This window comes from Promicromonospora sp. NPDC023805, assembly GCF_040639635.1.
In the GTDB taxonomy this organism is placed as follows: Bacteria; Actinomycetota; Actinomycetes; order Actinomycetales; family Cellulomonadaceae; genus Promicromonospora.
Map to the genome: position 1 here is coordinate 53,470 of NZ_JBFAAH010000019.1, position 56,606 is coordinate 110,075.

The 56,606-nt window shown below is 72.4% G+C and carries 50 protein-coding genes and 1 riboswitch (2 of these 51 only partly in view); of the genes, 21 read left to right on the forward strand and 29 right to left on the reverse strand.

Translation table 11 applies throughout. The features are described 5' to 3' along the window. Window positions 1-1,772, reverse strand: partial view of a sigma-70 family RNA polymerase sigma factor gene (locus AB0F70_RS18605; protein WP_357451331.1) — the 5' portion only. 1,645 nt of this gene lie to the left of the window's left edge; 1,772 of the gene's 3,417 nt are visible here — the first part of the coding sequence; the start codon lies at window positions 1,770-1,772; the stop codon falls past the left edge of the window. Window positions 1,773-2,019: 247 nt separating this feature from the next. Here AB0F70_RS18605 and AB0F70_RS18610 point away from each other — a divergent pair, with 247 nt between their 5' ends. Further along, window positions 2,020-2,787, forward strand: coding sequence for a hypothetical protein (locus AB0F70_RS18610; RefSeq protein ID WP_357451334.1), 768 nt, complete (start codon window positions 2,020-2,022; stop codon window positions 2,785-2,787). 113 nt (window positions 2,788-2,900) lie between these two features. Here the strand turns inward: AB0F70_RS18610 and AB0F70_RS18615 are convergent, their stop codons facing one another. The 5 genes from AB0F70_RS18615 to dnaK form a co-directional block, all read right to left on the reverse strand. After that, window positions 2,901-3,221, reverse strand: coding sequence for a DUF1540 domain-containing protein (locus tag AB0F70_RS18615; protein WP_357451337.1), 321 nt, complete (start codon window positions 3,219-3,221; stop codon window positions 2,901-2,903). 159 nt (window positions 3,222-3,380) lie between these two features. Further along, a complete protein-coding gene (locus AB0F70_RS18620; RefSeq protein ID WP_357451340.1) occupies window positions 3,381-3,833 on the reverse strand; it encodes a MerR family transcriptional regulator in 453 nt (150 codons plus the stop codon). Between the two features lie 91 nt (window positions 3,834-3,924). Then, the gene (locus AB0F70_RS18625; RefSeq protein ID WP_357451343.1) at window positions 3,925-4,941 is read right to left on the reverse strand and encodes a DnaJ C-terminal domain-containing protein; all 1,017 of its coding nucleotides are present in this window, start codon (window positions 4,939-4,941) and stop codon (window positions 3,925-3,927) included. A gap of 84 nt (window positions 4,942-5,025) precedes the next feature. Beyond that, complete coding sequence (gene grpE, locus AB0F70_RS18630) at window positions 5,026-5,709, reverse strand: nucleotide exchange factor GrpE (RefSeq protein ID WP_357451346.1); 684 nt, start codon at window positions 5,707-5,709, stop codon at window positions 5,026-5,028. After that, window positions 5,706-7,568, reverse strand: coding sequence for a molecular chaperone DnaK (gene dnaK, locus AB0F70_RS18635; protein WP_357451349.1), 1,863 nt, complete (start codon window positions 7,566-7,568; stop codon window positions 5,706-5,708). Before dnaK ends, grpE begins: the two co-directional genes overlap by 4 nt. 206 nt (window positions 7,569-7,774) lie before the next feature. Between dnaK and AB0F70_RS18640 the strand changes: the two genes are divergently transcribed. Further along, window positions 7,775-8,320, forward strand: a complete 546-nt coding sequence (locus AB0F70_RS18640; protein WP_357451353.1) for a GNAT family N-acetyltransferase — start codon at window positions 7,775-7,777, stop codon at window positions 8,318-8,320. A gap of 190 nt (window positions 8,321-8,510) precedes the next feature. Then, window positions 8,511-8,783, forward strand: a complete 273-nt coding sequence (locus AB0F70_RS18645) for a hypothetical protein (protein WP_026366117.1) — start codon at window positions 8,511-8,513, stop codon at window positions 8,781-8,783. Between the two features lies 1 nt (window position 8,784). Here AB0F70_RS18645 and AB0F70_RS18650 read toward each other — a convergent pair whose 3' ends face one another. The 7 genes from AB0F70_RS18650 to AB0F70_RS18680 form a co-directional block, all read right to left on the reverse strand. Further along, window positions 8,785-9,924 (reverse strand): dipeptidase, encoded by a 1,140-nt coding sequence (locus AB0F70_RS18650; protein WP_357451356.1) that lies wholly within the window; start codon window positions 9,922-9,924, stop codon window positions 8,785-8,787. 156 nt (window positions 9,925-10,080) lie between these two features. Next, the gene (locus AB0F70_RS18655; RefSeq protein WP_357451359.1) at window positions 10,081-13,167 is read right to left on the reverse strand and encodes a S8 family serine peptidase; all 3,087 of its coding nucleotides are present in this window, start codon (window positions 13,165-13,167) and stop codon (window positions 10,081-10,083) included. A 131-nt stretch (window positions 13,168-13,298) separates the two neighbouring features. Next, window positions 13,299-13,658 carry an RNA-binding S4 domain-containing protein gene (locus tag AB0F70_RS18660; RefSeq protein ID WP_357451362.1) on the reverse strand — a complete coding sequence of 120 codons (360 nt, stop codon included), beginning with the start codon at window positions 13,656-13,658 and terminating at the stop codon, window positions 13,299-13,301. A 94-nt stretch (window positions 13,659-13,752) separates the two neighbouring features. After that, window positions 13,753-16,206: a glycoside hydrolase family 3 N-terminal domain-containing protein gene (locus AB0F70_RS18665; RefSeq protein ID WP_357451365.1), complete on the reverse strand. Its 2,454-nt coding sequence runs from the start codon at window positions 16,204-16,206 to the stop codon at window positions 13,753-13,755. An 88-nt stretch (window positions 16,207-16,294) separates the two neighbouring features. Continuing rightward, entirely contained in the window at window positions 16,295-17,170 is an 876-nt protein-coding gene (locus AB0F70_RS18670; RefSeq protein WP_357451504.1) for a carbohydrate ABC transporter permease, read from the reverse strand. Window positions 17,171-17,193: 23 nt separating this feature from the next. Further along, window positions 17,194-18,156 (reverse strand): sugar ABC transporter permease, encoded by a 963-nt coding sequence (locus AB0F70_RS18675; RefSeq protein WP_357451368.1) that lies wholly within the window; start codon window positions 18,154-18,156, stop codon window positions 17,194-17,196. 4 nt (window positions 18,157-18,160) lie between these two features. After that, window positions 18,161-19,480 (reverse strand): extracellular solute-binding protein, encoded by a 1,320-nt coding sequence (locus AB0F70_RS18680; protein WP_357451371.1) that lies wholly within the window; start codon window positions 19,478-19,480, stop codon window positions 18,161-18,163. Window positions 19,481-19,724: 244 nt separating this feature from the next. Between AB0F70_RS18680 and AB0F70_RS18685 the strand changes: the two genes are divergently transcribed. Continuing rightward, on the forward strand, window positions 19,725-20,774 hold the full coding sequence (locus AB0F70_RS18685; RefSeq protein WP_357451374.1) for a LacI family DNA-binding transcriptional regulator: 1,050 nt from the start codon (window positions 19,725-19,727) through the stop codon (window positions 20,772-20,774). 37 nt (window positions 20,775-20,811) lie between these two features. Next, on the forward strand, window positions 20,812-21,948 hold the full coding sequence (locus tag AB0F70_RS18690) for a GNAT family N-acetyltransferase (RefSeq protein WP_357451377.1): 1,137 nt from the start codon (window positions 20,812-20,814) through the stop codon (window positions 21,946-21,948). 62 nt (window positions 21,949-22,010) lie between these two features. On the opposite strand, the gene AB0F70_RS18695 is transcribed toward AB0F70_RS18690, so the two are convergent. Further along, on the reverse strand, window positions 22,011-24,440 hold the full coding sequence (locus AB0F70_RS18695) for a glycoside hydrolase family 3 C-terminal domain-containing protein (RefSeq protein ID WP_357451380.1): 2,430 nt from the start codon (window positions 24,438-24,440) through the stop codon (window positions 22,011-22,013). 63 nt (window positions 24,441-24,503) lie between these two features. Here AB0F70_RS18695 and AB0F70_RS18700 point away from each other — a divergent pair, with 63 nt between their 5' ends. Continuing rightward, window positions 24,504-25,628 carry a GNAT family N-acetyltransferase gene (locus AB0F70_RS18700; RefSeq protein ID WP_357451383.1) on the forward strand — a complete coding sequence of 375 codons (1,125 nt, stop codon included), beginning with the start codon at window positions 24,504-24,506 and terminating at the stop codon, window positions 25,626-25,628. Window positions 25,629-25,638: 10 nt separating this feature from the next. On the opposite strand, the gene AB0F70_RS18705 is transcribed toward AB0F70_RS18700, so the two are convergent. The 7 genes from AB0F70_RS18705 to AB0F70_RS18735 all read right to left on the reverse strand — a co-directional run bounded on the left by AB0F70_RS18705 (window position 25,639) and on the right by AB0F70_RS18735 (window position 32,359). Next, complete coding sequence (locus AB0F70_RS18705) at window positions 25,639-25,767, reverse strand: hypothetical protein (protein WP_357451386.1); 129 nt, start codon at window positions 25,765-25,767, stop codon at window positions 25,639-25,641. Window positions 25,768-25,842: 75 nt separating this feature from the next. Continuing rightward, entirely contained in the window at window positions 25,843-26,310 is a 468-nt protein-coding gene (locus AB0F70_RS18710; protein ID WP_357451389.1) for a hypothetical protein, read from the reverse strand. A 131-nt stretch (window positions 26,311-26,441) separates the two neighbouring features. Then, the gene (locus AB0F70_RS18715) at window positions 26,442-27,107 is read right to left on the reverse strand and encodes a response regulator transcription factor (RefSeq protein WP_357451392.1); all 666 of its coding nucleotides are present in this window, start codon (window positions 27,105-27,107) and stop codon (window positions 26,442-26,444) included. Continuing rightward, window positions 27,104-28,588, reverse strand: a complete 1,485-nt coding sequence (locus AB0F70_RS18720; protein ID WP_357451395.1) for a HAMP domain-containing sensor histidine kinase — start codon at window positions 28,586-28,588, stop codon at window positions 27,104-27,106. Before AB0F70_RS18720 ends, AB0F70_RS18715 begins: the two co-directional genes overlap by 4 nt. Next, on the reverse strand, window positions 28,585-29,838 hold the full coding sequence (locus tag AB0F70_RS18725) for a phosphotransferase (protein ID WP_357451398.1): 1,254 nt from the start codon (window positions 29,836-29,838) through the stop codon (window positions 28,585-28,587). Before AB0F70_RS18725 ends, AB0F70_RS18720 begins: the two co-directional genes overlap by 4 nt. Before the next feature lie 71 nt (window positions 29,839-29,909). Further along, the gene (gene pgi / locus AB0F70_RS18730; RefSeq protein ID WP_357451401.1) at window positions 29,910-31,598 is read right to left on the reverse strand and encodes a glucose-6-phosphate isomerase; all 1,689 of its coding nucleotides are present in this window, start codon (window positions 31,596-31,598) and stop codon (window positions 29,910-29,912) included. After that, window positions 31,595-32,359, reverse strand: a complete 765-nt coding sequence (locus AB0F70_RS18735) for a copper homeostasis protein CutC (RefSeq protein WP_357451404.1) — start codon at window positions 32,357-32,359, stop codon at window positions 31,595-31,597. Before AB0F70_RS18735 ends, pgi begins: the two co-directional genes overlap by 4 nt. A 74-nt stretch (window positions 32,360-32,433) precedes the next feature. On the opposite strand from AB0F70_RS18735, the gene AB0F70_RS18740 reads away from it, so the two are divergent. After that, window positions 32,434-33,618, forward strand: a complete 1,185-nt coding sequence (locus AB0F70_RS18740) for a PrsW family intramembrane metalloprotease (RefSeq protein ID WP_357451408.1) — start codon at window positions 32,434-32,436, stop codon at window positions 33,616-33,618. 69 nt (window positions 33,619-33,687) lie between these two features. Here AB0F70_RS18740 and AB0F70_RS18745 read toward each other — a convergent pair whose 3' ends face one another. After that, window positions 33,688-34,779: a M20 family metallopeptidase gene (locus AB0F70_RS18745; RefSeq protein WP_357451411.1), complete on the reverse strand. Its 1,092-nt coding sequence runs from the start codon at window positions 34,777-34,779 to the stop codon at window positions 33,688-33,690. A 25-nt stretch (window positions 34,780-34,804) separates the two neighbouring features. Beyond that, the gene (locus AB0F70_RS18750) at window positions 34,805-35,158 is read right to left on the reverse strand and encodes a DoxX family protein (RefSeq protein ID WP_357451414.1); all 354 of its coding nucleotides are present in this window, start codon (window positions 35,156-35,158) and stop codon (window positions 34,805-34,807) included. A 124-nt stretch (window positions 35,159-35,282) separates the two neighbouring features. On the opposite strand from AB0F70_RS18750, the gene AB0F70_RS18755 reads away from it, so the two are divergent. Next, window positions 35,283-35,687: a helix-turn-helix domain-containing protein gene (locus AB0F70_RS18755; protein WP_357451417.1), complete on the forward strand. Its 405-nt coding sequence runs from the start codon at window positions 35,283-35,285 to the stop codon at window positions 35,685-35,687. Between the two features lie 96 nt (window positions 35,688-35,783). Here AB0F70_RS18755 and AB0F70_RS18760 read toward each other — a convergent pair whose 3' ends face one another. The 4 genes from AB0F70_RS18760 to AB0F70_RS18775 form a co-directional block, all read right to left on the reverse strand. Then, window positions 35,784-37,658, reverse strand: coding sequence for a CocE/NonD family hydrolase (locus AB0F70_RS18760; RefSeq protein ID WP_357451420.1), 1,875 nt, complete (start codon window positions 37,656-37,658; stop codon window positions 35,784-35,786). 106 nt (window positions 37,659-37,764) lie between these two features. Continuing rightward, window positions 37,765-38,481 (reverse strand): ABC transporter ATP-binding protein, encoded by a 717-nt coding sequence (locus tag AB0F70_RS18765; protein ID WP_357451423.1) that lies wholly within the window; start codon window positions 38,479-38,481, stop codon window positions 37,765-37,767. Then, on the reverse strand, window positions 38,481-40,172 hold the full coding sequence (locus tag AB0F70_RS18770) for an iron ABC transporter permease (RefSeq protein ID WP_357451507.1): 1,692 nt from the start codon (window positions 40,170-40,172) through the stop codon (window positions 38,481-38,483). Before AB0F70_RS18770 ends, AB0F70_RS18765 begins: the two co-directional genes overlap by 1 nt. A 5-nt stretch (window positions 40,173-40,177) precedes the next feature. After that, window positions 40,178-41,278 (reverse strand): thiamine ABC transporter substrate-binding protein, encoded by a 1,101-nt coding sequence (locus AB0F70_RS18775; RefSeq protein WP_357451426.1) that lies wholly within the window; start codon window positions 41,276-41,278, stop codon window positions 40,178-40,180. After that, window positions 41,273-41,377: riboswitch (TPP riboswitch) on the reverse strand. (Overlaps the previous gene by 6 nt.) A gap of 37 nt (window positions 41,378-41,414) precedes the next feature. Between AB0F70_RS18775 and AB0F70_RS18780 the strand changes: the two genes are divergently transcribed. Beyond that, window positions 41,415-41,696: a DUF4235 domain-containing protein gene (locus AB0F70_RS18780; protein ID WP_357451429.1), complete on the forward strand. Its 282-nt coding sequence runs from the start codon at window positions 41,415-41,417 to the stop codon at window positions 41,694-41,696. 51 nt (window positions 41,697-41,747) lie between these two features. Here AB0F70_RS18780 and AB0F70_RS18785 read toward each other — a convergent pair whose 3' ends face one another. Next, complete coding sequence (locus AB0F70_RS18785; protein WP_357451432.1) at window positions 41,748-42,554, reverse strand: PAS and ANTAR domain-containing protein; 807 nt, start codon at window positions 42,552-42,554, stop codon at window positions 41,748-41,750. A gap of 183 nt (window positions 42,555-42,737) precedes the next feature. Here AB0F70_RS18785 and AB0F70_RS18790 point away from each other — a divergent pair, with 183 nt between their 5' ends. The 10 genes from AB0F70_RS18790 to AB0F70_RS18835 all read left to right on the forward strand — a co-directional run bounded on the left by AB0F70_RS18790 (window position 42,738) and on the right by AB0F70_RS18835 (window position 55,060). Further along, window positions 42,738-44,162: an FAD-dependent oxidoreductase gene (locus tag AB0F70_RS18790; protein WP_357451435.1), complete on the forward strand. Its 1,425-nt coding sequence runs from the start codon at window positions 42,738-42,740 to the stop codon at window positions 44,160-44,162. A gap of 149 nt (window positions 44,163-44,311) precedes the next feature. Then, on the forward strand, window positions 44,312-46,000 hold the full coding sequence (locus AB0F70_RS18795; protein ID WP_357451438.1) for a carbamoyltransferase C-terminal domain-containing protein: 1,689 nt from the start codon (window positions 44,312-44,314) through the stop codon (window positions 45,998-46,000). Beyond that, window positions 45,997-47,553, forward strand: coding sequence for an HAD-IIIA family hydrolase (locus tag AB0F70_RS18800; RefSeq protein ID WP_357451441.1), 1,557 nt, complete (start codon window positions 45,997-45,999; stop codon window positions 47,551-47,553). Before AB0F70_RS18795 ends, AB0F70_RS18800 begins: the two co-directional genes overlap by 4 nt. After that, window positions 47,550-48,656: a glycosyltransferase family 9 protein gene (locus tag AB0F70_RS18805; protein ID WP_357451444.1), complete on the forward strand. Its 1,107-nt coding sequence runs from the start codon at window positions 47,550-47,552 to the stop codon at window positions 48,654-48,656. The genes AB0F70_RS18800 and AB0F70_RS18805 overlap by 4 nt, the downstream gene beginning before the upstream one ends. Next, window positions 48,653-49,660 (forward strand): glycosyltransferase family 4 protein, encoded by a 1,008-nt coding sequence (locus tag AB0F70_RS18810; RefSeq protein ID WP_357451447.1) that lies wholly within the window; start codon window positions 48,653-48,655, stop codon window positions 49,658-49,660. Before AB0F70_RS18805 ends, AB0F70_RS18810 begins: the two co-directional genes overlap by 4 nt. Continuing rightward, complete coding sequence (locus tag AB0F70_RS18815; protein WP_357451450.1) at window positions 49,657-50,952, forward strand: glycosyltransferase; 1,296 nt, start codon at window positions 49,657-49,659, stop codon at window positions 50,950-50,952. The genes AB0F70_RS18810 and AB0F70_RS18815 overlap by 4 nt, the downstream gene beginning before the upstream one ends. Next, window positions 50,949-51,626, forward strand: coding sequence for an SIS domain-containing protein (locus AB0F70_RS18820; protein WP_357451453.1), 678 nt, complete (start codon window positions 50,949-50,951; stop codon window positions 51,624-51,626). Before AB0F70_RS18815 ends, AB0F70_RS18820 begins: the two co-directional genes overlap by 4 nt. Then, a complete protein-coding gene (locus AB0F70_RS18825) occupies window positions 51,623-53,221 on the forward strand; it encodes a PfkB family carbohydrate kinase (protein ID WP_357451456.1) in 1,599 nt (532 codons plus the stop codon). The genes AB0F70_RS18820 and AB0F70_RS18825 overlap by 4 nt, the downstream gene beginning before the upstream one ends. After that, entirely contained in the window at window positions 53,218-53,973 is a 756-nt protein-coding gene (locus AB0F70_RS18830; protein WP_357451459.1) for an SDR family NAD(P)-dependent oxidoreductase, read from the forward strand. Before AB0F70_RS18825 ends, AB0F70_RS18830 begins: the two co-directional genes overlap by 4 nt. A gap of 34 nt (window positions 53,974-54,007) precedes the next feature. Continuing rightward, on the forward strand, window positions 54,008-55,060 hold the full coding sequence (locus AB0F70_RS18835; protein WP_357451461.1) for a glycosyltransferase family 9 protein: 1,053 nt from the start codon (window positions 54,008-54,010) through the stop codon (window positions 55,058-55,060). On the opposite strand, the gene AB0F70_RS18840 is transcribed toward AB0F70_RS18835, so the two are convergent. Then, window positions 54,954-55,916 (reverse strand): NAD-dependent epimerase/dehydratase family protein, encoded by a 963-nt coding sequence (locus AB0F70_RS18840; RefSeq protein WP_357451465.1) that lies wholly within the window; start codon window positions 55,914-55,916, stop codon window positions 54,954-54,956. The genes AB0F70_RS18835 and AB0F70_RS18840 overlap by 107 nt on opposite strands. A 177-nt stretch (window positions 55,917-56,093) precedes the next feature. Here AB0F70_RS18840 and moaC point away from each other — a divergent pair, with 177 nt between their 5' ends. Together moaC and AB0F70_RS18850 are read left to right on the forward strand one after the other, a co-directional pair. Continuing rightward, the gene (gene moaC, locus AB0F70_RS18845; RefSeq protein WP_357451468.1) at window positions 56,094-56,564 is read left to right on the forward strand and encodes a cyclic pyranopterin monophosphate synthase MoaC; all 471 of its coding nucleotides are present in this window, start codon (window positions 56,094-56,096) and stop codon (window positions 56,562-56,564) included. Then, window positions 56,561-56,606: the start of a MoaD/ThiS family protein gene (locus tag AB0F70_RS18850; protein WP_357451471.1), read on the forward strand. Its footprint extends 194 nt past the window's final position; 46 of the gene's 240 nt are visible here — the first part of the coding sequence; its start codon is at window positions 56,561-56,563; its stop codon lies off the right edge, out of view. The genes moaC and AB0F70_RS18850 overlap by 4 nt, the downstream gene beginning before the upstream one ends.

Here is a 56,606-nt window from a genome sequence, read left to right on the forward strand (position 1 = left end):
CAGTCCGCGGGGACCGGGCGGTCGCCGGTGCTGTTGACGCGGATCGGCAGCGCGGCGGTCCCCGGGCTGCCCAGCGAGACGTTGTCGGACGACGCGGACAGCTCCGGACCGAACGGCGCGACCGTGCGGTCCGCGAGATCGATCGTCACGTGGTCGAGACCGTCGGCCCACACCTCGGCGCCGATGGGGTAGTCACCACCGGCGTTGGCCCGGACGGGCACGTCGACACGGTGCGCCTGTCCCGGTGCGACCTCGCCGAGCGTGCAGAGCAGCACGTTCGCCTGCTCGGTCGGGTTACAGGCGATAGGGCCCTCGTTCGGGAGCGGCCCCACCGTCGCAGGCGCGCTGGGCGACGCACTCGGCTCGGCCTGCGTCTCGCCGTCGGACGCGCTCTCGGGATCCGGATCCGTGCCGTCGGCGCTGTTCTCGCCCGAGCCGGCGTCGGGCGTCGAGGCCCCGGCGTCGTTGGTGCCTTCGGTCGGCTCCGCGGTATCCCGAACCAGCCGTCCTCCCACACCCGTGCCGAACGGTCCTTCGTCCGGCGTCATGGTCAGACCGTGGGGAAGCGTGAGCTCCAGCTGCGTACCCGTCGCGGCGACCTCGCCCGCGTTCGTGATGGTGAACCCCAGGATCTGGTGCTCGCGGGGAGCCAACGGGTCCGAGGCGTCGGTGTAGCCGACGCGAAGAACTGCTTGTGTGCTCGGGTCCGGCTCGAGGTTGTTGTCGGACGGCGCCACCGGCTTGCCGTTCATCTCCTCGGCGCCGGGCAGTCCACGGCCGTCCTCGGTGCTGATCACCCTGTCGGCGGCCACCGGCTCGGGGTCGCTGGGTCCCGCGATCTGCAGTGCCGCGACCATGCTGACGGCGGCGACGGCGATCGCGCCGGCCGCCACGCTGCCGCCCGTCGCCGCGGCGAACGCGCTGGCGGTGGCGGAGACCGCGGACGACACCGCACCCGAGAACGTGCCGGTAGAGGCCGCCCCGACGGTCGCCGTCGCCGCCGGCGCGCTTCCGACGGCCGCGCCCGCGCCGGCCTTGGCCGCGACGACGATGCCACCGATCGGCGCACCCGCGCCGACGAGAGCCAGACCGCCCGCACCGAGCACCAGCGGGGCGATGACCGTCTTCATGCCGTGTGCGACGTCGTGCAGCTCGAGCACCAGGGCGCTGCAGGTGCCGCAGGTCTCCAGGTGGTCGGCGATCTTCGTGGTCTCACGCTTGGACAGGCTGTCCCGCACGTACCCGCCGAGCAGCGGGTTCACGGAGCGGCACGTGTCCGACGGGGCGTGCGTCAGGTGCTGCTGCAGGTAGCCGGCGCGCAGCGCTTCCTTGGCCCGGTAGAGCAGGGCGGAGACACCGTTGGGGCTGAGCCCCAGCACCGGCGCCACCTGCGCGGGCTTCAGGTCGTCGACCAGGACGTACCAGAGCACCTCGCGCCAGCGCTCGGGGAGGTCGAAGTAGGCCTTGGAGACGACGCTGCGCTCGAAGCCGGCGAGCGCGGGGTCCTCGTCGGACGCGACCCGGCCGACCACCGACTCGATCTCGTCGTCGGTGCTGGGGCGCGTACGCGCGGCACCGCGGGACACGTCGAACGACCGGTGACGGACCACCGTGTACAGGTAGGGACGGAACCCTGCGTCGGGGCCCGCGCCGCGACGAAGCATCTCGAAAAGCTTGCTGAAGGCGTCCGCGACGACATCGTCGGCGTCAGCGGGCGAGACGTACTGGCGCGCGAGCGCTCGCGCGGCCCCCGCGTGGCGCTCGTAGAGCACGCCAAATGCTTCACGGTCACCTGACCTGACCTGCAGGATCAGTTCCGCGTCACTCGGGGTGCCCCCCGTGCTGCTCTCGGCTTGCTTCACGTCTACCCAGACTCTCGGCTGTGTCCTGTCCCTGACTATAGAGCCCCGTCAGCGATTTAGGGGTGGAAAATACATTTCTGGCATCAGGTTCGGGTGAAGTGCGGTACACCACTGCCGAAGGTGCGTCATGATGTATCACCGTGAGGGTCCCTTCATCATGAGTGAGTCACAGCAGGAGGCGCGGGTGCGTGTGCATGACCTGCGTGAGCGGTGGCGCGCTACGAGTCTGGCGTCGGTCTGGATCCGGCCGAACGACTGGGAGCATCCCGCCGCCGAAGCGCTGGCAGAGGCATTGGCCGAGGGCCGCGGAGTGATAGCGCCCGCGGAGCGTCTTGGTGCCGCGCGGGCCGCCGTCGGCGCCGGCATCACCGAGGCGCTGGACGACGTCGCCTGTCTGTACGCCGCGTTCGGCCGCCCCACCGACGTCGGTGCGCTGCGTGCCGCGGCGATCGGCTGGGTAGGAGAGCGCGAGCGGGTCCCCTACCAGGTGGCCACGCACGACCCGTCGACAGGCCTGCCGACCGGCGAGTACCTGGGCGAGCGCCTCCGCGAGACCTACGGCACCGCGCAACGCGGCGGCTCCACCGCCGGAACCACCCACTGCCTGCTGGTGCTCGACGTCGGCCTCGACAGCCTCGACACCTGGCAGCGGCTCGCACGATCGGCGGCGATCGGCCGCACCCTGCACCAGGTCTTCGGTGAGGGCCATCCGATGGCCGCCGTCGGTGACGGCACCTTCGTGGTGCTGTGCGAGCGCGGCCCCGCCACCGCGGAGCTGGGTCAGTCGCTGCGCCGCGTGGTGGAGCGCAACGCCGAGGTGCTCGGCCTCACCACCGAGGTGCGCCGGCCGACCCGGGTCTGGGTGGAGCGCCTGCCGGGGACGCACGACGACGCGCTGCTCCTGCTGGACCACCTGGCTCGCTGAGCCGCCGAACCGCGGACATCAACGAAAGCAAGAGCGCCCGCTCACCGTCGAGCGGGCGCTCTGTCTCGTTATGCCTTGTTCTGTCTCTGCCTTCGTTCTAGTCCTGTCGCTTTCTACAGAGCCGGTCGGCGCTCCTGGAAGGTGAGGCAGTCGGCGTGCCCCGGCTGCTCGGGGCCGGCGCCCACGCGGATCGACGAGGCGCCGCACTCCAGGTGGTCGTTGTGCACGCACTCGCCGCGCTGGCAGGCTCCGACGTGCGCGATGACCTTGTCGAGGCCGCCCTTGGTGCTCAGCGGGATGAACGTCGCACAGGAGGCGTCACCTTCGTGACCTGCGATGGTGACGGCGCCGGCGTGGCAGCCGTGGTCGTGGTTGTAGCCGCAGCCGTCGATCGAGCACTCGGCGACCTCGGGCATTTCCATCAGCGTGCTCATGACTCACTCCTCGTTGGTGCGCTGGAACCTCCGGAATACCTCGATCATATTCCGGAAATGCAGAACGCGTAGAGGAAGGAATGCCTTACCTATCTTTTCGGGCGCATTCTTGATTAACGAAAGAATTGCCTTACCGAAATTGCCCAGCAGTCGGAGCGCTCAGCCCTCGCGCCGAGGTGCCGGCCGCCAGAGCACCACTGCTCCACCGCCGACGCCGCGATGCTCGAGGTCGACGCGCATCGCCGCACTCCGGACCCGCTGGCCGCGCTGCACGACCACGACGTCCCCGGCGTCCGGACCCGCGGCGAACACGCGCCCCTCCTCCTGGACCCGCATCAGCAGGTCACCGAGGCGTTCCTCCAGGGCCGAGACGTGCGCCTCGAGGGCGAGGATGCGCTTGATACCGGCCAGGTTGATGCCCTCGACCTGCGCGAGACGTTGTACCTGCAGAAGACGCGCCACATCCCGGCGCGAGTAGCGGCGGCCGCGGCCACGGGTGCGCCGGGGTACCACCAGGCCGAGCCGGTCGTACTGGCGCAGCGTCTGCGGGTGCATACCCGCCAGCTCCGCTGCCTTGGAGACGGTGAGCACGGGTGCGTCGTCGTCGACCATGCGCCCCTCCCTGTCTCGTTCGCTCGGAACTGCGTGCGGGCAGGTTAACCGACCGCGGCGCGGTGGGGACCGTGCCCCACCGCGCCGGACGTCATTCCACCGCCCGCTCGGCCAGCCCGGCGCGCACGTCCTCGCCGTCGCTCTCCGCGGCGAACGTCTCGATCGCCTGCTTGGCCTTCTTGCTCAGCTTCTGCGGCACGACCACCTGGACGCTGACGAGCAGGTCGCCGTTCGCTGTCGCCGTTCGCACGCCGCGCCCCTTGACGCGCAGCGACCGCCCCGACGGGGTCCCCGCAGGCACCTTCAGCCGCACGGGCGGGCCGTCGAGGGTCGGCACCTCGAGCGTGGTCCCGAGCGCCGCCTCGGCGAACGTGACGGGCACGGTCATGCGCAGGTCGAGCCCGTCCAGCGTCCAGACCGGGTGGGCCGCCACATGCACCGTGACCACCAGGTCACCCGCGGGGCCACCGGCGACGCCAGGCTTGCCCTTGCCGCGCAGCCGGATCTTCTTGCCGTCGTTGATCCCCGCCGGGATCCGGGCGGTGATGGTGCGGCCGTTGACGTCCAGCTCGGCGGTCGTGCCCTCCACGGCCGCACGGAACGGCAGCGTGACCTGCGCGACGGCGTCGGTCCCCTTGGTCGGCGCGCCGAACCCCGTGGGGCCGGCCGAACCGTAGGCGGACCTGCCCCCGGCGCCGAACATCGAACCGAGGATGTCCTCGAAGCCCGGGGCGGCGCCACCGCCCTGCGAATAGCGGACCCGCGGCCCGCCTCGGCCGGCGGGACCCTGCCCACCGCCGAACATGGCACCCATGATGTCCTCGAAGCCGCCCGCCCCGGCACCGCCGGGCCCTGCGGAGAACCGAGCGCCGCCGGCCATCGCGCGCACCGCGTTGTACTGCCGACGCTGCTCCGGGTCGGACAGGACCGCGTAGGCCTCGCCGATCTCCTTGAACTTGGTCTCCGCGGCCGCGTTGCCCTGGTTCTGGTCGGGGTGGTGCTGGCGTGCCAGCTTGCGGTAGGCCTTCTTGATGGCCGCGTCGTCGGCGTCCTTGGGTACGCCCAGCACGGCGTAGAAGTCCTTCTCCATCCAGTCCTGACCGGTCATGGCACCTCCTTCCGCGTCTTCCGGGTCGAACCGGTGGTCGTGCTCGTCAGGACCTGCGTCCCGACGAGCACGACCACCGGTAGATCACTCAGGTCCGACGACGCCCACGCGTGCCGCCCGGACCACCTTGTCGCCGATCTTGTACCCGGGCTCCACCACGAGGTTCACCGTGGAGGCCGTCGCGTCCGCATCGGTCGAGTGCATGAGCGCTTCGTGCAGGTTGGGGTCGAACTCCTCCCCCACCTTGCCGAACCGCTCGACACCGAACTTCTGCAGGCTCTGGTCGAGCTTCTCCGCGATCGCCGCCATGGTGCCGCTCAGCTCGCCGTGCTGCTTCGCGCGCTCGACGTCGTCGAGCACGGGCAGCAGCGCGGCCAGCACGTCCTGCACACCCCGGTTCCGCGCGGCCTCCTGGTCGCGCAGCGCCCGGTTGCGGTAGTTCGTGAAGCTGGCCCGCTCGCGCTGCAGCGCGTCCAGGTGCTCCGCGGCCTCGGCCTTCGCCTTGAGGACCTCGGAGGCCTCTGCCGCCTCACCGGACGGCTCGAAGTCGAGCCCTTCCAGCGGGTCGCCGTCGGTCTCGGCAGGCTCGGCCACCGGGGCGGTCTCGTCATCCGAGGCAGGCCCGTCCACCGAGGCAGCCTCGTCCGACGGTTCCGCCGGACGGCTCTGCTCGCCGGAGTTGTTCACCTTGCGCTTGTCCGTGAAGTGGAAGGGGTGCTCCTCCGAGCCGTCGGGCTCAGGGGTCCCCTGCGGGTTCTCTTCGGTCACTTGCGCTCTTCCTCGTCGTCCACGATCTCGGCGTCGACGACGTCCTCGTCAGCGGCGGACTGGGCGTTCGCCTGCGGTGCGCCGTCGGCGCTCTGCGGCGCCGCCTGCTCGGACGCGTACAGCGCCTCGCCGATCTTCTGCGAGGAGGCGCCGAGCTTCTCGTACGACGTCTTGACCGCCTCGGCGTCCTCGCCCTCGAGCGCGGACTTGACCGCTGCGATGTCCGCCTCGACCTCGGTGACGACCTCCGCGGGGAGCTTGTCGCGGTTGTCCGCGATCTGCTTCTCCATGGAGTACGCGAAGGCCTCGGCCTGGTTGCGGGTGTCCGCATCCTCGCGACGCTTCTTGTCCTCCTCGGCGTGCAGCTCCGCGTCCTTGACCATGCGGTCGATGTCGTCCTTGGGCAGGGCCGAACCGCCGGTGATCTTCATCGACTGCTCCATGCCCGTGCCGCGGTCCTTGGCGGACACGTGCACGATGCCGTTGGCGTCGATGTCGAACGTGACCTCGATCTGCGGCACGCCACGCGGGGCGGGCGCGATACCGGTGAGCTCGAAGACACCCAGCGGCTTGTTGTCGCGCGTGAACTCACGCTCGCCCTGGAACACCTGGATCGCCACGGACGGCTGGTTGTCGTCAGCGGTGGAGAAGACCTCGCTGCGCTTGGTCGGGATGGCCGTGTTGCGCTCGATGAGCTTGGTCATCACGCCACCCTTGGTCTCGATGCCGAGGGACAGCGGGGTGACGTCGATCAGCAGGACGTCCTTGCGGTCACCGGTGATGACGCCGGCCTGCAGGGCGGCGCCGACGGCGACGACCTCGTCCGGGTTGACACCCTTGTTCGCCTCGCGGCCACCGGTGAGCTCCCTGATGACCTCGCTCACGGCGGGCATGCGGGTGGAGCCACCCACGAGCACGACGTGGTCGATGTCCGAGACGGAGATGCCCGCATCGCGGATCACGGCGTGGAACGGCGCCTTGGTCCGGTCGATGAGGTCCTGCGTCATCTGCTGGAACTGAGCGCGCGTGAGCTTCTCGTCCAGGTGGATGGGGCCGTTCTCGCTCATCGACAGGTACTGCATCGAGATGTTGGTGCTCGTCGAGGACGAGAGCTCCTTCTTGGCCTGCTCGGACGCCTCACGGAGCCGCTGCAGCGCGATCTTGTCCTTCGACAGGTCGACGCCCGACGAGTTCTTCACCTGCTTGATGAGGTACTCCACGACGCGCTGGTCCCAGTCGTCGCCACCGAGGCGGTTGTCACCGGAGGTGGCGCGCACCTGGATGGTCGAGAAGTCGTCCTCGTCCTTGCCCACCTCGAGCAGGGAGACGTCGAACGTTCCACCGCCGAGGTCGAAGACGAGGATGAGCTCGTCCTCCTTGCCCTTGTCCAGGCCGTAGGCGAGAGCGGCCGCGGTGGGCTCGTTGACGATGCGCTTGACGTCGAGGCCCGCGATCTGGCCGGCGTCCTTCGTGGCCTGGCGCTCGGCGTCGTTGAAGTACGCCGGGACCGTGATCACGGCCTCCGTGACGGGCTCACCGAGGTACTCCTCGGCGTCGCGCTTGAGCTTGCCCAGGATGCGGGCCGAGATCTCCTGCGGCGTGTAAGCCTTGTCGTCGATGCTCACCGTCCAGTCGGTGCCCATGTGGCGCTTGACCGACGAGATGGTGCGGTCGACGTTGGTGACCGCCTGACGCTTGGCGACCTCACCGACCAGCACCTCGCCGGTCTTGGAGAACGCGACCACCGACGGGGTGGTCCGCGAGCCCTCCGCGTTGGCGATGACGGTGGGCTCTCCACCCTCGAGGACGGTCACCACCGAGTTCGTGGTGCCGAGGTCGATACCTACTGAGCGTGCCATGTGACTGCCTTCCTCCGACAGATTGAGTCTTCTGCACTCAACTTAAGCCGGAGCTCGCATGGAAGCAAGCCCGCACCCGCAAAGTTGAGTCCACATCGCTCAACCTCGTTCGGGACCGGAAAGTTCCCGGCGGTGCCCTTCCGCGTGCAGGACCAGGCTGACCTGCGCGGACGCCGCCCCAGCGGACGCAGGATTATCGTGGCGTCATGCCCTTCGAGATCGCCCTCACCGACGACGTCACACTCCGTGAGCTGACCAAGGACGACGCAGAGGCGCTCGCCCGGGCCTACTGGCGCAACCGTGAGCACCTCGCCCCCTGGGACCCCGTCCGCCCCGAGGCGTTCTACACGGAGGAGTGGCACAAGGAGCACCTCTGGGCGCTGGTGCTGGAGAACTCCACCGGCCGTGCCCTGTACACGGCGTTCGAGGTGGACGGCGAGATCGTCGGCAGGCTGAACCTCACCGACATCGTGCACGGCGCCTTCGAGAACGGGCACGTCGGCTACTGGCTGGACGCCCGGTTCACCGGCCAGGGCCTGATGACCCGCGCCGTCGAGGCGCTGGTGGAGCACGCCCGGGACGAGCTGGGTCTGCACCGCCTCCAGGCCGCGACGCTCCCCCACAACGAGGTGTCCCAGGCCGTGCTGACCCGTGTCGGCTTCGAGCGGATCGGTTTCGCGCCGGGGTACCTGAAGATCGCCGGGCAGTGGCAGGACCACGTCCTGTTCCAGCTGCTCCTGCACGCCAACTGACGACCACGCGGCGCGACACGCCGTCGCCGACCCTGTTTCGCCCCTGTCAACAGGCGCGACGCCCTGACGTGCGGTACACAAGGGTGCACGACCGAGGCCACAGGGGTGGGGGCATCGGACGCGTACCCCGCGGGCTTGCCCGCGGATGTTTGATGCCCGGGACCCCGGGCCTCTACGGGGGGAGACCACCATGGCAAGCATCCACGGAAGCTCGTTGTCGATAGCGCTCCTGACAGCCTTGCTCGATCCCGAGGAGGACGGTCTCAGGTCACCTCACGTCCAGGACCTCCTGCAGGAGGCGCTCGAGACCCGCGAGGACGCGCGGGACGTGATCGTCGCGCTGCTCGCCTCGTCCGGCTCGATGCTGCGGCAGATCAGCTACCACAACGAGCAGGAGCCGCTCGAGTCCCTGCAGAAGGTGGCTCTGGGCTTCCAGCGCAAGGTAGTGCAGCTGCCCAGCTGAGTCAGCGTGCGGCCCGCGCCGCCACCGCCTCGGCGTCCCGCAGCAGGCGGAGTGCGTTACCGCTGGTCAGCTTGCCAAGGTCGTCATCGGACCAGCCGTTGTCCGCGAGCGCCGCGAGCAGCCGGGGGTAGCCCGACACGTCCTCCAGCCCTTCGGGGAGGGTGGGGGTCCCGTCGTAGTCGCCGCCGAGTCCCACGTGGTCGACGCCTGCGACCTCGCGGACGTGCTCGACGTGCGCGACGACGTCGGCCAGCGTGGTGCGGGGCTGCGGGTGCCGGGACCGCCACTCGGCGATGAACGGCTCGAAGGCCCCGAGGTCGGTGTTCTTGATGCCCTGGGCCGCTGCCGCCTCCGCGCCGGTCGCCCGCCACTCGGCGACGGCGGGTGACACGAACTGCGGCACGAACGTCACCATGCAGACGCCGCCGTTGGTCGCGAGAGTGGTCAGGACGTCGTCGGGCACGTTGCGGGGGACGTCGCAGACTGCGCGGGCGCTGGAGTGGCTGAAGACGACGGGGGCCGAGGTGATGCGCAGCGCGTGGCGCATGGTGCCGGCAGAGGTGTGCGAGAGGTCCACGAGCATGCCGAGGCGGTTCATCTCCCGCACTACGTCCTCGCCGAACGGCGAGAGGCCGCCCAGCACCTCGTCGTCGGTGGCCGAGTCGGCCCACGGCACGTTGTCGTTGTGCGTGAGGGTCATGTAGCGCACTCCGAGCGTGTGGAGCATGCGCAGGACGGCGAGGGACTCGTCGATGGAGTGCCCGCCCTCCGCGCCCATGAGCGAGGCGATCCGCCCGTCGGCCCATGCCTGCTCGACGTCGGCGGCGGTCAGGGCGAGCCGGAGCGTGTCCGGGTACTTCCGCACCATGCGGTGCACGCAGTCGATCTGCTCGAGGGTCGCGGTGACCGCCGCCCCGCCGGCGAGCTGTGCTGGCACGTAGACGGACCAGAACTGGGCGCCGACGCCGCCGTCGCGCAGGCGCGGCAGATCGGTGTGCGTCGCGCTGAGCCGCTGTGCGATGTCGACGGCGTCGAGGTCGTAGAACGACTGCTCCCGCAGCGCCCAGGGGAGGTCGTTGTGACCGTCCCAGACAGGGTGCTTCGCGAGGAGCGCGGTGAGGCGGTCGGCAGTCGTCGTCATGCGGACGACGCTATCGCGCTGCCGCGTCGCCCGGCCTGGCCGGGTACGGGTCAGGCGTGCAGGTCACCCGGGTGACCTGCACGCCTGACGCCTATCGCGGGTGAGGGATCAGCTCACTGATCAGCTCACCGATCAGCTCACCGATCAGCTCACCGATCAGCTCACGCGGTACCAGTTGCAACCGGCGGACTCGAAGCCGACCGCCGTGGAGGGCATGGTGATCGTCTTCGGCCCGGTCAGCTCGCCGTGGCCCACCAGGTTGGACCGGTCCTCCTTGCCGGTGAACTCCTTGATGAAGGAGTAGTAGCAGGAGTAGCCCTTCTCCGGTCCCGGCGTCACGTAGGTGCCGCGCTCCAGCTGGTCGCCCAGCATGTACACGCCGTCCTTGAACGTGGTCGCGCTCGGCTTGACCATGCCGGGGTAGTACCTGACCCACGTGCCGCAGTCCAGCGACGCGAACGAGCCGTCCCCTGACTTCACGGTGGCGATGCGCTGCCGGTAGCCGGCGTCGAAGCCCCACGACTCGTCCGAGGGTCCGTACCGCTCCCAGAGGCAGGGGTTCACCGTCCCGGCCTGGGCGATGTAGGTGGCCGCCGGGATCCCGTTGGCACCCACCACCCACCACTCGTCGGCGGGGATCGTGGTTGCGGGCCGGTAGACCGTCGCGACGGAGCCGCTGCTCTTGGCCGTCGTCGCGTAACCGGTCTTGCGGGCCGTCACGACCACGGCGAGCTTCTTGCCGTAGTGCGAGCCGTGGATCGTGTACGACGAGCTGGTCGCGCCGGAGATCGGCACGCCGTTCGAGTACCACTGGTAGCTGACCGAGGCGGCGGGCCGCCACGTACCCGGGACCGCCCGGACCGTTGACCCCACCCGCGCCGAGCCGGACACGGTCGGGGTCGGCATGCTGGAGAACTTGGTGCCCACCGTCTGCTGGGCCGAGGTGACGGTCTTGGTCGTGAAGCCGGTCCCCTTACGGGTCACCGACACCGAGATCTTGTGCCCGTTCCACGACGACGGGATCCGGTAGGAGCTGGCGGTCGCGCCGCTGATGCTCGTGCCGTTCACGCGCCACTGGTAGGTCGTGGTCGACGCCGACGGCGTCGCCGGCGGAACCACTGCCGTGACCGTGTACCCGGAGGCCGGTGCGCCGTCGATCCGCGGCGTCGCCTGCGAGTAGACGCCGTAGGCGACGGACTTCGCGCCGCTCGTGCGGCTCGCGGTGATGTACCCGGGGCGGGACCCGGTGATGGTGACGGTGAGCTGCCTGCCCCGGTCCGTGGCCTTGGGCGTGTAGGTGAACGCGGTGGCGCCGGAGATCGACGTGCCGTTCGCCTTCCACTGGTACTTGAACTGGGTACCGGACGTCCACGTGCCCGACAGCGCGCGCAGCACGCTGCCCACGCGGACCGTGCCGCTGATGGTGGGGTCGGTCGCCTGGATGGCGGTCGGCTGCACCACCGGTGTGGGCTCGCTGGTCACCGCCGTGGGGAGGTGGCCGTCGGCGGAGCCGAGGACGGTGACCGTCAGCGCGGCTCCGGCGTCGTCACCCAGCGGGGTGTACGTCGACTTCGTGGCGCCCGGGATCATCCTGCCGTCGCGGCGCCACTGGTAGGTGAACGTCGCGACCGGGCTCCAGGCCTCTACCGCCGCGGTCAGCGGGACGCCGACCTTGTACTCGGCGCCGGAGACGGTCGGCACGGTGGTCGTCTCGAACGCAGCCGCCTGGGCCTGCTCGAAGGCCGCGAGGACGTCGAGCTTGCCCTCGCCCCACACGTTGTTGTCGTCGGTGGTGCCGCCGCAGGACGTGTCGTTCATGTCCTGCGCGGAACCGTCGAGGATCGCCCGGGTCGCCGGAACGTTGCCGAGCAGCTCGGGGACCGCGTCCCACAGCAGCGCCACGGCACCCGCGACGTGCGGTGCGGCCATCGACGTGCCGTCGTAGTAGTCCGCCTGGTTGGACGGAAGGGTCGACAGGATGTAGGAACCCGGCGCCGCGATGTCCGGCTTGACGTTGCCGCTCTGGCCGGGGCCACGCGACGAGAACTCGGAGATCGTCCCGTTCCGCGTGAACGACCCCACCGAGTAGTTGACCGTGCGCGAGCCCGGGCTGCCGGACGAGTCACAACCGAACTCGCCGGAGTTGCCGTTGGCGAAGGTGGAGAAGATGCCCGCGTGCTCCCAGGCGGTGATCACGTCCTCCATGAACGGGTCCGTCGAGAAGTCGGCGCCCCACGAGTTGTTCACGACGTGGGGGCGCAGCTCCGGGTTCGGGACCGGGTCGGCCGAGCCCTGGTCGAACGGGGCCAGGATCCACTCGCCCGACGAGATCAGGTCCTCGTCGGTCCAGCCGCCACCACCACCGGCAGCGGCGATCCACTCGGCGCCAGGGGCCACGCCGACGGCGCGCTGCACGCCGTTGTGCGTGACCGTGCCGCCGACCATGGTGCCCATGGTGTGCGTGCCGTGCCCGTCCGTGTCGTGCGGGTCCTGCCGGCCGTCCACCGAGAAGTAGTTGTAGGCGTCCGGGTCGCTCGCGCCCTGACCGCGGTACTTGCCGGCCAGAGCGCTGTGGCTGCCGTCAACACCGGTGTCGATGTTGGCGACCACCATGCCCTTGCCGGTGTAGCCGGCGCTCCAGAGGTCGTTCGCGTTGATCGCGGTGATGCCCCAGGCCGGGGTCACCGCTGCCGCGTCGACGTCCTCCTCGGGCACGGCCGCCGCGTCGACGGGCTCCGGCGCCGCGTAGCGCGTCGTCGGACGGACCTCAAGCACCTCCACGTCGGCGGCGAGGTCCATCGCCTGGTCGAGCGAGCCGTCCTCGACGAGGATCGCGTTGGTCGCCCAGTAGGACGTGTACGCGGCGCCGGACTTCTCCAGCTCCGCGATGGCCTGCCCCTGCGCGGCGTCGGCGGTCGCGACGAGGGCGTCGTACACGTACTCACCGCGCTCGGACCAGCTGGTGATCGACTTGGCGGACGTCAGGTCGGCGTCGTCGGCGAACCGCAGCCAGAAGTCGGTGGTACCACGGGCCTGGAAGGCCCGGGTGGCGGCGGGAGTGATCTTGTCCTTCGGGGCGACCGCACCGGGAACCGCCTGAGCGGCGGGGTTACCCGGCAGAGCGCCGGACGGCGAGCCACGGTGAGGATCGGGGGCGGCGACCGCCGCGCCCGGTACTGCCAGAAGTGCCAGGGCGGTGGCCGAGGCCAGCACCATGGAACTACGTCGAATGCGAGGGAGCATGGGTTCTCCAGGCTGGGGCGCCCGGGATGCCAGGGCGCACTGGACCTGCACGGGGCAGGGGATGTGCCGTGAACATATCGCCGGAGTTCAGACAAATGCCTGGAAATACGCAGAACTCACCCGGGTGATATTTAGATCTCGCGGCCGCGCAGCCTGTCGATCTCCCGGCGCTCGCGCTTCGTGGGGCGCCCGGCCCCGCGGTCGCGCAACCCGACGGCCTCGCGCTCGACCCGCGTCGGCAGGGCCGGGCTGTGGTCGAGGTACGCCTTGGCCGCGATCGGGGCGCCCACCCGCTTCGGCAGCAGCTCCACGACCTCGACATCCCGGTCCCGGAGCGGGTCGCGCCAGGTCACGCGGTCACCGGTCGCCACAGAGGCCGATGCCTTCGCGACCTTGCCGTTGATCCGGACCCGGCCGCTACGGCACAGGTCGGCGGCGACCGACCGGCTCTTGGTCAGCCGCACCGCCCATAACCACACGTCGATGCGCATCGGCACATCCTCCCACCGCCCCACCGTTGAGTGCCGGGTATTTGTGCACTTCCGGGACCGAGACCCGCAAATACCCAGCACTCAACGGGGGCGGTCAGGTCGTGGCTCGGACCCAGCGGGGGTCGGAGGGGGTTACCTCGTGGAGCGCGCCCGTGATCGTTACCAGCTTGCGGGTTGTCGGTGGGGTGGCGGCGCCGTCCGGGCTCGGTGCGTCGTCCGGCAGGTCGTTCGGCTCGTCCAGGTCGGCGATGCCCTCTGCCACCACCCTGACAACGCTGTCGGCCGCATGCGCACCCACCCACACCTCGACGTCGCCTGGTTCGACGACCCGCGTCATGCTCCGGTCGGTGAACGCGAAGCGGGTCGTCGGCACGTCGAACGTGACGGTGGTGGACTCCCCCGGCTCGAGCGTGACGCGGTGGTAGCCGAGCAGCTGCGCCGTCGGCCGCGCGACGGAGCCCAGCACGTCGCGCCCGTACAGCTGCACGACGTCGGAACCCGCCACCCCACCGGTGTTCGTGACCGTCACGACGGCGCCGAACGTGCCGCCCGCTGCCACCACCCGGTCCACGGAGACCAGCTCACGCGTGAACGTCGTGTACGACAGGCCGAACCCGAAGGAGCGCGGCGGCGTCGAGTCGGTGGACGTCACCTCGGACGCCCCGCCGAGGATCGGGTGCAGGTACGAGTACGGCTGCGCACCGGTGGACCGCGGGAGCGACACGGGCAGGCGCCCCGAGGGGTTCACCCGGCCCGAGATGACGCCGGCGAGCGCGCTGCCGCCCTCTTCCCCGGGGAAGAACGCCTGGAGCACCGCCCCGGGCTTCCTGGCACCGGTCCCGCCGGAACCCGGTGCGGCATCGAGCGCCCAGCCCACCGCGTACGGGCGCCCGGTGACCAGCACCATGACGACGGGCTTGCCAGCGGCGAGCACCGCCTCGACGAGCTCGCGCTGCACGCCGGGCAGCTCCAGCGACTCGCTGTCGTTGCCCTCGCCCACCGTGCCCCGGCCGAACAGTCCTGCCTGGTCGCCCACGACGACCACCGCGACGTCGGCCGCCTCCGCGGCGGCCACGGCCTCAGCGAAGCCGGACGTGTCGTCGCCCTCGACCTCGCAGCCCTGGGCGAACGTGAGCTCGGGCGCGGACAGGCCCGCGCGGTCGAACTCGACGGCCAGCGCCTCGGCCACCGACGGGATCTCGAACCCTGCCGGGACGCCGGGGAAGTGCGCGAGCACGTGGTTCGCGAACGAGTAGCAGCCCATCAGCGCCTCGGGTCGGGCCGCGTTCGGCCCGATCACCGCCACGCGGGCAGGCTTGTCGTGCCACGAACCGAGCGGCAGCACGCCGTCGTTCGAGAGCAGCACCACCGACTCCTCGGCAAGTCGCCTGGCCACGTCGCGGTGCGCGGGCGAGTCCAGGTCGACGACGGCGGGCGGGGCGTCCTCGTACACGTCGGGCTCGAGCAGCCCGAGCTCCTCCTTCTGCTTCAGTGCGCGCAGCACCGCCCGGTCCACTATCTCGACCGGCACCGTCCCGTCCGTGACGAGCGCGGCGAGCGGCTCGAGGTACGCGTCACCGGACGGCAGCTCGACGTCGACGCCCGCCTCCAGCGCGGCCGCGGCGGCCGCGCCCCGGTCGGCGGCGACGGCGTGCATGACCGTCAGGAACGCGACGCCGAAGTAGTCGGCGACCACTACGCCGTCGAACCCCCACTGCTCGCGGAGCAGACCTGTCAGGTACTCGCCCGACGAGTGCATGGGCACGCCGTCGACATCGTTGTAGGACGCCATCACGGAACGCACCCCGCCGTCGAGCACTGCCATCTCGAAGGGCGGGAGGTAGATGTCGGCGATCTCGCGCGGTCCGGCGCTCACCGGGGCGTGGTTTCGCCCGGCCTTGGACCCGGAGTACGCCACGAAGTGCTTGAGCGTGGCGTGCACGCCCGCCCCCTGCAGCCCGCGCACGTAGGAGGTGCCGACCGTCCCGACGAGGTAGGGGTCCTCGCCTATGCACTCGTCGACCCGCCCCCACCGGGGGTCGCGGACGACGTCGAGCACCGGCGCCAGCCCCTGGTGGATGCCGAGCTCACGCATGGACTCCCCGATGAGCCGGCCCATCTCGGCCACGAGCTCCGGGTCGAACGACGCGCCCCACGCGAGCGGCGTCGGGAAGGTGGCCGCCTGCCAGGCCGCCAGGCCCGTGAGGCACTCCTCGTGCACCAGCGCGGGGATCCCGAGGCGGGTCTCGCGCTTGAGCCTCCGCTGCTCGGCCCAGAGCCACGCCGCCCGCTCCACCGGGTCCACCGGTCGCGTGCCGTACACCCGCGTGTAGTGGCCGAGGCCGTTCTTCGTGGTCTCCTGGAGCGAGCTGGAGCCCTGGCCGCCGGCCATCTCGCCCTGCATCGGTGCCACGACGTTGCCGCCCTGGTCCAGCCAGTACCCGACCAGCTGGGCCAGCTTCTCCTCGAGTGTCATCTGTGCGTGCAGCTCGCGCACACGCTCCGACACCTCGGGCATCGCCCGAAGCGCCACGGGCAGCTCCGTCATATAGATCCCTTTCTTGACCTGCTTCTTCAGGCCTGCTTCGAAAGATGGCCGGCCCGGGACGTGGCCCGTGCGCGGCGGCCGCGCCTGCTCAGCCCTTGACGGCTCCGGTGAGACCGCCCACGATGCGCCGCTGCATGGCCAGGAAGAACACCAGCGCGGGGATCATGGCGAGGGTCGTGAAGGCGAACACTCCTGCCGTGTCCGACGCATGCTCCGACGAGAAGTCGGCCACGCCGAGCGGCAGCGTCTTCATGTCCGACTGCAGCAGGAGCAGCGGCAGCAGGTACGCGTTCCACGAACCGACGAACGCCAGCACACCGACCGTCACCATCCCCGGACCGGAGAGCGGCAGCACGATGCGCCAGAAGAAGCCGATCCTGGACGTACCGTCGAGCTGCGCCGCCTCCTCGAGCTCCTTCGGGATCGCGGCGAGGAACGGCCGCAGGATCACGACCGTCACCGGCAGGGCGAACGCCGCCTGCGGCAGCGCAACACCCATCCAGGTGTTCCCCAGCTGCAGGTTCTGCGTGATGAGGATGAACAGCGGGACGATCGCCACGGTGGCGGGGAAGAGCAGGCCCACCACGAAGACCATGAACAGCGTCTCGCGGCCCTTGAACTGGTACCGGGCCAGCGGGTAGGCGGCCATCACGCCGAACACCACGGTGATCGCAGTGGTCAGCACGGCGATGGCCGTCGAGTTCAGCGCGTACTGCCAGAAGCTGGCGCTGGTCAGGACGCCCACGTAGTTGTCGAGCACCCACGGACTGGGCAGGCCGGCCGGGTCCTGGGCGATCTGCGCGTTGGTGCGGAAGCCGCCCAGCACGCCGTAGAGCACGGGCCCCAGCGTGAGCGCTGCGATCGCAAGGGCTATCGCGTAGACGACCGGGTTGCCGCCCCCGAAGGAACCGCGCTTGCCGGGCCGCTCCCGCCGGGAGGGTTCACGCGTGGTGGGGGCGTGCATCAGCACTGCCGCGTTCGAGGCACTCACCGGATCACCTTCTTCGTCTTCTTCCTGTTCACCGTCACCGCGTCGGGTCGCGTGTCCCGGCTGAGGATGAGCTGCTGGTACAGGACGGCCATGATGAGCGCGATGACGAAGAGGATCACCGAGGCTGCTCCCGCGATACCGAAGTTCTGGCTCCGGGTGCCCTCGTTGATGAGGTAGGTGGCCATGGTGGTCGTGGAGTTGGCGGGGCCACCGCCGGTCAGGATCCACACCATGTCGAACAGCTGGAGCGCGCCGATCATCGACAAGAACGCCCAGGTACGCATCGTCGGGCCGAGCAGCGGGACGGTGATCTTGCGCTGCACCTGCCACCACGAGGCGCCGTCGAGCTGGGCGGCCTCGTAGAGCTCTTCCGGCACACCCTGCAGACCCGCGAGGAACAGGATCACGGCGAGGCCGAGGTACTTCCACGTGAGGACGCCGAGCACCGTCAACAGCGCGAGGTCCGGGTCACCGAGCCAGCCCTGCTCCGGCGTCCGCAGGCCGACGGCGCCGAGCAGACCGTCGATCACGCCGTACTCCGGCTGCAGGAGCTGGAACCAGACCACGCCGGCGATGACCTCGGCGAGGACGTACGGCACGAAGATGATCGTGCGCAGCAGGCCCTGGCCCCACATCTTGCGGTTGAGCAGGAGGGCGATGGCCAGGCCCAGCGGGAGCTGGACCGCTATGGAGCCTCCGACGATGATCAGGTTGTGGACTATCGAGTCGACGAAGACGTCGTCGGCCAGCACCGTCACGTAGTTGCGCAGGCCGACGAAGTCGACCAGCGGGCCGAAACCCTTCCAGCGGTACACCGAGAGCTGGACCGCCGTGATGATCGGCCAGACCACGAAGAGCGCGAACAGGGCCAGGGCGGGCGTGACGAAGAAGACGATCTCGAGGCGCTTGCGCCACGCAGAGGTCACCCTGCCGCGCCCGCCCGTGGCTAGTGCAGTCACTGGCTCACTGCTCCGCTTCTGCCGCGGTCTGGATGGCGTCGACGACGTCCTGCGGGCCGGACTCACCGGCGAACATGAGGGCGATCTCGTCGTTCATGGCACCGCCGACCGACTGGCCGAGGCGCGTGTCGAGGTAGAGCTGGGTCACGCCACCGCCGTCGCGCACCGGGAGCAGCTGCGCGAGGGTCTCGTTCGAGAGCGAGTCCGTCGCGGCGGGGTTCGTCGGCAAGCCCATGTCGAGCTCGGCGAAGCCCTGCTGGACCTCGTCCGAGAGCAGGTAGTTGGCGAAGTCGACCGCCGCGTCGGGTGCCGCGGCCGAGACCGACCACGCGTCGCCGCCGCCCATCTGGTCGGCGGGGTCGCCGCCCTGGCCGTCGAACGTCGGGAAGGCGAACCAGCCGAGGAAGTCCGGCACCTCGCCGCTCTCGGTGAGGCCGCCGGCCACGCCGGGCTCCCAGTGACCCGCCAGCTCCATCGCGGCCTTGCCCGTCGCGAGCAGACCGGAGGCCGACGTCGGCCCGGTCTGGGCCGGGGTGGTGAGGAAGCCCCTGTTGAACGGCTCCTGGGCGATGACGTCCTCGACGTGCTCGCCGGCCTTGACGAAGCACGGGTCGGAGTAGTCGGCGCTGTCGATGGCGGTCTCGACGACGTCGAACGGGCACTCACGGACGACGCCGTAGTACCAGTAGTGCGCGGCCGGCCACTTGTCGCCGGCGCCGACGGTCAGCGGGGTGGTCCCGGCTTCCTTCAGCTTGTCGAGGTAACCGTCGAACTCCTCGATGGTCGGGTTCGGCGACACCTCGGAGATGCCCGCCGCCTCGAAGAGGTCCTTGTTGTACCAGAAGCCGACGATGCCCATGGAGAAGGGCAGGGCGTAGACCTTGTCGTCCACCGTGTACTGGTCGGCGAAGCTCGAGATCTTGGTGATGGTGTCGGCGGAGTCCTCGGTGAGGTCGCGCACGAGCCCGGCCTCGACCTCGTTGGCGAGCTCACCGCCGCCCCGGCTCATGTAGACGTCCGGGATCTGCTCGTCGTCGCCGGACTGGAAGGCCGCCTGGAGCTTGGTCCCCATGTCCTCGTGCTGCATTGCCGAGACCTTGACCTTGACGCCGGTCTCCGCCTCGAAGTCGGCGGCGACCTTGTCGTAGTACTCCTTGCCCTCACCGGTGTTCGAGTTGTGCCACCAGGTGAACTCCTGCGCATCGGCGTTCTCGTTGGTCTCGCCATCGGTCGGGCCCGAACCGGCTCCGACGCAGCCAGCCGCGAGCAGGGCGACGGTGCCGCCGAGCGCGATCAGCGCCGCGCCGCGCATCTTCCTCATCATTGTGGAACCCCTTGTAGTCGTCATCGACGGTCGGCAGGAGCCTGCCGGTGACGGACGACAGGTCCGTCAGTCAGGAGACTGGCAGCCGGGCAACGGTTTCGTCAAACGGTTTCGATATCGATTTCGAAACGGATCGGTAAACCAGACACACCTCGTTGCCCGGGGTACTCTCACTTCCGTGCACAGTGGGACAGGCTCACCCGGGTCCACCGCCGGACCGGGTGACAGCGTGACGAGCGATTCGGTGACCCCGGATCCCTTCGCCACCCAGGAGCGTGCGACCGGCCGCGCCACCATCACCGACGTCGCGCGCGTCGCCGGCGTATCGGTCGCAACGGTCTCCAAGGTCGTCAACGGCCGGTACGGCGTCGCCGCGGCCACCGCCGAGCGGGTGCTCGGCGTCGTCGCCGACCTCGGGTACGAGTCGTCCCTCGTCGCGCGCAGCCTGCGCCGCCGCCAGACCAACGTCATCGGCGTGCTGGTGGCCGAGTTCGAACCGTTCAGCACGGAGCTGCTCAAGGGCATCTCCGCCGCGATGGACGGGACGGGCTACGAGCTGCTCGCCTACTGCGGCGACGCCGGGCACTCGGACCACGTGGGCTGGGAGCGCCGCTCGCTGTCCCGCCTGGCCGGAACCCTGATCGACGGCGTGGTGATCGTCACGCCCACCCTGGCCCTGCCGGTGCACGAGGGCGTGCCCATCGTCGCCATCGACCCGCACACCGGCCCCACCGGGCCCGCGACCGTCGACTCCGACAACCTGGGCGGCGCGCGCACCGCTACCGAGCACCTCATCTCGCTCGGCCACACGCGCATCGGCTACCTCGGCGGACGTTCCGACCTGGAGTCGGCCCGCCTGCGTGAGCTCGGCTTCTTCGAGGCGATGCAGGCCGCAGGCCTCACACCGGACCCGAGCCTGGTGCTCGAGGGCGGCTACCGCCCGGACCGGTCCGACCGCCCCACGCACGACCTGCTCGAACGCCCCGACCGGCCGACCGCCGTCTTCGCCGCCAACGACCTGTCGGCGATCCACGTCATCCAGGTGGCGCAGGAGCTGGGGCTGCGCGTGCCCGAGGACCTGTCGGTCATCGGTTTCGACAACATCCCCGAGGCCGCCGCGTCGAACCCGCCGCTGACGACCATCGCGCAGTCCCTGCACGAGATGGGTGCCGAGGCGCTCCGCATGGTCATCGCGATGCTCGAGTCGGGCACCACCGCGGGCAAGCACACCCGCCTGCCCACGCGGCTGGTCGAGCGCGCGAGCACGGCTCCCCCGCCCGCGCCGTCGAAATAACCTCGCCGACGGCGGCAGGCCGGGGCACCCTGGTGGGATGACCTCCCCCACCGGCCGCACGCCGGCGCAGACGCAGTGGCACGTCCTCGAGGTGGCGGCCGTACCGTCCGTCGACCACCCCGACGCCTGGGCGTACCACGGGATCGCCGCCGTCGACCGAGCGGTGGAGACCGCGCACCTGGGGTACGACGACCTCGCCCGCACGGTGCGGCAGATGGTCAGCGGGATGCTGCACCAGGAGTACGCGCACAAGCAGCGGTTCGTCGCGGTCCTCGACCGGGCCGACGGCGGAGCGCCTACCGCCGACGACGTGGTCGGCTTCGGGTTCCTGGCGATGACGCTCAAGGACAACACGCACACCGCCGACGTCTACGTGGGAGTCCACCCGGACCACCGGCGGCTGGGCATCGGCACCGCTCTCGCGACGCGGCTCGAGGAGGCTGCCGCCGACGCCGGGCGGACCACGTTCTTCGCCTGGTCGCTGTCCGCGCGCGAGGCCGCCGAGGGCGAGGAGGCGCTGGTGCCGGCCACCGGCGTCGGGCGCCTCCCCGCCGACGCAGCGGGTGCTCGCTTCGCGCTCGGCCGCGGCTACACGATCGAGCAGGTGGAACGCATGTCACGGCTCGACCTGCCGGTGGATCCCGACAAGCTGGCGGCGTTCGAGGCGGAGGCGCGCGCCAAGGCGGGCGACGACTACCGGACGCACACGTGGGAGGGCATCCCTGAGGCGTGGCACGCGGGATATGCCCAGCTCATGACGCGGATGTCGACGGACGTGCCGCAGGGCGAGCTGGACTTCGGCGAGGAGGCGTGGGACGCCAAGCGCGTCAGCGTCTACCTCGAGGAGCGCGCCGCCAGCGGCCAGCGCCTGCTGACCACTCTCGTGGAGCACGTCCCGTCTGGCGAGGTCGTGGCGGGTACGTCGTTCCTGCTGCAGGACGCCAAGCCGGCGTTCGTGTTCCAGGAGGAGACGATCGCGCTGAAGACCCACCGCGGGCACCGGCTCGGGATGCTCGTCAAGGCGGTCAACCTGCGCGAGCTGGCGGCGCGCTACCCGCAGACCGAGCGTGTGCACACGTTCAACGCCGAGGAGAACGCGCACATGCTGAGCATCAACGTGGCCCTGGGCTTCCGCCCCTCAGGCGCGGAGGCGGCCCTCCAGAAGCGCCTCTGACCCCTCGCTGAGTGCTGGGTATTTGCGGCTTCGCGGGCCCGAAACCCGCAAATAGCCAGCACTCAACGGTGCTTGCGGAGGCGGCCGACCAGGGTGAGGAAGCGGCCGGTCGCGCGGGTGACGACCCCGCCGGTGCCGTTCGCGACGTCCAGCAGCTGCCGGACCTGCTTGTGCGTGACGCCCGAGCCCGGCTGATAGGGCAGTCGGTCCAGGGGCATCGCGCTGGTCATGATCATGACGTCGTCCGACAGGCCAGCACCCTGCAGCATCCCCGTGACCGTGGGGCCGATGACGGGGTGGGCCATCGCCTCACCCAGCGAGGAAGCGGCGGTGAGCGGCGCGACGACGCCGTCCGACGGCACCTCGGCGTCGGCCGTGGCACGGATGTCGCGGCTCGATGCGCCCACCTCCACCCGATAGGTGCCGCCCTCGACGCGCCACCGGTCGGCCTGGACGTCCCAGTACGCGAGGTCGTCCCGGTCCACCGAGAGCTCCACCTCGCGCGACTCCCCCGGAGCGAGATCGACCACGGCGAACGCGGCCAGCGCGCGCGGGGCACGCGGGACCGGCGAGCCGGGCAGGGACACGTAGCACTGCACCACCTCCCGGCCCGCGACGCCGCCGGTGTTGGTGACGGTCACGCGCACGGTGAGCCCGACGCCGTTGGTCGAGCCTGCCGAGACCCCCAGCCCTGAGTATCCGAACGTCGTGTACGACAGCCCGTGCCCGAACGGGAACTGCACGTCCAGGTCACGTGCGTCGTACCAGCGGTAGCCCACATAGATGCCCTCGCCGTAGGTGACGCGCAGGCCCGTGCCCGGAAAGCTCGTCCACGCCGGGGTGTCCTCGATGCGCAGCGGGACGGTCTCGGCCAGCCGGCCGGACGGGTTGACGCGTCCGTACAGCACGTCGGCCAGTGCCCCGCCGCCCGCCTGGCCGAGCAGCCAGCCCTCCACGATCGCGGGCACCCGGTCCGCGAACCCGGACAGCCGCACCACCGAACCGTTGGACAGGACCACCACCACGCGCGGGTTGACCTCCAGCACCCGGTCGAGCAGCTCGAGCTGGACGGCGGGCAGCTCGATGTCCGCACGGTCGCGGCCCTCTGCCTCGGCCGACTGCGGCAGACCCGCGAAGAACAGCACCACGCCGGCGTCGCGAGCCGCGGCCACCGCGTCGGCGGCCAGCGCCTCGACGGTGTCGGCGGCGGCAGACCTCTTCCACAGCCGTCCGACCACGCCCCGGCGGGCCGCGGCCCCGCTGATCGAGCCTGCCGGGCCGAGCCCGTAACCCGGCGCGAAGACGACGTCGGAGGCGAAGCCCTCGATCGCGGCGAGGGCGTCGTCGAGCCGGGTCGGGACGATCTGGGACGATCCCGAACCCTGGTAGCGCGGCGTGCGGGCGAGCTCGCCGATCACCGCGACACGCGTCTGCGGCGCGAGCGGCAGCAGGCCGTCGTCGTTCTTGAGCAGCACCACCGCACGACTCGCCGCCTCGCGGGCCAGAGCGTGGTGCGCGGCGGCGTGCCAGGCCTCGGGGTCGTGGCCGCGCTCGGCGAGCAGCGGCGCGCCGCCCTCCGTTGTCTCCTCGCGTGCGGCCTGCGCCGCGAGCGCCAGCGCGACGACCCGGGTGGCCGAGCGGTCGACGTCGGCGACGTCGAGGGCGCCGGACTTCACTGCCGCGACGAGCTCCTTGACCCGGCCCTCTCCGGCGGCGGGCATCTCCAGGTCCAGACCTGCGCGGACGCCGGCGACGCGGTCGTGGACGGCGCCCCAGTCGGACATGACGAGGCCCTCGAACCCCCATTCGCCGCGCAGGATGTCGGTGGTGATGCGGCGGTCCTCGCCGGTGTGGGTGCCGTTGATGCGGTTGTACGACGACATGAGCGTCGCGGGCCGGGCCTTGGTGACGACGCGCTGGAAGCCGCGCAGGTAGATCTCGCGGAGGGTGCGCTCGTCCATGTCGGCGGAGACGCGCATGCGTTCCGTCTCCTGGTTGTTCGCGGCGAAGTGCTTGAGGCTCGTGGCGACGCCGCCCGCCTGGATGCCGGTGACGATGGCCGCGCCGATCTCGCCCGCGAGCAGGGGGTCCTCGGACACGTACTCGAAGTTGCGCCCGCACAGCGGGCTGCGCTTGATGTTGATGCCGGGCCCGAGCACTACGTCGATGCCGCGCTGCTTCGCCTCGGCCGCCACCGCCCCGCCCACGCGCCGGACCAGGCCGACGTCGAACGTGCTGCCCAGCGCGACCGCCGGCGGGAAGCACGTGGCGGGGACGGCGCCCTCGATGTCGCCGACGTCGGGGGCGAGCCTGCGCACGCCGTGCGGGCCGTCCGCGAAGAAGGCCGACGGGACTCCGGAGGCCTCCGCAGTGGTCCAGAACGACGCGCCGGACAGGAGCCGCGCCTTCTGCTCCAGCGTGAGCTTCCTGACGATCGCCGCGGGTGCAGCTGCGGTGGCGACTGCGGTGCGGGCCTGCGGCTTCTTCGGCATGCGGTCACGCTACCCGGATCAAAAAGCCGTGCGTCCGGGCACCGCCGGGCGCACTCTGTGCTCATGACCTCAATTTCTGCGGTACCCGCCCCGGCGACGTCGGCGTGGCGCCTGATGGACCCGCCGCACCCGTCCTCGATCGACGACCCGGCGGCGTGGGCGTACCGGGGCATCGCAGAGCTGGATGCCGCCTCGGGCACAGCTGACCTCGGCAATGCCGACGCCGCCCAGACTCCGCTCGCGATCCTGGTGGCGATGAACAACCAGGACTACCGGCGCAGGCTGCGCCAGGTCGCCGTGGTGGACGCACCCGAGGGGCCGCGGGTGGTGGGCAGCGCGCTCCTGAGCCTCTTCGTCCGGTCGAACCCGGAGCTGGCCGTCGGCTTCGTCGTGGTGCACCCGGAGTACCGGCGGCAGGGGATCGGCACTGCCCTGGTCGAGTGGTTCCGCACCACCGCGCAGGCGGAGGGCCGGACGTCGGTCCTGGCCCCCGTCGACTTCGGGTCCGAGGGGGCCGACGGCGAGACGCTGGCTCCGGCGTCGGGCATCGGCACGGTCTCCGCGGACCTGCCGGGCGTGCGGCTGGCACAGAAGCTGGGCCTGAAGCTGCAGCTCGTGGAGCGACGCTCCCGCATCGACCTGCCCGTCGCGCCCGACGCGGTCTCGCGGTTCGAGGCCGAGGCCCGTGCCGTCGCCGGCGACGCGTACCGCGTCCATACCTGGACCGCGCCCACGCCGGACGAGTGGATCGAGCAGTACGCGGCCCTGGAGCAGGCGCTGTCCGACGACGAGCCGCGCGGCGGTCTCGAGGTCGAGTCCGACGTCTGGGACGCCGACCGCCTCCGCGTCGAGGAGGCGACGATCGCCGCCAAGGGCGACCGGTACGTGGTGACAGCGGCCGAGCACGTGGCCACGGGCGAGCTCGCCGCGATGACGATGCTGCTGTGGAACGCCGAGAAGCCCGACCACACCGACCAGGAGTCCACGGTGGTGCTCAAGGCGCACCGTGGGCACCGGCTCGGGATGCTCGTCAAGGCGGTGAACCTGCGCGAGCACGCCCGGCTGCGACCGGAGGCCCAGCGCATCTACACCTGGAACAACGAGGAGAACCCGCACATGCTCGCGATCAACATCGCGCTCGGGTTCCGGCCGGCGGGCGGGTCCGCGGAGTTCCAGGGCCCGCTGTAGACCTCGTTCGTCAGAGGAGCTCCGGGGTCAGGTCCGGGTCGCCCTCGTGGACGTGCTCCACCACGCCGCGCAGCGTCACCGGCCCGGCCGGCCCGGCGTCGACCCGGGCGCCGGCCGTCACCTCGACGACGGCGCCCACGCCAAAGGGCCAGGTGTCGGCAGCTGAGCTGCCGGCACCTGGCCCCTTACCGTCGCGGGGTTCGCCGCGCTGGCGTCAGTTGTCGTTCCGGTCGTCCCGGTCGTCCGCGTCGTCGTCCGCGTCGTTCGGGGTGTTGTTGTCGTTCGGGGTGTTGTCGTTCTGGTCGTCGACGTAGTTCGCGTCGTTCGGCGAGTCCGCCGACTGCGCGGAGCCCGCGGTGTCGTGCGCCGACTCGTTCGGCGAGTCCGCCGACTCCGGCGAGGGGTCGTAGTTCGCGTCGCCGGGCGAGTCCGCCGACTGCGCGGAGCCCGCGGTGTCGCGTGCCGACTCGTTCGGCGAGTCCGCCGACTCCGGCGAGGGGTCGGCCGTCGTGGAGCCGGCACCGTTGTCGGACTGCGGTGCGCTCTCCAGGGCGACTGCCGCGGAGGACTCGGCCCGGGGGGCCGGGTCGTTCAGGGCCGCTGCCGTCGATGCGCCGGCGACGCCGATCACGGCCGCTGCTCCGACGATGGCCCAACGCTTCTTCATGGTCGAGGGGTTCATCTCTGTGACCTCCGGGTCTCGCGGCACCCCGTTCGGGTGCCTCCTGATAGAAGTCTGCGTCGCCAGGATGAGGCGACGAGGAGACCTGCATGAGACGCCTCTCATGTCCGGGAAGGTGTCCCGAGAAGGCGTCAGCCCTTGAACCGGTAGCCCGCCCCGCGCACCGTCTCGATGCGGTCTGCTCCGAGCTTCTTGCGCAGGTACCGCACGTAGACGTCGACCACGTTGGAGCCTGGGTCGAAATCGTAGCCCCAGACCCGCGACAGCAGCTGCTCGCGGGACATGACCTGGCCCGGATGCTGCAGGAACACCTCCGCGAGCGCGAACTCCCGTGCCGAGAGCTCCACCTCGCGCCCCGCCACGGTGGCAGTGCGCGTGCGCAGGTCGAGCCCGACGTCGCCGTGCTCCAGGCGGTCCGACGCCGTCGCCTCCCCCGTCGTCCGCCGCAGCCGCAGCTTGATCCGGGCGAGCAGCTCGTCGAACCCGAACGGCTTGGACATGTAGTCGTCCGCCCCGCCCTCCAGGCCCGCCACCCGGTCGGAGAGCGAGTCCCGGGCGGTCAGGATCACCACCGGCAGCGTGGAGCCGACGTCGCGCAGGCGCTGCAGCACCGTGAAGCCGTCCAGCACGGGCAGCCCGATGTCCAGGACCATGAGGTCGTAACCGCCGGACATCGCGTGGGCCAGCGCCGACGCGCCGTCGGACACCACGGTGGGCTGGAACCCGTGCGCCTTGAGCCCCTTGCGCACGAACTGCGCGATGCGCTCCTCGTCCTCCGCGATCAGGATCTGGTTCAACGTGCCTCCTCCTCGGTCGCCGCGCTCCTGCTACCTGCCTGCGTGCCCGACGGCACAGCGCCGTCGGCCGGCCAGGTCATCACGAAGCGTGCCCCGCCGCCGTCCGACCGTTCGACGACCACGTCCCCGCCGTGCCCCTGCGCGATGGCCCGCACGATGGCGAGGCCGAGGCCCGAACCGGACACCCCGCCCGTCGTGCTGCCCCGCGCGAACCTGTCGAAGATGCGATCCGCCTCCTCGGGTGGCACGCCGGGGCCGGTATCGCGCACCCAGAGCCGCACCTGACGGCCCGCGGGCCCGTCGAACACCTGCGTGCCGATGCCTACCTCGTCGTCCGGGCCGGTGAACTTCACCGCGTTGTCCGCGAGCTGCAGCACCGCCTGGGTGAGCCGGTGCATGTCGGCGACCACCTCGGCGTCGGCCCGGGCGTCCACCACCCAGCGGCGGGCGCCCAGCGCGCGCGCCTTGTCGTGCACGTCGTCGGTGAAGCGGCCCAGGTCGACGGAGGCGGTGGAGACGAAGTCGGCCCGCTCCGCCTTGGCGAGCAGCACCAGCTCCTCGACGATCTGGCCCATCCGGGACGTCTCGTCGAGCAGGAGGTCCCGTGTCTCGCGCACGTCCGACGGATCGTCCGGGTCGAGCACCTCCAGGTGGCCGCGCAGGACGGTCAGCGGGGTACGGAGCTCGTGTCCGGCGTCGTCCAGGAACTGGCGCTGCGTCTCGATGGCCGTGGACAGCCGGTCGAGCATAGTGTTGAACGCGCCCGCGAGCTCGCCGAGGTCGTCCTCGGTGGCCACCGGGACCCGCTGGGAGAGATCGGTCTCGGTGACCCGGGTGGCGGTGGAGCTCAGCTGCCGCAGCGGGCGCAGGAGGCGGCTGACCACCAGCCACGCGAACACCCCCAGCAGCACCAGCGCCACGCAGCAGACGATCGCGTAGGTGCGCATCACGGCGGTCTCCGCCTCGAGCGACTCGTCCAGCGCGGACGCCATCACGTACGCGCCCACCTCCTGCCGGTCGGGCACCGTCACGGGCACGACGACGAACCACACCCTGCCGATCTCCGTGTCGATCTCACGCTGGACCGTCGTGCTCGACTGCGGCGTGAGACTGTCGACGACGTCCCGGACCACCGCGCTGTCCGCGACCACCCGCGCCGGCGTGGGCGGGCTGGACTGCTGGTGCTTACCGTCCAGGTAGCTCACGAACATCTCGTGGGTGCCGGGGACGTTCCGCTCCATGGCGACACTCATGAGCCGGCCCGCGCCGTGGAACTTCTCGCCCGTCTCCGGGTCCACGCCGTTCTCCGCGAGCTGCTGCAGCTCCCCGATCTCCTGGTCGAAGTCCTCGGAGATGCCCTCCATGATCTGCTGGGTCTGGATCGCGTGGGTCAGCAGGCCCGTCGCGAGCAGCCCGATGGCGGTCACTGCCACCACCGTCGTCACGACCTTGGCCCGTACCGTCGGCCGGCGCAGGCTCATGCGCGACCCACGCCGGACGACGCGAGCCTTGACCCGTCGAGCCAGCCGGCCACGACGTCCAGGCGCCGCGATGTCGCCGCCTGCCACCCGCGCTCCTGCACGCGGTGCGGCCCGGTGGCCAGCGAGAGCAGCACCCCCGCGACCCGCGCGGCGAGGTCGCTCCGGTCGGCGCCCCTGCCGCCAGGGGCCGCCACGAAGCCGGTGGCGTAGTCCGCGGCGAGCTTGCGCATCCGGGCAGCATGCGTGACCTGCGCCGGATCCTTCCCGTGCACGAGGGACAGCACGTCCAGGTGTGCGACGAGGCAGGCGAGGTCGTCGGCGCGGTGGCCGGGGCCCGCGGAGTCGACGTCGAGCAGGCCGGTGATCCGCCCGTCGGTGAGCATGATCTGGGCCTCGTAGAGGTCGCCGTGCGTGGGGTCCGCACCGGTCCCGCGCTCCGCGAGGCGCGTCCGGACGGCGCCGGCCAGGTCGGCGGCCCGGCCCGCCTCCGCGGGCAGCGCCGCGCCGATGACGCCCGCGTAGTGCTCGGCCGAATCGCTCCACGCGGGGCGGCGCGGCAGGTCGCGCACCTCGGCGGGCAGCCGGTCGAGCAGGTCGAGCACCTCGAGCGGGGACGGGATGCGCCCACCGTCCCGCACGGCGGCGCGCATCTCGGTGCCGTGCAGCGGGGACAGGACGAGGAGCCCGTCGTCCGACCAGCCGAGGGGGCGCGGGACCGGCAGGCCTGCCTGCGACAGGAGCTCGTGCCGCCGGTGCAGGTCGGCGACCTTGCGGGGGCGGAGCACCTTGAGGAACACCCGGGACGACGCGGCGGTCGCCTCGATCACCGCACGCCGTGTCGGGCGGTAGGCCCGGACCTTGAGCACAGGGTTGGCGCGGGCCTCCGGGCTGACGCCGAGGCCGGCCAGGAGCTCCTCGACGGCGGCCGTGTTGAAGGCGCGGGGCAGCGCGGGCAGCGCCGGGTCGCCGGGGAAGCGCCACACTGCGACCGTCGCGTCGCCGTCGGACAGCGTGACCACGCCCGGCTGGCGGCCGTCGCGGGAGCGGCCGACGCTCGCGCCGAGCGTCTCGGACCGCTCGACGCCGTCCCAGCGCACCGTCGCCCGGTAGGCGACGGTGGTCGTGGAGCCGGGGCGATGGTCGACCTGGCGCACCCGCCAGTCCACGAGCTCGCCGCCGGCCGTGGCGACGGCCGCATCGAGGAGCCCCGCAGCGGCGTCACCGGTCAGCAGGTCGAGGTGCGTGTTCACCCGCTCATCCTCGCAGCCGGTACCCGGCGAAGCCCTCCGATTCGGATGAGAATCCTCTAACCCCCGCCCGTTCAGGCGCGCAGCTCGCGGTACTTCGTGATGAGGGCCGCCGTGGACGGGTCCTGCGCCGCAAGGGCCGCCTCATCGCCGGCGACGGCGGGCGCGATCTCCAGCGCCAGCTTCTTGCCGAGCTCGACACCCCACTGGTCGAACGAGTCGATGCCCCAGATGACGCCCTGCACGAAGGTGATGTGCTCGTACAGCGCGACGAGCTGGCCCAGCACTGCCGGGGTCAGCGCGGGGGCGAGGATCGACGTCGTCGGCCGGTTGCCGCTGAACACCTTGGCCGAGACCAGGTCCTCGGCGACGCCCTCGGCGCGCACCTCGTCGGCCGTCTTGCCGAACGCGAGCGCCTTGGTCTGCGCGAAGAAGTTCGCGAGGAACAGGCCGTGCACGTCCGCGTCGGCGTCGTGCAGCGGGTAGGCGGGGTTCGCGACGGCGATGAAGTCCGCCGGGATGGTCCGCGTGCCCTGGTGGATGAGCTGGTAGAACGCGTGCTGCCCGTTGGTGCCCGGCTCGCCCCAGAAGACCTCGCCGGTGTCGGACGTGACGGGTGTGCCGTCCCAGCGCACGGACTTGCCGTTGGACTCCATGGTGAGCTGCTGCAGGTACGCCGGGAACCGGTGCAGCTGCTGCGCGTACGGCAGGACGGCGTGCGTGTGCGCGTCGCGGAAGTTCACGTACCAGACGTTGAGCAGCCCCATCAGGACGGGCACGTTCTTCTCGAGCGGCGCGGTCCGGAAGTGCTCGTCCATCGCGTGGAAGCCGGCCAGGAGCTCGGCGAACGCGTCGGGCCCGATCGCGACGGCGAGCGACGTGCCGATCGCCGAGTCGACGGAGTAGCGGCCGCCCACCCAGTCCCAGAACCCGAACGCGTTCTCGGGGTCGATCCCGAACGCCTCGACCTTGTCCAGCGCGGTCGACACGGCGACGAAGTGCTTCGCGACGGCGTCGGAGCGGCCGTCCTCGGAGTCCTCGATCGCACCGGCGGCGACGAGCGAGCGCCACAGCCAGTCGCGCGCGAGACGCGCGTTGGTGAGGGTCTCCAGCGTGCCGAAGGTCTTGGAGGCGACGATGAACAGCGTCGTCGTCGGGTCGAGGTCGGCGGTCTTCTGCGCGACGTCGGTGGGGTCGATGTTCGAGACGAACCGGACCTGCAGGCCGTCCTGGACGTAGGGCTCCAGGGCCTCGTACGCCATGACGGGGCCCAGGTCGGAGCCGCCGATGCCGATGTTCACGATCGTCCGGACGGGTTCGCCCGTGACGCCTGTCCACTCCCCGGAGCGGACCTTCTCGGCGAACGCGTACACCTTGGCGAGCTCGTCGGCCACGTCGGCGGCGATGTCCTGGCCGTCCACGGTCAGCGGCTCGTCAGACGGGCGGCGCAGCGCCGTGTGCAGCACCGCGCGGTCCTCGGTGACGTTGATGTGCTCGCCGGCGAACATCGCGTCGCGGCGTTCGGTGAGCCGCACCTCGTCGGCGAGGGCAAGGAGCGAGGCGAGGACGTCGTCCGTCACCAGGTTCTTCGACAGGTCGACGTGCAGGTCGGCGGCCTGGTGGCTCAGGCGTTCGGCCCGGGCCGGGTCCGCGGCGAACCAGCCGCGCAGGTCTGGCCGGAGGTTCTTGGAGAGCTCGGTGAGCGAGCCCCAGGCGTTGGTGGTGGTGGCGTCGACAGGCCCACGGGCCGGCTCTGAGGTCATGAGACAACCGTAGTGCGGAGCGCCTGCGCCGCAGCCTCGGCGAGTGTCTGATCCGTCACCTCGTAGCCCGCGTCGTCCCCGCCGCCCGGGCCCGCGGCGTCGACGACCGTGCGCTTCGCGGAGAGGTGCACCGCGTCCACGCCGATGCGCAGCAGCGCCGGGATGTCCGACGCCGTGACGCCGCCCCCCGCCATGATCTCGATGCCCAGCTCGGCGCTGTGCTCGACCAGGGCGGCCAGCCGGTCCAGCCCCTCGCCCGCGCGGGCCGCGCCGCCGGAGGTCAGCACCCGCGTGACGCCCAGCTCGGCCAGCGTGTCGAGCGCGGCGATCGGGTCCGCGATCACGTCGAGCGCGCGGTGGAACGTCACCTCGGCGTCCTCGGCCGCGGCGACCAGGTCGCGCATCCGCCGGACGTCCACCGTGCCGGACGGCGTCAGGGCGCCCACCACCACGCCGTCGGCGCCCTGGTCGGCCGCCAGCGTGACGTCCCGCAGCATCAGGTCGATCTCGGCGGCCGAGTACACGAAGCCGCCCGGGCGGGGGCGCACCAGGACGTGCACCTCCAGGATCGGGGAGCTGTCGGACGACGGGACCACCGCCGCGGCGTCGACCACCGCCTCGATGAGCGCGGCGCTCGGCGTGATGCCGCCGGTGGCGCCGAGCGCGGAGCAGAGCTCGACGCGCCGGGCGCCGACGCCGGCAGCGATCACCGCCCCGGCCGGATCCTGGACAGCGAGCTCGAGAGCGACACGTTGAGGCACGGCGCCAGCGTAGCCGGGCCACGGGGCGGTCTGTCGCCCGCCGTGTCCGCCGCCGAGTCGGTAGGGTCCCTGGCATGGCTATCGATCCCAGTGCGATCCTCACGGGTCGCGCCCCCGGGCGTGCCCCGATCGGAGTGATCCTGGGGATCGTCTTCGCGTCGGTGTGCCTCATCGTCATCCTCGCGTTCGACGCGATCACGGGCGGCGCGTCGTTCGTCGTGGGGCTGTCGCTCGCGGTGCTGCCCGTCGCCGTCTGGCTGCCGCTGGTGCTCGCGCTGGACCGGCTGGAGCCGGAGCCGCCGAACGCCCTGATCTTCGCGTTCCTGTGGGGTGCGGGGGTCGCCGCGCTGTTCGCGAGCATCCTGAACACGCTCGGGCTGTCGCTGCTCACCGAGACCGAGCTCACCGGCGAGGAGGAGGGCTGGTACATCGTCGCGACGTTCGGTGCACCGGTGGTCGAGGAGCTGCTGAAGGGTGCGGTCCTGTTCGGCATGCTCTGGTGGCGGCGGCAGGAGCTGAACGGCCCGACCGACGGCGTCATCTACGCCGCGATGGTGGGCCTCGGCTTCGCCGCGACGGAGAACATCCAGTACTTCATCGACGCCGTCGAGGTGGACCAGCTGGGGTACGTGTTCGTGCTGCGGGCCATCGTCTCGCCGCTGCTGCACCCGCTGTGCACCGCGATGACCGGCATCGGCGTGGCGGTCGCCGCGCTGGCCGGGCCCGGGAAGCTGCGCCGGCGGGCTCCGCTGTACGGGCTCCTGGGCGCCATCGCCCTGCACAGCCTGTGGAACGGCTCCACGAAGTTCGGGATCGGAGGCCTGGCCTTCGCCTACCTCGTCGGGTTCGCGGTGCTGATCGGCCTGATCGTGATCCTGGCGCGGGACCGCCGTCGGATCGTCCAGCTCATCGGCCACTACCTGCCGCTGTACGGCCCTGTCGGCATCGTCACGCACGACGACCTGCGGATGCTGTCGACGCTGCCCGGCCGCCGGGCGGCACGGAGCTGGGCCCGGTCCGCGGGCGGGCGCCCCGCCGAACGCGCGATGACCGACTACCAGCAGGCCGCGACCGAGCTCGCCCTGCTGCACCAGCGCGCCGGTGCACAGCGGGATCTCGACCCGCACGGGCTGGAGCAGCAGCGGCAGTACCTGGTATGGGTCATGCAGCAGGCGCGGGCCGCGTTCCTGGCCCGCCAGCCCCGCCCCCCAGCGCCCACATGGGGCACGACAGGCTTCGGCCCCCCGGGCCGCCTCTGACCCCGCGTTGAGTGCTGGATATTCGCCCCTTCAAGGCCGAAAAAAGGGCGAATACCCAGCACTCAACGGTCACCGGGTGGGGAGCAGGTCCACGATCAGGGCGCGGAGCAAGCTCATGCGGGCGGGGATGTGGTCCGTCAGGACGTGCTCGTCGTCGGCGTGCGCGCCGCCGCCCACGGCGCCGAGGCCGTCCAGCGTCGGCGTGCCGACGCCGGCGGTGAAGTTGCCGTCCGACGCCCCGCCGACTGCCACGCCGGTGAGCGGCGGCAGGCCGGCATCCGCGGCGATCCGCGACGCACGTGCGAAGAGCGCGGCCGACAGCGCACCTTCCAGCGGCGGCCGGTTGATGCCGCCCTCGATCTTGAGCGCGGCGTCGGGCAGCACCGGAATCAGGGCGCGAATCGCGGAGTCGACCCGCTGCTGCTCGGCGACCGTCCGGGCGCGGACGTCCACCGCGAACGATGCCTCGGCCGGGACCGTGTTACCCGTGGTGCCGGAGGTGGCGACCGTTGGCGTCACTGTGGTGCCGAGCGCCGGGTCACCGAGCGCGGCGACCGCCAGCACCTGGTGCGCCAGCTCGACCGAAGCGTTGACACCCTTCTCGGGCTCCAGGCCCGCGTGCGCGGCCCTGCCCTTCACCAGCACGCGGTAGATGGAGGTGCCCTTGCGCTCGAGCTTGAGCGCGCCGCCGTCGGCCGAGGCCTCCAGCACGAGGGCGGCGTCCGCCCCACGGGCCTCGTCCTGGATGAGCGTCCGGGACGACGGCGAGCCGATCTCCTCGTCACCGGTCACCAGGAGGGTGGCCCCGGTCCGGTCGTCGAGGGAGCCCAGCACGTGCAGCGCCATGGCCAGACCGGTCTTCATGTCGAAGCTGCCGGGGCCGCGCAGCACGCCGTCGGAGATCCCGAACGGGTGCGTCCGCAGGGTGCCGATCGGCCACACCGTGTCGTGGTGCGCCAGCACCAGCACGCGCGTGGGGCCGCCGAGCCGCCACCGCAGGTGGATGCCGAGCCGCTCCGGCTCGACACCCAGCCGCTCGGTGCCCAGTCGGGCAACCAGATCGGCGGACCGGGCCAGCGCGTCCGGGTCCGACGACGGCGACTCGCACTCGACCAGCGTCCGGAGGTCGGCGATCAGGGCGTCGGGGGCGGGAGAAGTCATGCCCGCACGGTAGCGGCCGCTCGGGTCAGAGCGAGAGCAGGCGCAGCACGAGAGCCGCCGCCGAGAGCAGCATCAGGCCGCCCGTCGGGATCAGGCCGGGCCAGTCCTTCGCACGGGCGTGCGTGATCATCGCGCCCAGGAAGTACAGGACGAAGCAGGCGGTGGCAGCGATGCCGATCGGCGCCCACCAGATCCCGACGGCGGTGCCGACGGCACCGGCGACCAGCAGTGTGCCGAGCACTGGGACGAACTTCTTGGACACACCAAGCTTGGTGGTGAGCTGATCGACCACCTGCGGGTTGCCCGTCAGCTTGCCGTAGCCGCTGAACGCGGTGACCAGGGCAAGCAGGGCAGAGACGACTACAGACGCAACGAACACGGGTCCTCCGAGGACGATGACCGGGCACACCCGGCGAGAGCAGGCGCCCATCCGGACGCCTCACGAATCGTCCGGCACTCACCGAGACTTGCCAAGGAGCGGGTTAGCAACTCACTATGAGTAAGTGACTTCCCGGACGACCGCCCTCACCTCCCCTGCCCGGATCCCCCAGCCGGACGCCGGGGCGCCGAACATGGCCAACGAGGAGGCGTGCACCGTCTTCCAGCGCACTCTCGAGCTCGCAGGCAGGCGCTGGTCGGGAGCCATCCTCTACGCGGGCGTCGCTGGGGCGCGGCGCTTCGTCGAGTACCGCCGCTACGTCCGCGGCATCTCCGACCGGCTCCTGACCCAGCGCCTGCGCGAGCTGGAGCGGCAGGGGTTCATCACACGCGAGGTCGTGCCGACGATGCCCGTACAGATCCGCTATGCGCCGACCCCCGCGGGGGCGGAGCTGGTGGGCGCCCTGCTCCCCCTTGGCGAGTGGGGACGCAAGCACTACGACGTGGTGGGGGCGAGCTCGGAGGTCTGACCACCGGCACGGCACAGGCCGAGCGCCACGAGGAGGTGGCGCCCGGCCCGGGCGGCACCCCGGCCCGAGCGGCGTCGGGCCGGGGTGCCGATCAGCTCAGGAGTGCGAGACGCGGAGGCGGAAGCTGCCCGTCCCGACGGAGGACAGCGTCGTCGTGTTCTCGGCGAGGTACTCCTCGAGGTACGGCGCGGGCGCACCCTGGGTGGCGACGTCGTCGTCCGGGTCCTGCAGGTCGAGCGACAGCCGGGCGCCGGTCACGGAGATCCGGTTGCCGGACGGCTCGGGCAGCCAGTCCCAGGAGTTGTAGTTGATCGTCCCGATCTGTACGCCGAGCTGGTGCCCTTCGGCAAGAGTCCAGTCGGTCGACTTCAGATCGAACGCCACGCGCCCGCGCCGCTCGATGAGCGCCACGTTCTCGTCGAACATGGTCGCCGTCCCGTCGGGCGCGACGTCCCACAGCCGCACCAGCACGTCCCCGACCGCACCGGCGTTCAGCGTGATCGACGGCGTACCCGTGATCCGCACCGCCGATCCGACAGGCTTCGACCACGTCCAGTAGGACGAGCCGGTGGCACCCGCGGCGCGGCCCTTCGGCGCGAGCGACGGAGCGAGCGAAGGTGCGAGCGTCGGCGCGTTCTCCATGTCCCATCCGTCGACGTCCCATCCGTCGACGTCCCGTCCGTCGGCCTGGCCCGCCGTCGGTGCCGCCGACCGCGACCGCGGCCCGCCGTCGTCCACGTAGGCGCCCTTGGGCAGCCGCACCCGGGTCGAACCGTCAGCCTCGGGCCACGTGTCCTGTGCGCGCCAGGCGCCGGTGCTGTCCTGGATCGCGTACGCCGGCTCCTCGACGCCCGGCTCGACGCCCTTGAGGAACTCGTCGTAGAACCGCATCACCTCGTCGAAGAAGCCCTCGCGCCCCATGGCGAGGCGCCCGTCGGAAACGACGTCGTTGCCTCGCACGTGGTCCCACGGGCCGAGCCAGCCGCGCTCGACGCCCGTGTGGTTGTCGAGGAAGACCTCCATGTCCTCGGGCTTGGTGTTGGGCTCGATGAAGCCCTGGGTCACGAACAGCGGGGTGTCCGTGCCGGCGGCGTCGTCGGCCAGGTTCCGAGCGTCCCAGTACTCCGACCCGAGGTCGGGCTCATTGCCGTCCGCCAGGTTGTCCGACAGGCACTCCGGGTGCTGGTCCTCGTAGCGGGCGTTCGCTGCGTAGTGCTCGTCCTCGCCGTCCATGGGCGGCATCGCGGCGATGCTGTTGTACGCCTCGGGCGTGTAGGTCACGTGGGGCCGCGCGACCTCGTTGCTCCACAGATAGTTGTACATGTTCCACAGGGGCTCCTGGGCGACCACCGCCTTGAGCGGCTCCAGGCCCAGGTTGTTGCCCGCGAGCCCGGTGACGGCGTCGTACGACTTGCCGTACATGCCGACGTCGCCCGTGGACCACTCCTGGCTCGCCGACCACTCGATCGCCGCGCCGATGTCGGCCTGCTCGCCCGGCCCCACGAAGTCGAGGCAGCCGGTGCTGCCGCCATAGCCACGGATGTCCACCATGACGAAGGTGTACTCCTTCGCCATGAGGTCGGCGCCGTCGACGAAGTCCCGGAACCGCGCGGACGGGCCGACAACTTCCCACTCCTCCGGCCCGGTCTGGCCGGCGTGCGCGAAGTACGGCCCGATCGACAGGATGACCGGCGTCCGCACGTCCGGGGCGAGGTGGGCGGGCCGCAGGATGTCGGCGTGCAGCTCGACGCCGCCCGACGACGGGAAGTACTCCTGCGTCCACGCCGCGCCCTCGGGCACGCGCTCGTTCTCGTCATGGGTGACGGGGTCGCCCACGGTGGCTGTCGTGCCGCCGGCGACGGCCCCGGCCGGGCCGGCGACCGCGGCGGGCACGCCGCTCCCGGCAAGCATGAGCGTGGCCGCTGCGGCGACCGCGGGTGCAGTCCTGCTGAGTCTCGTACGAAGTCTCATCGAGGCGTCCTCCCTGGGGCCCAGGTCTGGGATGCCCGGGTTACCTGAGAGGTTAGAGAACATTCACCCGCAGTGCCCCGAATTTAGACGAACCGTCCGGGATTGCTCAGCCGCGCAGGCCCAGGAACTCCGCCACACGGTCCGACGCCGGTGCGGCCCGCAGCTCGCCCGGGGCGGCGACCTGCAGCAGCAGCCCCCGGTCCATCACGCCGATCCGGTCGGCGACGGCGGCCGCCTCGGCGTGGTCGTGCGTGACGAACACCGCCGTCGTGCCGGTCTCGACCAGCGCTGAGCGCACCTCGCCCGCGAGCCGTTCCCTGAGCTGCCGGTCGAGCGCGGAGAGCGGCTCGTCCAGCAGGAGCAGGCGGGGCCGCGGGGCCAGCGCCCGCGCGAGGGCCACCCGCTGCTGCTCCCCGCCGGACAGCGTGGGCACGGCCCGCTGCTCGTAGCCGGCGAGCCCCACGAGGTCGAGCAGCGTGGACACCCGCTCGTCCCGTTCGGCCCGGGTCAGGTCCTGGGTCTCCAGCCCGTAGGCGACGTTCCGCCGCACGTCCCGGTGCGGGAAGAGCTGGCCCTCCTGGAACATGAGCCCGAACCGGCGCTTGTGGACCGGCACCCCGGCGAGGTCCTCGCCGTCGTACCGCACGCTGCCGCCGGCCAGCGGCTCCAGCCCGGCCACGGCGCGCAGCAGCGACGACTTGCCGCACCCGCTCGGACCGAGCAGCGCGACCACCTCGCCGGGCGCGACGGTCAGCGACACCCCGTCCACCGCGGTCGAGAGCCCGTACCGCACGCTGACGTCCCGAACTTCCAGCCCAGCCATCAGAACTCCCCTCCGGCGCGCTCGTCGCGCAACCGCTCCGCCACCATCATCACCGTCGCGGTGAGCGCGGCGAGCACCACCGACGCCGCGAGCGCCATCCCGTAGTTCTCGGCGCCGGGCCGCCCGATGAGGCGGTAGATCACGACGGGCAGGGTGGCGCCGTCGGGCCGTGCGAGGAACGACGTCGCGCCGAACTCGCCGAGCGAGACCGCGAAGGCGAACCCGGTGGCCAGCCCGACCGAGCGCAGGGCGATCGGCAGGTCCACGGTCCGCAGGACGCGGCCGGGGCCGGAACCGAGCACCGCCGCCACCTCACGCAACCGGGGGTCGATGGCCCTGAGCACCGGCAGCACCGTGCGCACGACGAGGGGTACGGCGACCACCGCCTGCGCGACGGGGACGAGCAGCCCGGAGGTCCGCAGGTCCACGCCGAGCACCGGCTGGTCCATGGTGATGAGAAAGCCGAATCCGACGGTCACGGCGGACACCCCGAGCGGGAGCATGAACAGCCCGTCCAGCGCCCCGACGGCGCGGCGTGCGCCGACCGACCTCGGCCGCCGGGACACCACGAGCGCCACGAGACCGCCGACCACCAGGGAGATCACCGTCGCGGCCAGCGCGGTCCGCAGCGAGGTCGCTGTGGCCTCCCACACGGTCACGACCAGCGCGTTGCGCTCGCCGGTGGTCCCGAGCGCCACGTAGTTCCCGGGCCCCCAGGACCCGTCGGGCTCGCGAAAGCTGCGGGTCACCAGGCCGGCCAGCGGCAGCACCATGAGCCCGCCGACGATCGCCGCGCCCACCAGCGCCATCGTCAGGTCCTTGGGCGACCGCCAGGACAGCCGCCTGGCCGAGCCGTGCGCGGACACGAGGCGCAGCGCGGCCTCGCGGCGCCGGCGGGCCCGGGCGGACACCGCGAGGGCGCCCGAGATGACCACGAGCTGCAGGATCGAGAGCACCGACGCCGAGCGCAGGTCCAGGAACTGGGTGGTGCGCGTCCAGATCTCGGTCTCGATGGTGCCGTACCGCACGCCGCCGAGGACCAGCACGACCCCGAACGCGGTGGCGCAGAACAGGAACACCACCGAGGCCGCGGACGCGATGGCGGGTGCCAGCGAGGGCAGCGTCACCGTGCGGAAGACCCGCGCGGGCCCCGCCCCGAGGGACGCGGCGGCCTGCTCGGTCCTGGGGTCTAGCCGCTCCCACAGCCCGCCGACGGTCCGCACGACCACCGACACGTTGAAGAAGACGAGGGCGACGACTATCCCGGCCAGCGACTCCTCCAGCCCGAGGAAGCCGAGCGCGCCGCCGGGCGCGAACAGGGTGCGGAACGCGACGCCGACGACGACGGCGGGCAGCACGAACGGCACCGTCACGAGCCCGCGCACCAGTACCCGACCCGGGAAGGACCGGCGGTACAGCAGGTACGCGAGCGGCAGGCCGAGCAGCACGGAGAAGGCGGTGCCGAGCACTGCCTGGGTCAGCGTGAGCCATACGAGCCGCCACGTGCGCGGGCTGGACAGCACCTCGGCGAACCCGGTGAGGTCGAGCACGCCGTCGGGCACAAAACCTCGGACCACCAGCGCGGCAACGGGCCAGGCGAAGAAGACGGCGAGGAAACCGAGGGGGACGGCGACCGCCGTCCCCCAGAGCAGCGGCGCGGGCCGCAGGCTCAGCCGACTCAGCCGATTCAGCCGATTCAGCCGACTACGGTCTCTGTCCACCGCTCTATCCACTCGTCGCGGTGCTCGCTCACCTCGGCGGGCGCCACCTCGAACGGCGCCTCGGCCTGGGGTGCGAACTTCTCCCAGTCGGCGGGCAGCTCGGTAGCGGGGTCGGCCGGGTACATGTACATCGACTCGGGCAGCGCGGCCTGGGCGTCCTCGCCGAGCAGGAAGTCGACGAACGCCTGAGCACCCTCCGGGTTGTCCGACCCGGCGAGCACTCCCGCGTACTCGACCTGCCGGAAGCACGTCTCGAGCAGCGCGCTGGTGGTCGACTCCGAGCCGTCCTCGCTGACGGTGAAGGCCGGCGACGTCGCGTACGACAGGACGAGCGGGCGCTCGCCGCCCTCATCCGCACCCGAGAAGTCCACGTAGTAGGCGTCCTCCCACGAGTCGGCGACCTTGACGCCGTTGTCGACCAGGGACGTCCAGTAGTCCTCGAACCCGTCCTCGCCGAACGCCCCGACGGTCGCCAGCAGGAAGGCGAGCCCGGGCGACGACGTCGCTGGGTTGCTCACCACGAGCAGGTCCCGGTACTGCGGGTCGGCCAGGTCCTCGAGCGTCTTCGGCACCTCGAGGTCCGACTTCTCGAACCAGGCCTCGTCCGCGTTCACGCAGACGTCGCCCTGGTCGATCGGGGTGAGCGCCCCGCCCAGCTGCTCGACGCCGTCGGGCAGGTCCGCCGGGGTGTACTCCTCGACCACGCCCGCCTCGAGCGCGCGGGAGGCGAAGGTGTTGTCGATGCCGAACACGGCGTCGCCGAGCGGTGCGTCCTTGGTCAGCACCAGCTGGTTCACCAGGGTTCCGGCGTCGCCCGCCGCACTGACCTCGACGGTCAGCCCGGACTCCTCCTCGAACCGCTCGACCACCTTCTCGTCGAGCGCCCAGGAGTCGTGGGTCACGAGGGTCACGGTGCCCGACGCCGCCGGGTCGCCCGCGCCGGCCCCGGAACCATCGGACCCAGAGCCACCGGAACCAGAGCCGCCGCAGCCGGCGAGCAGGAGCGCCACGGAGAGCGCTCCGGCGGCCGGACCAGCTTGGATCGTGCCCGCGTGAGCACCGGAAAGACGCAACATCGTGCCTCGACTTCCTCCGCCGGTCTGACCCGGATCAGGTTCAAGGGTCTGCGGTGTTCCGCACTCTCAGCGCCGTGTGGCGCTCCCCTGTCGTGTCCGGCCAGCCTACTGGCCGGTCGAGCGCTACCGTGTGGAAATGGCCAAGATTGAGACGGAACAGACACTCGCCGAGAAGGTCGGCACCCTCGCCCTGACGCTCGCGGCCGGCTGGGTCGCGCAGAAAGCGGTCAGCATGATCTGGAAAGGCGTGACCGGCAACGACGCGCCCAGCAAGGCGGACGACCCGGAGCTGGACCTGGTGCAGGCGACCGTGTTCGCGGCCGTGGCCGCCGGCACCGCGGTGCTCGCGAAGCGCATGGCCTCGAAGGGCGCGTCGACGGCGGCACTTCGACTCGCCGCCCGCCGCGCCGCGCGCTGACCCGTCGGATGCCCGGCCGGGGATCACCGGGCCGGGCATCCGGTCGCAGGTTCAGCCGGACGTGCGCGCCGACACCTTGCGCGGCCGCCGGGTGAGCAGGGGGTCGTGCCCGCGAGGCCGCCCCACCGGCTCGACGCCGTCCAACGCACGTGTGAGGGCTTCCTGCGTGATGCCCGTCCGCTCGCGATCCGCCCCCTCGCGATCGGCCCGCAGCCCGGCCATCACCTGGTCGGCGGCCAGCCGGAGCGGGATGTCGACCCGCTGGGCGGCTTCGTGCAGCAGCTGACCGGCGGTCTCCTCGCTCACCCCGCGTACCGCCATGACGACGCCCTTGGCCTGCTCGATCACCGCCTGGCTGACGAAGGCCCTGGTGACGACCGCCTCGGACCTGCGCGCCAGCGCCTCCTTCTGGACGGGCGTGACGTCGATGACGTACCCGACCAGCTCCGGCGACCGGTCGGGGCCGCTGCGTCGGCCCTGGCCGATGACGACCACCGAACGTGTGCGGCCCTTGCGGTCCACTATCCGGTGCGCGCACGCGAACGGCCGACCCGTCCGCAGGGCCTCGGCGGCGGCCCGCACCACACGGGCGCGATCGTCGGGATGCTTACGGGACCGGAGCGCCTCGAGGCCCGGCTGGACCTCGTGCCGTTTCCACCCGTGCATCGTGTACAGCTCGTCGGACCACCACCAGGTCCCCGACATGATGTCGACGCGGTAGGTGCCGACGAGAAGGTTGGTCCCCAGACCAAGAGCATGCGCCAGGTCACCCGCCGAGAAGCTCGGTGACGGTTCAGCCGTGTCGCCGCCTGCGCCGTCCACGATGCTGAGCCTGGGCTGCTGCAGAGAAGGGGGCATCTTGAACCTCCCAGATCCGAAGTGGACCTGGAGCCGCTTCATGACTCCGCCACTTCGATTCTAGGAGCGAGGCGCTGCGAGTGCCAGACCCTCGTGCCAGCCTGGGACGGGCCGGCCCGAGGGCCGGCGCAGGGACCGACCGGCACGGATCGAGCAGCACGGATCGAGCAGCGGAGGTGCACCGTGAGCGAGACCCCCTACGACGCGACGACCGACCTGGCAGACACCGGCAGCGGCACACCGGGGGTCATGGCCTCCGGCCCGCTCCGCACCGACGTCGTGGTGGTCGGAGCCGGTCTCACCGGTGTCGTCACCGCCCAGCTGCTCGCCGACGGCGGCGCCGACGTCGTGGTGCTCGATGCCCGCGGCGTACGCGCCACCACCACCGCCCGCTCGACGGGCAAGCTCTCGGTGCTGCAGGGCACCCGGCTCGCCCGGATCGCCCGCCACGGCGACGAGGTGGTGCGCGACTACCTCGCGGCCAACTTCGCCGGCCTGGGGTGGCTGCGCCGCACGCTCGCGGACCTGAACGTGCCAGTCGATAACCGGGACGACCTGACCGTGGCGGCCACCCCCGAGCAGGTGGCCGACGTCGACGCGGTGCTCGCGACCTGCGCCCGCCAGGGACTCACCGCACAGTGGGAGGAGGACCCGCCGTACCCCGCGCGGTCCTACGGCGCGGTACGCCTGCCGGGCCAGGCTCAGGTGGACCCGCTGCGCATGCTCTCGGCGTTGCGCGCCCGCCTGCGCGCCCGCGGCGTGCAGGTGCACGACGGCGTCCGGGTGCACCAGGTGCGCCGGCGCCGGTCTGGCGTCGCGCTGCGCACCAGCCGTGGCGCCATCCTCGCGGACCGTGTGGTGCTGGCCACCGGCACTCCGCCCGGGCGGCTGGGCGGGCTGTTCCTCCGGCTGGAGGCGGGCCGCAGCCTGCTCACCACGTGGGAGATCACCGACCCGGCCGCGCTGCCGCCCGGGTTCGACGAGACCATGTCGATCACCGCCGGGTCACCCGTGCGATCGCTCCGCACGGCCGGCGGGCTGCTCATGGTGGGCGGCGATGGCTACACCGTCGGCAGGGAGCGGGACCCTGCCCGGCGGCTGGCCGCGCTGGAGGAGTGGACCCGGGTCCACCTCCCCGTGGACCAGCCCCGGCACACGTGGGCGGCCCAGGACTACACCAGCGACACCGGCCTGCCGCTGGTCGGGCCGGTGGTGCCAGGGGACGACCGCGTGCTCGTGGCCACCGGCTACGCCAAGTGGGGGCTCACCAACGGTGCGGCGGCCGGGCTGGCGCTCGCCGGGCGTATCCTCGGCGACCCCGTCGAGTGGGGTCTCACCTTCGAGCCGTGGGCCCGCAAGCCCACGCCGAGAGTGAGCACCGCGGCCACCTTCGCCGTGCAGACCAAGGGTTGGGCCCGTGCGGCGACCCGTCCCAGCGGACAGCGGCCGGGTGCCCCGTGCGTGTCCCGGGTCTGCCCGCACGCCGGCGCCGTCGTGCGCTGGAACGAGCAGGAGCAGTCCTGGGACTGCCCCGCGCACGGCTCGCGGTTCGAGCCGGACGGCACGCTGATCGAGGGCCCCGCCACCGAGGACCTGGCGCGGCGCTGAAGGGCGCCGGGACCCACTACCTGCTCCTACGCAGGCGTCCCGGAACCTCGATCTCGTCGAGAAGCGGTTCAAGATGCGAGTGCTTCTCAGCGCCTCGAACGTAGGAGAACCGGAAGAAGCCCGGTGACGACCATTCCGTGGAGGTCACTGTGCGAGTCCTCGGTGTCAATGCCCTCTTCCATGACCCGTCGGCGGCGCTCGTCGTCGACGGTCAGGTGATCGCCGCAGCGGAGGAGGAGCGGTTCAGCCGACGCAAGCACGGCAAGCGCCCCGTCCCGTTCGCCGCCTGGGAGCTGCCGGAGCAGGCGATGCGGTGGTGTCTCGACGTCGGGGGCCTGCGGCCGGAGGACCTGGACGCCGTCGCCTACTCGTTCGACCCGGCCCTCGCCAAACCGTCGGACGAGATGGGCCTGCCCGACCCGTGGGACTGGCTGCGGCAGCGGTACGCCGGACGAGCGCCCCAGTTCATCGCCACCGCGCTGCCCGGGCTCAACCCCGCCACCGTGCGCTTCGTGCCGCACGAGGTGTCGCACGCCGCATCGGCAGCCCTCGCGTCCCCGTTCCGCACCTGCAGCGTCATGTCGCTCGACGGTCGCGGCGAGCGGTCCTCCTACCTCGCGGGCCGGTACGCCGACGGGCAGCTCGAGGTGCTCGCGAGCCAGGAGCTGCCGCACTCCCTCGGCCTCGTCTACGAGTCCCTCACCGAGCACCTCGGGTTCCTGCGGTCCAGCGACGAGTACAAGGTGATGGCGCTCGCGTCGTACGGCGGTCCGCGGTTCCTGCCCGAGCTGCGCGAGCTGCTCCGCACCACGCCCGACGGCGGCTTCGTGGCCGAGGCCCCCGACTGGTCGCGGTGGGCGGCACCGTCGATGCCGGGCTCCATCCAGGAACCGAGCGGCGCGGGCGGCCTACCGCCCGACCAGGCCGACCTCGCGGCGTCGGTCCAGGCGCGGCTGGAGGAGCTGCTCGTGGAGCTCGCCACGGCCCTGCACGAGCGGACCGGCGACACCGCGCTGACACTGGCGGGCGGCACCGCACTGAACTGCGTGGCCAACTCGCGACTGTGGCGCGAGACCCCCTTCGAGCACGTGTGGGTCCAGCCCGCGGCGGGTGACTCGGGTACGGCCCTCGGCGCGGCCCTGCAGCTGACGGTGGAAGCCGGCGTACGGACGGTGCCCATGACGTCGGCGGCGCTCGGCCGCGGATGGTCCGACGACGAGCTGGCCGACGCGCTGCGCACGGCGCGCGTGCCGTTCACGACCCCGGCCGACCTGCCGGAGCAGGTCGCGGGCGTGCTCGCCGACGACGGGATGGTGGCCTGGTTCGACGGCCGCTCCGAGTTCGGGCCGCGCGCGCTCGGCCAGCGCTCGCTGCTGGCCCACCCGGGTACGCGGGCCAACACCGAACGGCTCAACATCGTCAAGGGACGCGAGCAGTTCCGGCCGGTGGCACCGATGGTGCTCCTGGAGGACGCCGCGGACATCTTCTCCGGCGGCCCGATCCCCAGTCCCTACATGCTGTTCGTCCACGACGTCGCCACGGCCTGGCGCGACCGGATCCCGGCGACCGTCCACGTGGACGGCACGGCCCGGATCCAGACGGTGGACGACTCGCAGCCGCGCCTCCAGTCGATGCTCCGCGCGTTCCGCGCGCGCACCGGGCTGCCGGTGGTGGTGAACACGAGCCTCAACACCGCAGGCCGCCCGATGGTGGACAGCCCACGGGACGCGCTGGAGCTCTTCGGCTCCGCGCCCGTCGACGTCCTGGTAGTGGGCCCCCACCTGGTCCGGCGTGCGGACCTGTTCGCCGGCGGCGAGCCGTCCGGGGGTGCCGCGTGACACCTCCGTACTCGATAGTCGTCCCGACGATCGGCCGCCCGCAGCTGGGCGCGCTGCTCGACTCGGTGCGCGTCGCCTGCGCCGACGGGCCACCGCCGCTCGACGTGGTGGTGGTCGACGACCGGCCGTTCCCGGTCGAGGGCACGAACCCGCCCCTCGACCTCGGGCCCGACCCGGTGCCCGGTGTGCGGGTGCTCCGCACCGGCGGTCGCGGCCCGGCCGCCGCCCGCAACACCGGCTGGCGCAGCGTCCGCACGGAGTGGGTCGCCTTCCTGGACGACGACGTGGTGGTCCCGGAGCGCTGGGCAGCCAACCTGGAGCAGGACCTCGCGGCCGCAGGCCCCGACGTCGCGGGTGTGCAGGGCCGGATAGTGGTACCGCTGCCGGGCCACCGGCCCCCGACCGACCTCGAACGCAACACCGCGGGGCTGGAGGCGGCTGCCTGGGCGACCGCCGACATGGTCTACCGCCGGGCCGCGCTGGAGGCGGTGAGCGGTTTCGACGAGCGCTTCCCCCGCGCGTACCGCGAGGACGCCGACCTCGCGCTGCGGGTCCGCGAGGCGGGCTGGGGCCTCGTCCGGGGCGCCCGGTTCGTCGAGCACCCCGTCCGGCCCGCCGGGGACCTGGCGAGCGTGCGGGCCCAGGCCGGCAACGCGGACGACGCGCTGCTGCGGACGCTGCACGGCCGTGACTGGCGCCGACGCACCGGGGCCGGCCGAGGTCGTCTGCCGTGGCACGCCGCGACGGTGGCGGCGGGGCTGACGGCGCTCGGCGGCAGCGTGGCCGCCGTCGTCCCCGGCACCCGTAGCCCGCGCGCGGCGCGTACCACCGCTGTCCTCGCCGGATCGGCCTGGGCGGCGCTCACCGCGGTGTTCGCCGCCGAGCGGCTCCGGCCCGGGCCGCGACCCGGCGACGATGGCTACGGCCCGGAGCTGCGCCGCATGGTCGTGACGAGCGCGCTGATCCCGTTCGCCGCCGTCGCACACCGGGTCCGGGGGGCGTTGCGGTGGCGGCGCGGGCTCGGCGAACGCGTGCCGGCCTGGCCGCCGCCCGTCCGCGCGGTGCTGTTCGACAGGGACGGCACGCTCGTCCGCGACGTGCCCTACAACGGGGACCCCGACGCCGTCGAACCGATGCCCGGCGCCCGGCGCCTGCTGGACGGTCTACGGGCCGGCGGTGTGCGGATCGGCGTGGTGTCCAACCAGTCGGGCATCGGCCGCGGGCTGCTCACGAGCGCACAGGTGGATGCGGTGGACGAGCGGGTCCGCCGGCTGCTGGGCCCGTTCGACACCTGGCAGCGCTGCCCGCACCGGCCGGAGGAGGACTGCACGTGCCGCAAGCCCGAGCCGGGCCTCGTGCTCCGCGGCGCGGCGGCGGTCGGCGTGCTCCCGGCGGAGTGCGTAGTGGTCGGAGACATCGGCTCGGACGTGGGCGCCGCCGTGGCGTCCGGCGCACGTGGCGTCCTCGTGCCGACCGAGGTGACCAGGCGCGAGGAGCTGTCCGCTGCTCCCGTCGTGGCCGCGCCTCTCGATGAGGTGGTGATGTTGCTATGACCTCCACGGAACGCCCTGTCCGGGTGCTCGCGATCCGGCTCGACAGCGACGGGGACGTGCTCCTGACCGGCCCCGCCGTGCGCGCGCTGGCCGCTACCTACGACCAGGTGGACCTCCTGGTCTCCAGCTCCGGGCTGCAGGCCGCCGAGCTGCTGCCCGGCGTCACCGAGACGCTGCGGTTCGACGCGCCGTGGTCCGGCGCGGAGCCGCCCCGGGTCTCGGCCGAGGCCGTGCTCGACCTCGTGGCCGGTCTCGTCGCGCGCCGCTACCAGCTCGCGGTGATCTTCACGTCGTTCCACCAGTCGCCGCTCCCGATGGCGCTGCTGGCCCGCCTCGCCGGCGTGCGCCGGATCGTCGCGGTGAGCGAGGACTACCCCGGCTCGCTGCTCGACGTACGGCACAAGCGCCCACCGGGGCTGCACGAGGTGGAGGCGGCCCTCGACCTCGCGGAACAGGCCGGAGCCGTGCTGCCGGTGGAGGACGACGGGCTGCTCGCCGTCCGCCGTCCGCTCCCCGCCGTGCCGCAGCGGGCCGAGCGCGCGCTCGGTGTCGGGGGCGCCTGGCAACAGCGTTCGGTGGTCCTCCACCCCGGAGCGTCCGTGCCCGCCCGTGCGCCGCTGCCCGAGGACGCCCGGGCCATCGCCGAACGCCTCGCGCACGACGGCTGGGAGGTGCTCGTGACGGGCGCCGCGGCGGAGCGGGACCTCACCGCCTACGTGGCCGGCGACCACGCCATCGACCTGGGCGGGCAGACCAGCCTGGCCGAGCTCGCCGCCGTCCTGGAGTCGGCGGCGTGCGTGGTCGTCGGGAACACCGGCCCGGCGCACCTGGCCACGGCCGTCGGTACGCCGGTGGTCAGCCTGTTCGCGCCGGTCGTTCCAGCTGACCGGTGGGCGCCGTACGGGGTGCCCAGGCTGCTCCTCGGGGACCAGGGCGCCGCGTGCCGCGGCACACGGGCCCGTACGTGTCCCGTAGCAGGCCACCCGTGCCTCACGTCGGTCACGCCGGAGCAGGTGTCCGACGCCGTCGCGCGCCTCACGTACCTGCAGCCTCGTGCTTCGGCGTCCGCGGGCAGGAACCGCGCAGCGGGGTGGCCCTCATGAGGATCCTCCTGTGGCACGTGCACGGCTCGTGGACCACCGCCTTCGTCCAGGGCGAGCACGAGTACCTGGTGCCGGTGCTGCCCGGCCGGCCCGCCGACGGGCGGGGGCGTGCCGAGACCTGGGACTGGCCTGCCTCGGTACGCGAGCTGGACCCTGCCGGGCTGCGCCGGGCGTTCGACGAGGAGGGGGTGGACGCCGTGGTGCTCCAGCGGCCGCACGAGGCCCGCCTCCTGCGCGAGTGGACCGGACGCCGGGCCGGACGGGACGTGCCGACCGTGTACCTGGAGCACGACGCCCCCGGCGGCCCCGCCGCCGCCACGCGGCACCCCCTTGCCGACGTCGGCACAGCTGCCGACGGGCTCGTCCCGATAGTGCACGTGACCCGGTTCAACGCCCTCATGTGGGACACCGGCAAGGCACGTACCGCCGTGATCGAGCACGGCATCCCCGACCCGGGCCACCGGTACACCGGGGAGCGCGAGACCATCGCGGCGGTCGTGAACGAGCCGGTCCGCCGGTGGCGGGCCGCCGGCACGGACGTGCTGCTGGAGGTCGCCCGCCAGGCCCCTGCCGAGGTGTACGGGATGGGCACGTCGCTCCTGGCGGAGCATCTCTCGCCCCTCGGCCCGACGGCCGCGGGAGCCGCCGACCGCCTGTACGACCTGCCCCAGGCGGAGCTGCACGACCGGCTGGCGGGGGCACGCGCCTACCTGCACCCGTACCGGTGGACGAGCCTCGGGCTCGCCCTGCTGGAGGCAATGGCCCTCGGCCTGCCCGTGCTCGCGCTGCCCGTCACCGCCGCGTATGCGGCGGTGCCACCCGAGGCCGGCGTGCTCAGCGCGGACCCGGACGAGCTCGCGGCGGTCGCCCGGCGCTGGCTCGCCGACCCGTCGGAGGCCGCCGCCTACGGCAAGGCCGCCCGGGAGCACGTGCTCGCCCACTATCCGCTCGACCTGTTCCTCGACCGCTGGACCACCCTGCTGACACAGGAGGTGTCGCCATGAAGATCGGCATGATCTCGGAGCACGCCAGCCCGCTCGCCGTACTCGGTGAGGCGGACGCCGGTGGGCAGAACGTCCACGTCGCGGCGCTGGCACAGCGCCTCGCCGCGGACGGCCACACCGTCGACGTCTATACGCGGCGCGACGACCCGGCGCTCCCGGAACGGGTTCCCCTCACCGACGGCGTCGACGTCGTGCACATCGACGCCGGCCCACCCGAACGGCTGCCGAAGGACGACCTGCTGCGCTGGATGGACCAGTTCGGCGACGAGCTCGCGGCCCGCTTCACCGACCCCGAGGTGCGGCCGGACGTGCTGCACGCGCACTTCTGGATGTCGGGCCTGGCCGCGCTGCGCGCGACCCGCCGGGCGGACGACGACGGACCGGCCGTACCGGTGGTCCAGACCTTCCATGCGCTGGGCTCGGTCAAGCGCCGGTACCAGGGCGCCGCGGACACCAGCCCCACCGCCCGGATCCCGCTGGAGCGGACCCTGTGCGCGGACGTAAACCTGGTGATCGCCACCTGTCAGGACGAGGTGCGTGAGCTGCGGCAGCTGGGCGCGCCGGACGACCGGGTCCACGTGGTGCCGTGCGGCGTCGACCTCGGTGTGTTCACGCCGGGCACCGCCCGGACGCACCAGGAGGACGAGGACCGGCCCCTGCGTCTGCTCTCCCTGGGCCGGCTCGTGGAGCGCAAGGGCGTCGCGACAGTCGTCGAGGCGCTCGCCCGGCTCGGCGACCAGGCTCCCCCGGTGGAGCTGCTGATCGCCGGCGGGCCGCCCCTCGGCGAGCTCGACCGCGACCCCGAGGTGCGCCGCCTGCGCGCCCAGGCCGAGCGGCTGGGCGTCGGCGACCGGGTCCGGTTCCTCGGCGCGGTGACTCACGAGGACGTCCCGAACCTGCTCCGGGACGTCGACATGGTGGCCTGCACACCCTGGTACGAGCCGTTCGGCATAGTGCCGCTGGAGGCCGCCGCGTGCGGGCTGCCAGTGATCGCCTCCGCGGTCGGCGGCATGCTCGACACGGTGGTGCACGAGCGCACGGGCCTCCTCGTCCCGCCGCGTGATCCCGCCGCCGTGGCCGACGCGCTGCTGCGGCTCTCGGACCGCCGGTTCCGGCTCCGGCTCGGAGCCGGCGCCCGGGTCCGCGCCGAGCGCCAGTACGGCTGGGCCTCAGTGGCCCGGCAGACGGTCGAGGCCTACGCCGAGGTCGTCAGTTCCTCGTCCGCCCGTCGGCCCCTGCCGCAGTGGTCCGCGACGGACGCTCCGCTGGTTTCCGCAGGAGGTACCCGATGAGTTCAGAGCCCGTCCGACCGACCGCCCTCCAGCCCTCCTCCAGCGGCCGGAGCTGGCTCCGGCAGCACCGCGCCGACCTGACGGTCGGCCTCGACCACCTCAGCGCCAGCTTCGACCGGATCGAGGCATGGGGCCAGGACCTCGCCGACCGGCTGGTCTCGGGTCATCGGCTGCTCGTGGCGGGCAACGGCGGCAGCGCCGCCGAGGCCCAGCACCTGACCGCCGAGCTCGTCGGCCGGTTCGAGGACGAGCGGATACCGCTCGCCGCGATCGCCCTGCACGCCGAGACCTCCAGCCTCAGCGCGATAGTCAACGACTACGGCCAGGACGAGATGTTCGCCAGGCAGGTCGCGGCGCACGGCAGGCCGGGCGACGTCCTGCTGTGCCTGTCGACGTCCGGCGCGAGCGCCAACGTGCTCGTCGCGGCCCGGCGGGCCAGGGAGCTCGGGCTCACCACCTGGGCGCTCACCGGCCAGGCGCCGAACCCGCTCGCGGCACTGTGCGACGACGCGCTGACCGTCCCGTCGTCGTCCACGTCGGCGGTGCAGGAGGTCCACCTCGTCGTCGCGCACGCCCTGTGCGCGGTGCTCGACGCCCACATCGCCGCCAGCACCCGGGCCCGCCGTACGGGGTCGCAGAGAGCCCGGTCGAGGACGGCCGGAGCACGCGCATGACCGGGAACGGCACCGTCGTCGGCGATCTCTCGCGCAGGCTGGTCGGCTCTGCGTCCGGCGGGGCGTCCGGCGGGGCGTCCGGCGGGGCGGCCGGCGGGGCGGCCGGCGGGGCGGCCGGCGGGGAGATCGCCCGGCCCCGGGTCGCCGTCGTCGGAGACGTCCTGCTCGACCGGGACGTCGACGGCTCGGTCACCCGGCTCGCGCCCGACGCTCCGGTGCCGGTCGTCGACGTGACAGAGGTCCGCCAGAGCCCGGGTGGCGCGGGGCTGGCCGCCCTCCTGTGCGCGCAGCGGGCCGACGTCGTGCTCGTGGCGCCCCTCGCGGACGACGCGGACGGCCAGGAGCTGCGCCGCCAGCTCGCCGACGTCACGATCGTCCCGCTCCGGCACGAGGGCTCGACCCGCCGCAAGACGCGCGTCCGCAGTTCCGGGCAGGGCCTGGTCCGCGTCGACGACGGCGGGCCCGGCACCCCGCTCGGTGTGAACGAGGCGACCGCCGAACGGGTGCGGAACGCCATCGCGGGCTGTGACGCGGTGCTCGTCGCCGACTACGGCGGTGGCGTGACCCTCGAGCCGCTCCTGCGGGAGGTGCTCGCCGAGTCGGCCGCGCGCGTGCCGCTCGTCTGGGACCCGCACCCGCGCGGCGGCGATCCAGTGCCCGGCACGGCACTGGTGACGCCGAACGCGGCAGAGGCCGAACGGGCGGCGCGGCAGCTCCCGCTGCCGCCCGCCGACGAGGACACCGAGCTCCCGGCGGTGGCGGACGTGCTGCGCCAGGCCTGGGACGCGCGGGCGGTCAGCGTCACCGCCGGGGACCGGGGCGCCTTCGTCGCCACCCGGCCGCCCGACGACGACGGTACCGGCGAGGGCCCGGGCGTCATCCGGCACCTGCCGGCCCAGCCCGCGCACGGGCCGGATCCCTGCGGGGCCGGCGACCGCTTCGCCGCGACCGTGGCGGACCGGATGGCGCGCGGGGACGAGGCCACCACCGCCGTCCGGGAGGGGGTGGTCGCCGCGAGCGCCTGGGTCGCGTCAGGGGGTGCGGAGGGTTTCCGACGCGCCCGCGAGGCCGCTCAGCGGCCCGCCGAGCGGAGCGGCCCCGAGTCCCTCGAGGAGCTCGGCGCCCGGCTGCGCGCGGCGGGCGGTGTGCTGGTCGCGACCAGCGGTTGCTTCGACCTGCTGCACGCGGGCCACGTCGCCATGCTCGACACCGCGCGTGAGCTGGGCGAGCACCTGGTGGTGCTGGTCAACTCGGACCGTTCGGTGCGCCGCCTCAAGGGACCCGAGCGACCGGTGGTGCCCCTGGCCGACCGGCTCCGCGTCCTGGAGGGCCTCGCGAGCGTCGACGCGGCCGTCGTGCTGGACGACGACGAGCCGTCGGCCGCCGTTGCCGCACTCCGTCCGGACATCTGGGCCAAGGGCGGCGACTACACGTGGTCCGAGCTACCTGAGGCCGCCGTCGTCCGCTCCTACGGGGGACGTGTGGTGACCCTGCCGTACCTCCCGGGCCGCTCGACGACCGGGCTCGTCAGCCAGGTCCGGGCGGCCGAACCCCTGCCCGCCTCGATCCCATCGACCATGAGGAGGTCATCATGACCGCGACCACCACCCCTACCGCTGCCACACCGTCCGCCGGCCCCGCACCCGCCTCCCCGCTCGTGCCCAGGCCCGTCGGCACGGTCTTCGTCACCGGCGGCTCGTCCGGCCTCGGCGCGGCGCTCGTCGACGTCCTGACCGCCGCTGGCGGCACGCCCGCCGTGCTCGACGTGGCCGAGCCGGCCGCCGACGTGCCGTTCGCCGCCGCCGACCTCGGCGACCCGGGCGCCGCACAGGCGGCAGTCGACTCGCTGGTGGAGCAGGTGGGCCCACCCGACGCGGTGGTGACCGCCGCCGGGATCGACGCATGCGGCCCGCTCCTCGACATCGATCCGGAGCACTGGGAGCGCGTCGTCCGCGTCAACCTGTTCGGCACCGTCTCGGTGGTCCGGGCGGTGCTCCCCTACCTGGAGGAACGGCGCGGCACGGTGGTCACCGTGGCCTCGACGCTCGCGCTGCGCGGCGCGGGCGACGCGACGGCGTACTGCGCGTCGAAGTGGGGCATCCGCGGGTTCACCCAGGCTCTCGCCGCCGAGTACGCGGGCCGGGTCGGCGTGACGTGCCTGATCCCCGGCGGCATGCGGACACCGTTCTTCGACGGCCGCACCGAGCAGTACAAGCCGGGCCCGGACGCGGATCTCAACGATCCGGCCGCCACGGCCGCCGCCGTCGTGACGGCGCTGACCCAGCCGCGGGGTAGCGAGATCCGGGAGATGCTGGTCATGGCGTCAGGAGAGGCCTCGTGGCCGTGACCCGACGGGCGACCGGGCCGACCAGGAGCTCGGCATGACCGTCCTCGTTCTGCGGGCGCTCGGGCTCGGCGACGTGCTGACCGGCGTGGCCGCGCTCCGTGGGGTGCGGCGGGCACTGCCGGGACACCGGATAGTGCTCGCCGCACCCCGGCCCCTCGGCCAGCTGCTCGTCGACCACGGGATCGTCGACACCGTCCTGCCGTCCCAGGGGCTGGCCCGCCTCCCCTGGCCCTGGGCCGGCCCGTGCCGCACCCAGGACGCGTCCCGACGCATCGCGATCGACCTGCACGGCAGCGGGCCGCGGAGCCACCGCGTGCTGCAGGCGACGCGGCCGGACACCCTGATCGCGTTCGACAGCCCGGACGCCGGCCACGCTGGGCCCGACTGGGACGACGACGAGCACGAGGTGCTCCGCTGGTGCCGGCTCGTGCGGAGCGTCGGCGGGTACTGCGGGCCGGAGGACCTACGCCTCGGCCCGCCCGCTCCGGACGGCGCCCGGGCAGAGGTGATAGTCCACCCGGGCGCCGCGGCGGAGGCCCGCCGCTGGCCCGTCTCCCGCTGGGCACGGGTCGTCGACGCGCTGGTGGCGCAGGGCCACTACGTGGTCCTCACCGGGTCCGAGGCGGAGCAGGACCTCTGCGCCAGGGTGCGGCTCGAGGCGGACGCGGGCGGTGCGGTGCGCGACACCTCGGGCCGGCTCGGCCTGCCCGCGCTGGCCGGGCTGGTGTCCACCGCCCGGCTGGTCGTCAGCGGGGACACCGGCATCGCACACCTCGCCACCGCGTACGGCACACCCTCCGTCACGCTGTTCGGGCCCACGCCGCCCGCGCTGTGGGGGCCCACGCTCGACCCGCACCGCCACGTCGTCATCTGGCACGGCAGGCGGGGAGCGCCACGGCGCGACCCGAACGCGGGCCGGCTCGACCCGGCACTCGCCCGGACAGCGGTCGACGAGGTCGTCGCCGCGTGCGAGTCGATGCTCACGCGGCTCCCTGAGACCGCGAACGGAACCATGACACCGTCCGGTCCAGACCGTCCATCCAGCCGACCTGCGGTTCCCAGCCCAGCTCCGTACGCGCGAGGGTGATGTCAGGGCAGCGCATCCCAGGGTCGTCCACCGGCCGTTCGACGTGCTCGACCGGCGACCGGGAGCCGGTCGCCCTGATCACGTCCTCCGCGATCTGGCGGACGGTGAGCTCGTGCGGGTTGCCGAGGTTCATCGGGCCGGGGTGCCCGCTGCGCGCGAACGCCAGGAGGCCGGCCACCAGGTCGTCGACATAGCAGAGCGACCGCGTCTGGCTGCCGTCGCCCGCGACCGTGAGCGGTTCGCCCGCGAGCGCCTGCCGGACGAAGGTCGGCACCACCCGCCCGTCGTGCGCTCGCATGCGGGGCCCGTAGGTGTTGAAGATCCGGACGATCCCCGTGTCGGTCCCGAGTGCGCGCCGGTACCCCGCGGTGAGTGCCTCGCCAAAGCGCTTGGACTCGTCGTAGACGCTCCTCGGTCCGACGCTGCTCACGTTCCCCCAGTACTCCTCTGTCTGGGGATGAACCTGTGGATCGCCGTACACCTCTGACGTGGAGGCGAGCACGAGGCGCGCGCCGTGCTCGCCCGCCAGGTCGAGTGCGGCGCGGGTGCCGCGCGAGCCGGCGTCGAGCGTCTCGATGGGGTGCTCGAGGTAGTCGACGGGCGACGCGGGCGAGGCGAGGTGCAGAACCAGGTCGACACCGGGACGCAGGGCTGCCCGAACCGCGCGGGAGCCGAATCCCTCGGCGACGTCGCACTGCTCGAACTGGAATGCCGGGTGCCCGCGCAGGCCGCCGAGGTTGTCGGGGGCGCCCGTCAGGAGGTTGTCGAGGCAGACGACCTCTGCCCCGGAGTCGAGGAGCGCCTCGCACAGCCTGCTGCCCACGAATCCGGCGCCGCCGGTGACGACCGCCCTCATCTCAGGGCCTCACCTGGGCATGGGTTCCAGCTGTCGCCGCGCATGGGGTCGTCCTCTCACCGGAGCTCCGGCAGCCTGGTCTCGACCGCACCGTTCAACGGTGCATCGGAGCCACTTCACTCGCAGCCGAGCGCCCGGGCCGGTCCCGCGACCCGCGCGACGTGACACCCTGGTCCCGTGAGCTTCACGCACCTTGACGACCGCGGCCAGGCCCGCATGGTCGATGTCACCGCCAAGCAGCCGACGATCCGCTCCGCGACCGCGACGGGCGCCGTCCGCTGCGGTCCCGACGTCGTGCGGGCGCTGCGCGACGGCGCCGTCCCCAAGGGGGACGTGCTGGCCGTGGCCCGCATCGCCGGGATCGCGGCCGCGAAGAGGACGCCGGAGCTGCTGCCGCTCGCGCACGTGATCGGCGTGCACGGCGCCGCGGTGGACCTCGAGGTGACCGACGACGGCGTCACGATCACGGCGACCGTCCGCACGGCCGACCGCACGGGGGTGGAGATGGAGGCGCTCACCGCTGTCGCCGTCGCGGGCCTTGCCGTCGTCGACATGGTCAAGGGCCTCGACAAGTCCGTCTCGCTCGCGGACGTACGCCTCGAGCGCAAGACGGGCGGCAAGTCGGGCGACTGGGTGCGTCCGGAATGATCACCGTCCGCTATTTCGCCGGCGCCCGGGAGGCCGCCGGGG

What these genes read in the sequence shown, in the direction of transcription:
- AB0F70_RS18610 (WP_357451334.1), top strand. Translation starts at nt 2,020, where the DNA reads ATGAGTGAGTCACAGCAGGAGGCGCGGGTGCGTGTGCATGACCTGCGT.
- AB0F70_RS18615 (WP_357451337.1), bottom strand. Translation starts at nt 3,221, where the DNA reads ATGAGCACGCTGATGGAAATGCCCGAGGTCGCCGAGTGCTCGATCGAC.
- AB0F70_RS18620 (WP_357451340.1), bottom strand. Translation starts at nt 3,833, where the DNA reads ATGGTCGACGACGACGCACCCGTGCTCACCGTCTCCAAGGCAGCGGAG.
- AB0F70_RS18625 (WP_357451343.1), bottom strand. Translation starts at nt 4,941, where the DNA reads ATGACCGGTCAGGACTGGATGGAGAAGGACTTCTACGCCGTGCTGGGC.
- dnaK (WP_357451349.1), bottom strand. Translation starts at nt 7,568, where the DNA reads ATGGCACGCTCAGTAGGTATCGACCTCGGCACCACGAACTCGGTGGTG.
- AB0F70_RS18640 (WP_357451353.1), top strand. Translation starts at nt 7,775, where the DNA reads ATGCCCTTCGAGATCGCCCTCACCGACGACGTCACACTCCGTGAGCTG.
- AB0F70_RS18645 (WP_026366117.1), top strand. Translation starts at nt 8,511, where the DNA reads ATGGCAAGCATCCACGGAAGCTCGTTGTCGATAGCGCTCCTGACAGCC.
- AB0F70_RS18650 (WP_357451356.1), bottom strand. Translation starts at nt 9,924, where the DNA reads ATGACGACGACTGCCGACCGCCTCACCGCGCTCCTCGCGAAGCACCCT.
- AB0F70_RS18655 (WP_357451359.1), bottom strand. Translation starts at nt 13,167, where the DNA reads ATGCTCCCTCGCATTCGACGTAGTTCCATGGTGCTGGCCTCGGCCACC.
- AB0F70_RS18660 (WP_357451362.1), bottom strand. Translation starts at nt 13,658, where the DNA reads ATGCGCATCGACGTGTGGTTATGGGCGGTGCGGCTGACCAAGAGCCGG.
- AB0F70_RS18665 (WP_357451365.1), bottom strand. Translation starts at nt 16,206, where the DNA reads ATGACGGAGCTGCCCGTGGCGCTTCGGGCGATGCCCGAGGTGTCGGAG.
- AB0F70_RS18670 (WP_357451504.1), bottom strand. Translation starts at nt 17,170, where the DNA reads ATGCACGCCCCCACCACGCGTGAACCCTCCCGGCGGGAGCGGCCCGGC.
- AB0F70_RS18680 (WP_357451371.1), bottom strand. Translation starts at nt 19,480, where the DNA reads ATGATGAGGAAGATGCGCGGCGCGGCGCTGATCGCGCTCGGCGGCACC.
- AB0F70_RS18690 (WP_357451377.1), top strand. Translation starts at nt 20,812, where the DNA reads ATGACCTCCCCCACCGGCCGCACGCCGGCGCAGACGCAGTGGCACGTC.
- AB0F70_RS18695 (WP_357451380.1), bottom strand. Translation starts at nt 24,440, where the DNA reads ATGCCGAAGAAGCCGCAGGCCCGCACCGCAGTCGCCACCGCAGCTGCA.
- AB0F70_RS18700 (WP_357451383.1), top strand. Translation starts at nt 24,504, where the DNA reads ATGACCTCAATTTCTGCGGTACCCGCCCCGGCGACGTCGGCGTGGCGC.
- AB0F70_RS18710 (WP_357451389.1), bottom strand. Translation starts at nt 26,310, where the DNA reads ATGAACCCCTCGACCATGAAGAAGCGTTGGGCCATCGTCGGAGCAGCG.
- AB0F70_RS18720 (WP_357451395.1), bottom strand. Translation starts at nt 28,588, where the DNA reads ATGAGCCTGCGCCGGCCGACGGTACGGGCCAAGGTCGTGACGACGGTG.
- pgi (WP_357451401.1), bottom strand. Translation starts at nt 31,598, where the DNA reads ATGACCTCAGAGCCGGCCCGTGGGCCTGTCGACGCCACCACCACCAAC.
- AB0F70_RS18740 (WP_357451408.1), top strand. Translation starts at nt 32,434, where the DNA reads ATGGCTATCGATCCCAGTGCGATCCTCACGGGTCGCGCCCCCGGGCGT.
- AB0F70_RS18745 (WP_357451411.1), bottom strand. Translation starts at nt 34,779, where the DNA reads ATGACTTCTCCCGCCCCCGACGCCCTGATCGCCGACCTCCGGACGCTG.
- AB0F70_RS18760 (WP_357451420.1), bottom strand. Translation starts at nt 37,658, where the DNA reads ATGAGACTTCGTACGAGACTCAGCAGGACTGCACCCGCGGTCGCCGCA.
- AB0F70_RS18765 (WP_357451423.1), bottom strand. Translation starts at nt 38,481, where the DNA reads ATGGCTGGGCTGGAAGTTCGGGACGTCAGCGTGCGGTACGGGCTCTCG.
- AB0F70_RS18775 (WP_357451426.1), bottom strand. Translation starts at nt 41,278, where the DNA reads ATGTTGCGTCTTTCCGGTGCTCACGCGGGCACGATCCAAGCTGGTCCG.
- AB0F70_RS18780 (WP_357451429.1), top strand. Translation starts at nt 41,415, where the DNA reads ATGGCCAAGATTGAGACGGAACAGACACTCGCCGAGAAGGTCGGCACC.
- AB0F70_RS18785 (WP_357451432.1), bottom strand. Translation starts at nt 42,554, where the DNA reads ATGCCCCCTTCTCTGCAGCAGCCCAGGCTCAGCATCGTGGACGGCGCA.
- AB0F70_RS18805 (WP_357451444.1), top strand. Translation starts at nt 47,550, where the DNA reads ATGACCTCCACGGAACGCCCTGTCCGGGTGCTCGCGATCCGGCTCGAC.
- AB0F70_RS18810 (WP_357451447.1), top strand. Translation starts at nt 48,653, where the DNA reads ATGAGGATCCTCCTGTGGCACGTGCACGGCTCGTGGACCACCGCCTTC.
- AB0F70_RS18815 (WP_357451450.1), top strand. Translation starts at nt 49,657, where the DNA reads ATGAAGATCGGCATGATCTCGGAGCACGCCAGCCCGCTCGCCGTACTC.
- AB0F70_RS18820 (WP_357451453.1), top strand. Translation starts at nt 50,949, where the DNA reads ATGAGTTCAGAGCCCGTCCGACCGACCGCCCTCCAGCCCTCCTCCAGC.
- AB0F70_RS18825 (WP_357451456.1), top strand. Translation starts at nt 51,623, where the DNA reads ATGACCGGGAACGGCACCGTCGTCGGCGATCTCTCGCGCAGGCTGGTC.
- AB0F70_RS18830 (WP_357451459.1), top strand. Translation starts at nt 53,218, where the DNA reads ATGACCGCGACCACCACCCCTACCGCTGCCACACCGTCCGCCGGCCCC.
- AB0F70_RS18835 (WP_357451461.1), top strand. Translation starts at nt 54,008, where the DNA reads ATGACCGTCCTCGTTCTGCGGGCGCTCGGGCTCGGCGACGTGCTGACC.
- AB0F70_RS18840 (WP_357451465.1), bottom strand. Translation starts at nt 55,916, where the DNA reads ATGAGGGCGGTCGTCACCGGCGGCGCCGGATTCGTGGGCAGCAGGCTG.